General features: G+C 57.0%; 51 protein-coding genes (2 of these 51 cut by a window edge). 25 read left to right on the forward strand and 26 right to left on the reverse strand.

The window, feature by feature from the left end:
* From FHR98_RS08355 to FHR98_RS08365, 3 genes are all read right to left on the reverse strand, one after another.
* Positions 1 to 1,233 carry the 5' portion of a hydantoinase B/oxoprolinase family protein gene (locus FHR98_RS08355; RefSeq protein ID WP_183416232.1) on the reverse strand. It extends 501 nt beyond the left edge of the window, so 1,233 of the gene's 1,734 nt are visible here — the first part of the coding sequence; it begins with the start codon at positions 1,231 to 1,233; its stop codon lies beyond the left edge, outside the window.
* A gap of 19 nt (positions 1,234 to 1,252) precedes the next feature.
* Positions 1,253 to 3,349 carry a hydantoinase/oxoprolinase family protein gene (locus FHR98_RS08360; protein WP_183416233.1) on the reverse strand — a complete coding sequence of 699 codons (2,097 nt, stop codon included), beginning with the start codon at positions 3,347 to 3,349 and terminating at the stop codon, positions 1,253 to 1,255.
* A gap of 99 nt (positions 3,350 to 3,448) precedes the next feature.
* Positions 3,449 to 4,327 carry a TIGR01459 family HAD-type hydrolase gene (locus FHR98_RS08365; protein WP_183416234.1) on the reverse strand — a complete coding sequence of 293 codons (879 nt, stop codon included), beginning with the start codon at positions 4,325 to 4,327 and terminating at the stop codon, positions 3,449 to 3,451.
* Positions 4,328 to 4,475: 148 nt separating this feature from the next.
* Here FHR98_RS08365 and FHR98_RS08370 point away from each other — a divergent pair, with 148 nt between their 5' ends.
* The gene (locus FHR98_RS08370; protein WP_183416235.1) at positions 4,476 to 4,883 is read left to right on the forward strand and encodes an META domain-containing protein; all 408 of its coding nucleotides are present in this window, start codon (positions 4,476 to 4,478) and stop codon (positions 4,881 to 4,883) included.
* Here the strand turns inward: FHR98_RS08370 and modC are convergent.
* Genes modC through modA form a run of 3 tightly spaced genes read right to left on the reverse strand, consistent with a single transcriptional unit; the run spans position 4,870 to position 7,465 of the window.
* On the reverse strand, positions 4,870 to 5,997 hold the full coding sequence (gene modC / locus FHR98_RS08375) for a molybdenum ABC transporter ATP-binding protein (RefSeq protein ID WP_183416236.1): 1,128 nt from the start codon (positions 5,995 to 5,997) through the stop codon (positions 4,870 to 4,872). The two genes, FHR98_RS08370 and modC, sit on opposite strands and share 14 nt — an antisense overlap.
* Entirely contained in the window at positions 5,994 to 6,692 is a 699-nt protein-coding gene (gene modB / locus FHR98_RS08380) for a molybdate ABC transporter permease subunit (RefSeq protein ID WP_183416237.1), read from the reverse strand. Before modB ends, modC begins: the two co-directional genes overlap by 4 nt.
* The gene (modA, locus tag FHR98_RS08385) at positions 6,689 to 7,465 is read right to left on the reverse strand and encodes a molybdate ABC transporter substrate-binding protein (RefSeq protein WP_183416238.1); all 777 of its coding nucleotides are present in this window, start codon (positions 7,463 to 7,465) and stop codon (positions 6,689 to 6,691) included. Before modA ends, modB begins: the two co-directional genes overlap by 4 nt.
* Before the next feature lie 81 nt (positions 7,466 to 7,546).
* Here modA and FHR98_RS08390 point away from each other — a divergent pair, with 81 nt between their 5' ends.
* Entirely contained in the window at positions 7,547 to 8,425 is an 879-nt protein-coding gene (locus FHR98_RS08390) for a substrate-binding domain-containing protein (protein ID WP_221205806.1), read from the forward strand.
* Between the two features lie 31 nt (positions 8,426 to 8,456).
* Here the strand turns inward: FHR98_RS08390 and FHR98_RS08395 are convergent, their stop codons facing one another.
* From FHR98_RS08395 to FHR98_RS08405, 3 genes are all read right to left on the reverse strand, one after another.
* Complete coding sequence (locus FHR98_RS08395) at positions 8,457 to 9,299, reverse strand: ABC transporter substrate-binding protein (protein WP_183416240.1); 843 nt, start codon at positions 9,297 to 9,299, stop codon at positions 8,457 to 8,459.
* A 65-nt stretch (positions 9,300 to 9,364) separates the two neighbouring features.
* Positions 9,365 to 10,120 (reverse strand): ATP-binding cassette domain-containing protein, encoded by a 756-nt coding sequence (locus FHR98_RS08400; protein WP_221205807.1) that lies wholly within the window; start codon positions 10,118 to 10,120, stop codon positions 9,365 to 9,367.
* A 7-nt stretch (positions 10,121 to 10,127) separates the two neighbouring features.
* Entirely contained in the window at positions 10,128 to 10,835 is a 708-nt protein-coding gene (locus FHR98_RS08405) for an ABC transporter permease (protein ID WP_183416241.1), read from the reverse strand.
* 212 nt (positions 10,836 to 11,047) lie between these two features.
* On the opposite strand from FHR98_RS08405, the gene FHR98_RS08410 reads away from it, so the two are divergent.
* Both FHR98_RS08410 and FHR98_RS08415 read left to right on the forward strand, forming a co-directional pair.
* Positions 11,048 to 11,890 (forward strand): SDR family oxidoreductase, encoded by an 843-nt coding sequence (locus FHR98_RS08410; RefSeq protein WP_183416242.1) that lies wholly within the window; start codon positions 11,048 to 11,050, stop codon positions 11,888 to 11,890.
* Between the two features lie 5 nt (positions 11,891 to 11,895).
* Complete coding sequence (locus FHR98_RS08415) at positions 11,896 to 12,951, forward strand: aminoglycoside phosphotransferase family protein (protein ID WP_183416243.1); 1,056 nt, start codon at positions 11,896 to 11,898, stop codon at positions 12,949 to 12,951.
* On the opposite strand, the gene FHR98_RS08420 is transcribed toward FHR98_RS08415, so the two are convergent.
* The gene (locus tag FHR98_RS08420; protein WP_183416244.1) at positions 12,948 to 14,168 is read right to left on the reverse strand and encodes an MFS transporter; all 1,221 of its coding nucleotides are present in this window, start codon (positions 14,166 to 14,168) and stop codon (positions 12,948 to 12,950) included. The genes FHR98_RS08415 and FHR98_RS08420 overlap by 4 nt on opposite strands.
* A gap of 232 nt (positions 14,169 to 14,400) precedes the next feature.
* Here FHR98_RS08420 and FHR98_RS08425 point away from each other — a divergent pair, with 232 nt between their 5' ends.
* Complete coding sequence (locus FHR98_RS08425) at positions 14,401 to 15,339, forward strand: nitrilase-related carbon-nitrogen hydrolase (RefSeq protein WP_183416245.1); 939 nt, start codon at positions 14,401 to 14,403, stop codon at positions 15,337 to 15,339.
* Positions 15,340 to 15,345: 6 nt separating this feature from the next.
* Positions 15,346 to 16,194, forward strand: coding sequence for a 3-oxoadipate:acetyl-CoA acetyltransferase (locus tag FHR98_RS08430; RefSeq protein ID WP_183416246.1), 849 nt, complete (start codon positions 15,346 to 15,348; stop codon positions 16,192 to 16,194).
* A gap of 2 nt (positions 16,195 to 16,196) precedes the next feature.
* Here the strand turns inward: FHR98_RS08430 and FHR98_RS08435 are convergent, their stop codons facing one another.
* Positions 16,197 to 17,549: an NAD(P)/FAD-dependent oxidoreductase gene (locus FHR98_RS08435; protein ID WP_221205808.1), complete on the reverse strand. Its 1,353-nt coding sequence runs from the start codon at positions 17,547 to 17,549 to the stop codon at positions 16,197 to 16,199.
* Positions 17,550 to 17,615: 66 nt separating this feature from the next.
* The gene (locus FHR98_RS08440) at positions 17,616 to 18,497 is read right to left on the reverse strand and encodes a MurR/RpiR family transcriptional regulator (RefSeq protein ID WP_183416247.1); all 882 of its coding nucleotides are present in this window, start codon (positions 18,495 to 18,497) and stop codon (positions 17,616 to 17,618) included.
* A gap of 120 nt (positions 18,498 to 18,617) precedes the next feature.
* Between FHR98_RS08440 and FHR98_RS08445 the strand changes: the two genes are divergently transcribed.
* The 6 genes from FHR98_RS08445 (at position 18,618) to FHR98_RS08470 (ending at position 25,459) form a co-directional block, all read left to right on the forward strand.
* A complete protein-coding gene (locus tag FHR98_RS08445) occupies positions 18,618 to 19,874 on the forward strand; it encodes a sarcosine oxidase subunit beta family protein (RefSeq protein WP_183416248.1) in 1,257 nt (418 codons plus the stop codon).
* Positions 19,875 to 19,886: 12 nt separating this feature from the next.
* The gene (locus tag FHR98_RS08450; RefSeq protein ID WP_183416249.1) at positions 19,887 to 20,162 is read left to right on the forward strand and encodes a sarcosine oxidase subunit delta; all 276 of its coding nucleotides are present in this window, start codon (positions 19,887 to 19,889) and stop codon (positions 20,160 to 20,162) included.
* Positions 20,159 to 23,158, forward strand: a complete 3,000-nt coding sequence (locus FHR98_RS08455) for a sarcosine oxidase subunit alpha family protein (RefSeq protein ID WP_183416250.1) — start codon at positions 20,159 to 20,161, stop codon at positions 23,156 to 23,158. The genes FHR98_RS08450 and FHR98_RS08455 overlap by 4 nt, the downstream gene beginning before the upstream one ends.
* Positions 23,151 to 23,759 carry a sarcosine oxidase subunit gamma gene (locus FHR98_RS08460; RefSeq protein ID WP_183416251.1) on the forward strand — a complete coding sequence of 203 codons (609 nt, stop codon included), beginning with the start codon at positions 23,151 to 23,153 and terminating at the stop codon, positions 23,757 to 23,759. Before FHR98_RS08455 ends, FHR98_RS08460 begins: the two co-directional genes overlap by 8 nt.
* A gap of 33 nt (positions 23,760 to 23,792) precedes the next feature.
* Positions 23,793 to 24,746 (forward strand): 1-phosphofructokinase family hexose kinase, encoded by a 954-nt coding sequence (locus FHR98_RS08465; RefSeq protein WP_183416252.1) that lies wholly within the window; start codon positions 23,793 to 23,795, stop codon positions 24,744 to 24,746.
* 113 nt (positions 24,747 to 24,859) lie between these two features.
* A complete protein-coding gene (locus tag FHR98_RS08470; RefSeq protein ID WP_183416253.1) occupies positions 24,860 to 25,459 on the forward strand; it encodes a 2OG-Fe(II) oxygenase in 600 nt (199 codons plus the stop codon).
* Between the two features lie 12 nt (positions 25,460 to 25,471).
* Here the strand turns inward: FHR98_RS08470 and FHR98_RS08475 are convergent, their stop codons facing one another.
* The 5 genes from FHR98_RS08475 to FHR98_RS08495 all read right to left on the reverse strand — a co-directional run bounded on the left by FHR98_RS08475 (position 25,472) and on the right by FHR98_RS08495 (position 30,577).
* Entirely contained in the window at positions 25,472 to 25,768 is a 297-nt protein-coding gene (locus tag FHR98_RS08475; protein ID WP_183416254.1) for a hypothetical protein, read from the reverse strand.
* A 39-nt stretch (positions 25,769 to 25,807) separates the two neighbouring features.
* Positions 25,808 to 27,223 carry an amidase gene (locus FHR98_RS08480; protein WP_183416255.1) on the reverse strand — a complete coding sequence of 472 codons (1,416 nt, stop codon included), beginning with the start codon at positions 27,221 to 27,223 and terminating at the stop codon, positions 25,808 to 25,810.
* 7 nt (positions 27,224 to 27,230) lie between these two features.
* Positions 27,231 to 28,607, reverse strand: a complete 1,377-nt coding sequence (locus tag FHR98_RS08485) for a TRAP transporter large permease (protein WP_183416256.1) — start codon at positions 28,605 to 28,607, stop codon at positions 27,231 to 27,233.
* Complete coding sequence (locus FHR98_RS08490; RefSeq protein ID WP_183416257.1) at positions 28,604 to 29,245, reverse strand: TRAP transporter small permease subunit; 642 nt, start codon at positions 29,243 to 29,245, stop codon at positions 28,604 to 28,606. Before FHR98_RS08490 ends, FHR98_RS08485 begins: the two co-directional genes overlap by 4 nt.
* A gap of 168 nt (positions 29,246 to 29,413) precedes the next feature.
* Complete coding sequence (locus FHR98_RS08495; RefSeq protein WP_183416258.1) at positions 29,414 to 30,577, reverse strand: TRAP transporter substrate-binding protein; 1,164 nt, start codon at positions 30,575 to 30,577, stop codon at positions 29,414 to 29,416.
* Between the two features lie 569 nt (positions 30,578 to 31,146).
* On the opposite strand from FHR98_RS08495, the gene FHR98_RS08500 reads away from it, so the two are divergent.
* Both FHR98_RS08500 and FHR98_RS08505 read left to right on the forward strand, forming a co-directional pair.
* Positions 31,147 to 32,508, forward strand: coding sequence for a TolC family outer membrane protein (locus FHR98_RS08500; RefSeq protein ID WP_183416259.1), 1,362 nt, complete (start codon positions 31,147 to 31,149; stop codon positions 32,506 to 32,508).
* A gap of 17 nt (positions 32,509 to 32,525) precedes the next feature.
* Positions 32,526 to 32,858 (forward strand): hypothetical protein, encoded by a 333-nt coding sequence (locus FHR98_RS08505; RefSeq protein WP_183416260.1) that lies wholly within the window; start codon positions 32,526 to 32,528, stop codon positions 32,856 to 32,858.
* Between the two features lie 58 nt (positions 32,859 to 32,916).
* Here FHR98_RS08505 and FHR98_RS08510 read toward each other — a convergent pair whose 3' ends face one another.
* Positions 32,917 to 33,675: a ribbon-helix-helix domain-containing protein gene (locus tag FHR98_RS08510; protein ID WP_322091232.1), complete on the reverse strand. Its 759-nt coding sequence runs from the start codon at positions 33,673 to 33,675 to the stop codon at positions 32,917 to 32,919.
* 140 nt (positions 33,676 to 33,815) lie between these two features.
* On the opposite strand from FHR98_RS08510, the gene FHR98_RS08515 reads away from it, so the two are divergent.
* Positions 33,816 to 37,457 (forward strand): cadherin-like domain-containing protein, encoded by a 3,642-nt coding sequence (locus FHR98_RS08515; RefSeq protein WP_183416262.1) that lies wholly within the window; start codon positions 33,816 to 33,818, stop codon positions 37,455 to 37,457.
* A gap of 194 nt (positions 37,458 to 37,651) precedes the next feature.
* Here the strand turns inward: FHR98_RS08515 and FHR98_RS08520 are convergent, their stop codons facing one another.
* Positions 37,652 to 37,873, reverse strand: a complete 222-nt coding sequence (locus FHR98_RS08520) for a hypothetical protein (protein ID WP_183416263.1) — start codon at positions 37,871 to 37,873, stop codon at positions 37,652 to 37,654.
* A gap of 182 nt (positions 37,874 to 38,055) precedes the next feature.
* On the opposite strand from FHR98_RS08520, the gene FHR98_RS08525 reads away from it, so the two are divergent.
* From FHR98_RS08525 to FHR98_RS08560, 8 genes are all read left to right on the forward strand, one after another.
* On the forward strand, positions 38,056 to 38,277 hold the full coding sequence (locus FHR98_RS08525; protein ID WP_183416264.1) for a hypothetical protein: 222 nt from the start codon (positions 38,056 to 38,058) through the stop codon (positions 38,275 to 38,277).
* Positions 38,278 to 38,345: 68 nt separating this feature from the next.
* Positions 38,346 to 40,511 carry a type I secretion system permease/ATPase gene (locus FHR98_RS08530; protein ID WP_183416265.1) on the forward strand — a complete coding sequence of 722 codons (2,166 nt, stop codon included), beginning with the start codon at positions 38,346 to 38,348 and terminating at the stop codon, positions 40,509 to 40,511.
* Between the two features lie 12 nt (positions 40,512 to 40,523).
* Entirely contained in the window at positions 40,524 to 41,852 is a 1,329-nt protein-coding gene (locus FHR98_RS08535) for an HlyD family type I secretion periplasmic adaptor subunit (RefSeq protein ID WP_183416266.1), read from the forward strand.
* A gap of 205 nt (positions 41,853 to 42,057) precedes the next feature.
* A complete protein-coding gene (locus FHR98_RS08540; protein ID WP_183416267.1) occupies positions 42,058 to 42,735 on the forward strand; it encodes a transglutaminase-like cysteine peptidase in 678 nt (225 codons plus the stop codon).
* Between the two features lie 224 nt (positions 42,736 to 42,959).
* A complete protein-coding gene (locus FHR98_RS08545; protein ID WP_183416268.1) occupies positions 42,960 to 44,543 on the forward strand; it encodes an ABC transporter substrate-binding protein in 1,584 nt (527 codons plus the stop codon).
* 22 nt (positions 44,544 to 44,565) lie between these two features.
* Positions 44,566 to 45,525 (forward strand): ABC transporter permease, encoded by a 960-nt coding sequence (locus tag FHR98_RS08550; RefSeq protein WP_183416269.1) that lies wholly within the window; start codon positions 44,566 to 44,568, stop codon positions 45,523 to 45,525.
* A 13-nt stretch (positions 45,526 to 45,538) separates the two neighbouring features.
* The gene (locus FHR98_RS08555) at positions 45,539 to 46,369 is read left to right on the forward strand and encodes an ABC transporter permease (protein WP_183416270.1); all 831 of its coding nucleotides are present in this window, start codon (positions 45,539 to 45,541) and stop codon (positions 46,367 to 46,369) included.
* A 5-nt stretch (positions 46,370 to 46,374) separates the two neighbouring features.
* Positions 46,375 to 48,033 carry an ABC transporter ATP-binding protein gene (locus FHR98_RS08560; protein WP_183416271.1) on the forward strand — a complete coding sequence of 553 codons (1,659 nt, stop codon included), beginning with the start codon at positions 46,375 to 46,377 and terminating at the stop codon, positions 48,031 to 48,033.
* Here FHR98_RS08560 and FHR98_RS08565 read toward each other — a convergent pair.
* Positions 48,030 to 48,944, reverse strand: coding sequence for an alpha/beta hydrolase (locus FHR98_RS08565; RefSeq protein WP_183416272.1), 915 nt, complete (start codon positions 48,942 to 48,944; stop codon positions 48,030 to 48,032). The genes FHR98_RS08560 and FHR98_RS08565 overlap by 4 nt on opposite strands.
* Positions 48,944 to 49,807 (reverse strand): MBL fold metallo-hydrolase, encoded by an 864-nt coding sequence (locus FHR98_RS08570; protein ID WP_183416273.1) that lies wholly within the window; start codon positions 49,805 to 49,807, stop codon positions 48,944 to 48,946. Before FHR98_RS08570 ends, FHR98_RS08565 begins: the two co-directional genes overlap by 1 nt.
* A gap of 85 nt (positions 49,808 to 49,892) precedes the next feature.
* On the opposite strand from FHR98_RS08570, the gene FHR98_RS08575 reads away from it, so the two are divergent.
* Entirely contained in the window at positions 49,893 to 51,515 is a 1,623-nt protein-coding gene (locus FHR98_RS08575) for a GMC family oxidoreductase (RefSeq protein WP_183416274.1), read from the forward strand.
* On the opposite strand, the gene FHR98_RS08580 is transcribed toward FHR98_RS08575, so the two are convergent.
* Positions 51,512 to 52,252, reverse strand: coding sequence for a heme ABC transporter permease (locus FHR98_RS08580; RefSeq protein ID WP_183416275.1), 741 nt, complete (start codon positions 52,250 to 52,252; stop codon positions 51,512 to 51,514). The two genes, FHR98_RS08575 and FHR98_RS08580, sit on opposite strands and share 4 nt — an antisense overlap.
* Before the next feature lie 104 nt (positions 52,253 to 52,356).
* Positions 52,357 to 53,058, reverse strand: coding sequence for a glutathione S-transferase family protein (locus tag FHR98_RS08585; protein ID WP_183416276.1), 702 nt, complete (start codon positions 53,056 to 53,058; stop codon positions 52,357 to 52,359).
* Between the two features lie 173 nt (positions 53,059 to 53,231).
* Here FHR98_RS08585 and FHR98_RS08590 point away from each other — a divergent pair, with 173 nt between their 5' ends.
* Positions 53,232 to 54,356, forward strand: a complete 1,125-nt coding sequence (locus FHR98_RS08590) for a zinc-dependent alcohol dehydrogenase family protein (protein ID WP_183416277.1) — start codon at positions 53,232 to 53,234, stop codon at positions 54,354 to 54,356.
* Here the strand turns inward: FHR98_RS08590 and FHR98_RS08595 are convergent.
* The 3 genes in view from FHR98_RS08595 to FHR98_RS08605 are tightly spaced (at most 39 nt apart) and all read right to left on the reverse strand, a layout consistent with a single transcriptional unit that may run on beyond the window.
* Positions 54,353 to 55,405 carry a histone deacetylase family protein gene (locus FHR98_RS08595; RefSeq protein ID WP_183416278.1) on the reverse strand — a complete coding sequence of 351 codons (1,053 nt, stop codon included), beginning with the start codon at positions 55,403 to 55,405 and terminating at the stop codon, positions 54,353 to 54,355. The genes FHR98_RS08590 and FHR98_RS08595 overlap by 4 nt on opposite strands.
* Before the next feature lie 39 nt (positions 55,406 to 55,444).
* Entirely contained in the window at positions 55,445 to 56,377 is a 933-nt protein-coding gene (kce, locus tag FHR98_RS08600) for a 3,5-dioxohexanoate:acetyl-CoA acetone transferase (RefSeq protein WP_183416279.1), read from the reverse strand.
* Positions 56,378 to 56,405: 28 nt separating this feature from the next.
* Positions 56,406 to 57,465, reverse strand: the 3' portion of a protein-coding gene (locus tag FHR98_RS08605) for an aminotransferase family protein (RefSeq protein ID WP_183416280.1). The gene runs 323 nt beyond the window's last position; the window shows 1,060 of its 1,383 coding nt (coding positions 324-1,383); its start codon lies beyond the right edge, outside the window; the stop codon is at positions 56,406 to 56,408.

Below are 57,465 nucleotides of genomic sequence, written 5' to 3' on the forward strand. Positions count from 1 at the left end.
GAAGGCCGTCGCTGAGAGGCCATCTTTGCCTATCCGCGCACCCGTGCCGCCGGCATGGAACACATTGATGGCGAACGGCGTCGCTGATCCGTAATCCGCATCGCCCACCAATCCATGTCCGCCGAGTAGCATCGGATTCCAGAGACAAGAGGTACCCTCGGCCGGCACGCCGCCCTCCAGAGCGGGCTCCAGACACCCGAGAACCACATCAGGCAGCATCTGTCCAATCGCATGACGCGCAGCGACCGCACAGGGGTGGGGCGCATTCAACAGGCACCCTTCCGGCGCGGTGACGCGCACGGCCGACAGTGATCCCGCGTTATTGGGGACCTTTCCGCCGATGATGCAACGCACGCCAAAACTGGCGTAAGCTTGGGTGTAGGTCAGGGGGACATTGATGCCATAAGTTGAGACACCGGATGTGCCTTCGAAATCTACCTCGATCCCATCGTCCTTAACGGTGAGTGCAGCAACGAGATCGACCTCCTTTTCATAGCCGTCAATTCGCATTTTGTTGCGGTAGGTGCCCTTTGGCAGCTTGGCTATCTCGTCCAGCATTGCCTGGTGGGACCGCTCGATAACAAAATCCGCGAGTTCGGTTAGCGTTTCCATGTCGAACTCTGCCATCATGGCGACCAGGCGCCGACTGCCGGTCTCATTGCAAGCGGCAAGTGAGTAAAGATCGCCTTCTACCTGAACCGGCTCTCGTACGTTGGCACGAACCATCTCTAGCAGTGACTGGTTCATGACGCCGGCATGGGCCAAATGCATGATCGGCACGCAGACGCCTTCCTCGTAAACTTGTCGTCCGTCGGGACCAAAGCCGCGCCCCCCTACATCCACCACGTGGCTGGTCGAGGCAAATAGCGCGACGACGCTACCGTTCAGAAAGGTTGGTGTGACGACGGTAAAATCGTGCAGATGTCCGGTCCCCAGCCAGGGGTCGTTAGTAATGAAGACATCGCCTTCGCGCATCGTGTCGATCGGGAACTTCTCTAGAAAGAAACCGACACTGGCCGCCATTGCATTGACGTGACCAGGTGTGCCGGTAACGGCCTGCGCCAACATCCGCCCGGTGGTGTCGAAGACACCGGCCGAAAGATCGCCGGCCTCACGCACGGAGGTCGAAAAAGCGGTGCGGATCAGGGTCTGTGCCTGCTCTTCGACTACGGAAAGCAAGCGGTTCCACATGATTTGCTTGCGGATTTCCGCGAGCGCGGTTTCCTTGCTCATGCAACGGCTCCTTGCAACATCAGGCGTTCCTGCGCCTTTCGAGAATAACATAACCACGCGCGTTGACCTCAGCTTCAAAGGCTGCGGAGATCACCGTTGTCGTTTGGGCCTCGACAACAACGGCGGGGCCTTGGATTCGATGACCGGGTGAGAGGTCGTCGCGCCAGTAGACGGCCGCTTCCACACGTTTGCCCAGTCCTGGATCGAAGAGACTACGGGTTCCCTTGGCAAGCAAGCTTCCGCTTGATGTCTCGGTCGGTTCAATGACTGTCACGGGTTCGGGTTTGGTTGAGAGCGTCAGTGTCCAACTCAAAACCTCTATATCCATGCCGGGAATTGAACGGCCATAGAGCGCTTCATAGGCCGTGGTGAATGCCTGCCGAAGCTCGCGTCCATGTACTTCAGTCAGACGCCCGGTTGGGATGGCCACGCTGATCTCGTGGCCCTGGCCATGATAACGCATGAAGGCTTCAGCTGTTTCCACCAAAGCTGCGCCGGGAGCGCCTTGATCGAGGATCGCCTGCGCCTCGGCGCGCATCTCTTCCATAACCGCGTTGGCAACCTTGGCATCGAAGGACGAGAGCCGCATATAGCGGCTGCGCACCACCTCATAGGCGACCGGTGCCTTCAAGAACCCGATGGCCGAGCCGACGCCGGCACCTGTAGGAATCACAATGCGATCTATTTCCAGCTTTTCGCCAAGCCGCGCTGCGTGAAGCGGGGCGGCGCCGCCAAAGGCGATCATTGTGCGGCTGGCGACATCCTTTCCCCATTCAATAGCGTGGACACGCGCCGCATTCGCCATGTTTTCGTCCACCATCTCGACGATGCCGAACGCCGCCAAATCCTGATCCATATTCAGTTTATCGCCGATGGCTTGGGCAACGGCGGCGGCAGCCTTCTCAGGATCAAGATTGACAGAGCCACCCGAGAAGACGCTCGGATCGATGCGCCCGAGGACAGTATCGGCATCCGTAACGGTTGGTTCGGTACCGCCCAGACCATAGCAGGCGGGACCGGGCTCCGAACCCGCACTCTCTGGTCCAACGGCGATGCGCCCCAGTGAATCGATGGCAGCGATTGAGCCGCCACCTGCGCCAATCTCCACCATCTCAATGACCGGAATTCGGACGGGCAATCCAGAGCCCTTCATGAAACGATAGGCGCGATCGACCTCGAAGGTCCGGCTTTTCAATGGCAAGCCATCGTCAATCAGGCAAACCTTCGCGGTCGTACCTCCCATGTCGTAGCTCAGCACACTTTCCAAACCCAATTCCAGGGCAACGCGGCTGGCCAAGATGGCGCCGCCCGCCGGGCCGGATTCCACGAGGCGGATGGGGAGTCTCCGCGCGGTTTCCAGGTCGGTCAGGCCACCGCCGGAGGTGATCAGGAAGAAGGGGCAGGAAAAGCCGCGTTGCTGCAGGGCCAGCTCCAATTCCTTCAGGTAGCGAGCCATCAAGGGTTGGACGTAGGCATTCGCACAGGTTGTCGATTGGCGCTCGTATTCACGGATTTCCGGGCAGACTTCGCTAGCCAATGATAGCGAAATGCCGGGCAACTCGCGGCGGAGGATCTCCGCAATTCGCAGTTCGTGCACCGGATTGGCATAGCCGTGGATAAGGCCGATGGCGACGCTCTCGATCTTCTCCTTGCGCAGGACCGGGATCAGCGCATGAACCGTATCTTCCGCCAGTTCGATCAGAACATCGCCGCTGGCTGATATTCGCTCGGTAACCGGTAACCGCAAGTGCCTGGGCACCAGGGGTTTTGGGCGGTCAACATTGATGTCGTATTGCTCAAAACGGTTTTCATAGGCCATTTCCAGGGAATCCCGGAAGCCTTCCGTGCAAATCAACGCTGTTTTTGCGCCCTTGCGTTCGATCAGTGCGTTGGTGGCGAGAGTTGTTCCATGAATCAGGATCGCGATATCTGCGGGAGAAAGCTTGGCGTCGGCCAACACCTTGGCAATGCCCGTCAATACGCCTTGTTCCGGCGCGCGAGGGGTCGTCAACGTCTTAGTGGTGGTTAGTTGATCGCCATGCTCAAGCGCTACGTCCGTAAACGTACCGCCGATGTCCACTGCAAGACGAGCGCCACTGCCATTCGACTGCGCCATTACGCTTCTTCTCCCAGGTCTCAATTGAGGCACTTACAAGATTGCAAGTAAGAGACCCTAGACGAAGGCAAAGTGCTTTGCAAAGCTCGGAAACGAGGGTCACCAGCGCAAAGTGGGAATGGCGAAGTTTGGCTTGTGGCCATGGGCCTTGCAGATGGCTGCCATCCGCTCTTCCTGCGGCATACGACCGTCCGTCATACCCAAGGTTTCCGCATGAATTCCGTCGAGGACCCAAAGGCTGCCCATGCCACTGGCGTTGGCGCCTGCAATATCGGTTCGCAAGGAATCGCCGATGCACAGAACGTCCCTTGGGTTATCCAGGCCCAACAAATGCATCGCCGACTCATAGATCGGAGGATGTGGCTTACCATGGTAGCGAACCTCGCCGCCCAGTTCCTCGTAACGGCCTGCTACGGCTCCGGCGCATATTTCCCGCCGACCGCCGCGAATGACTTCCAGGTCCGGATTTGCGCAAATCATGGGCAGGCTCTGTGACAGACAAGCGTCGATGATCGCTTGGTAGCTCCCGACTGTGTCTTCGGCACCATGACCACCGGTATTCAAGATAAAATCCGCCTCTACGGGGTCATGCGTAAAGTCTAGGTCCAGGCCATCGCGCATGCCGTGGTCGCGTTCCGGCCCCAAGTGGTAGCAAATGCGGCCCAAGCGCGCATACCAGGGGTCCCTGCGGGATCGGAGATTCTGCCAAGCGTCTTCGCCCGAAGACAGCAGCGCATGATAGCAGCTTTGGTCGATACCAAGTTCCCTGCACCGCTCGGCGACTTCACTGGACCGCCGTGGCGCGTTTGACAGGATCAGGATGCGACCACCTTGCGTCTTTAGATTCCTGACAGCCTCAACGGCGGCTGGAAAAGCTGTCACACCGTCATGTAGGACGCCCCACAGATCGACGATGTATCCCTGATGTCGACCGGCAAGTTCACGCAGGCCCTGAATATTGGAAATAGCTTCACTCATGATGCCTGCCTTTTGGCACAGCTTGGTCGCTCAGGGAAGTGACGAGCGCAGTGGGTGCAAATTTTTCTTTCGACGGGGCCCGTTGTTGGCTGCTATTCCATCCTCCTGTTCGGGAAGAGGGGCGGGTGTTGGACCGCGAGGAAAGACTATGAGATTGACTGGAATCGTTATTACCGCGGCGTTACTACTCGTTGGCTGTGCCTCATCACAGGAAATGGGAGAGAATCCGCTAACCGGCACGACTTGGATCGCAGAGAGTATCGGCGGCCAGGCAACGTTGCCCGACCAAACGGCATCCCTGACATTCGAAAGCGCGGTCAGTGTTAGCGGCGATACCGGATGCAACAGCTTTCTAGGGTCGGCACAAGTCGATGGTTTCGGGCTTCGTTTCGGGCGTCTTGTGTCAACAAGGATGGCCTGTAGTGGCGCTGCAGGCGAACAGGAGGCGCTGTATTTGGCACTGCTCCAGAAAGTAGGGGCCTATCGTGAAGAGGGCGGCGATCTTCTATTGCTCGCAGAAGACGGTCGCACTCTGGTTCGTCTTAGGCGTCTGTAGGCGTAGAAGCCGGGGCAGGCCGTGCGCTACGGCCACCGCGACGCTCGACGGTGACGGACTTCACGACCGCAAAGATGTCCAGTCCAGGCCTCAAATTTAGACGCTCCTTGGATTTGCGCGTGACGCGCGCCAGTAAGGTCGTATTGCCGCAGCCCAGCGAAACATCGACATAGGGGCCCGGGTCTTGGCGAATCTCGACGACCTTGGCGGCGATTTGATTGTTGGCGCTGACTTCCGAAAGAGGCGCAAGCGCCAGGATGATATCCCGAGCTCGGATGCGCACGCGCACTGAATCGCCCGGTCGCCCCTGTAGCCCCGGTACCGTAAGGCTGCCGTGGTCAAAGCGTAGTTCCGTCAAATTGAATGCGCTGTCCTGACGTTCGATCAGACAGTCAATGACCGCACCAGCTTCGAAGCGCCCAGTGAGCGGAAAGAGATCTAGCCTCGACATGATGCCCGATACCGACCCGCTGGCCGCCACCTTACCGTTGTTCAGAAGAACCATGTTGTCGGCGAGCCGGGTAACCTCTTCTATCGAATGACTTACCACTAGAATGGGCACGCGTGCTTCATCCCGTAGACCTTCAAGATAGGGAAGAATTTCCTCCTTGCGCGAATGATCCAACGCCGCCAGGGGCTCGTCGAGCAGCAGCAATTTCGGCCCTGACAGTAACGCCCGTCCCAGTGCAACGCGTTGACGTTCGCCACCGGATAAACCAGCCGGTCGGCGCATCAATAGTGACCCGATACCCAACAGTTCGACAATTTTGTCGATTTCATGCTCGGGAACGGGCTTTCCCCTGCGGCGCCAACCGTAAAGCAGGTTGTCTCGGACCTTCAGGTGCGGAAAGAGTCTGCCATCTTGAAAAACATAGCCGATCCGCCGCCCTCTGGTCGGCACATAGAGTTTTGTCTCGCTGTCGTAGAGCGTCTCACCAGCAAGGCAAATTTTCCCCTTATCCGGTCGAATCAAACCGGCAATCACGTTGATCAAGGTCGTCTTACCTGCGCCGGACGGGCCGAAGATCGCCGTAATGCCGCGCGCTTCGGCGGCAAAATCGATGGATAGCGGGAAGCCGCGTCGGTCCAATTCGAAAGAGACTTCCAGAATCATCGGCCGCTCAGCCTCCGAACGCGCTTGGCGGCCACCTCGGAGAGGAGCAACCCACCGAAAGCTAGGGCGATCGACACCAGAGCGAGACGTGCAGCCAGGACCTCGCCGCCGGGTGTTTGGATGGCCGTGTAGATTGCCAGCGGCAGTGTTCGGGTCTCACCCGGAATGTTCGACACGAACGTGATGATGGCGCCAAACTCCCCCAGACTTGCAGCAAAAGCAGTGATCGCGCCTGAGATGACACCCGGCAGCGCCAATGGCAAGGTGATGGTTGTGAAGCGGTCGAGCGGCCCCGCGCCCAGTGTCTCGGCGGCGACTTCGAGTCCGCTGTCTATTGCCTCCAGGGCCAACCGTATGGCGCGAACTTGAAAGGGGAAGGTGATGATGCCTGCCGCCAGAACCGCGCCGGTCCAGCTAAAGGAAAAACGGATACCTAAGGTCTCCAGCAGCCAGGCACCAAGCGGTGCGCGGGTTCCAAAGGTGATCAGCAACAGGTATCCCATGACCACCGGCGGCAGAACCAGTGGCAGATGCACTAATCCGTTGACGATGGCCTTGCCCGGGAACTCCTTTCGCGCCAGAAGGAGTGCTGTCACAAGTGCGAAGGGCAGGGCCATGATGACGGCCAAGCCAGCCACCCGCAAACTCAGCAGCAAGGCTTCCGTTTCAGCCGCTGTAAGCCAGTAATCGCTCATGGACGATCAACCGGAAAGCCAGCGCGGTCATAAATTTCCAAAGCTGCCGCACTACCGAGAAAATCGAGCGCTGCGCGAGCAGATTTGCTGTCGCGGCCGGCGACAATGGCAAAAGGATAGCGAATAGGGTCGTGAAGGTGCTCCGGGAAGACTGCCAGCACTTTGACTCGATTGCTTGCTGCTGCGTCTGTCGCATAGACAATCCCCATGGCCGCTTCGCCGCGTTCGACCAATACAAGGGCGGCACGCGTGTTATCTGCACGCGCCAGATGGTTCTCCAATGCGGTCCATGTTCCAAGCCGCGAGAGGGCCTGCTTTGCGTAGAGTCCGGCAGGCACGTGATCCGGGTCGCCAACCGCCATCCAGTTGCCGCGACCAAGAAGCGATAGAAAATCTGTACTCTTGTCGATGGTGAAAGGTTCCAGGGCGCTTTCGACGGCGGCGATGACGGCCAGCCGATTATGGATGAACACACGCTGACTATCAGCCGCTATCAGGTTGCGTTCCTGAAGGTACGTCATCCAAACCTCGTTGGCTGCCGCAAAAATATCGGCGGGAGCGCCTTGCTCGATTTGTCGGGCAAGCGTGGAGGAACCGGCAAATGAGAATGTCAGTACGTGTCCCGTCTGTATTTTATAGGCCTCAGCTATTTCCTGTAACACGTCCGTCAAGCTTGCGGCCGCATAAACCGTGATGCGATCCTGTGCTTCCAGCTTGCTGGCGAGCATTGTCGCAAGCAACAGCGAGATGGCGAAGAAGGTTGATCTGAACATGCTCGCAAGACGCCTTAGAGTTCACCGCTATATTTGTATGGATATAGCGGTGGGTCAATGTGCAAGGGAGGGCCGGGCGCAGTGGAACTGCTGACGACAAAAGAAGTTGCTAAGCTTCTGCGGACAAAGGAACGAAAGATTTACGAACTGGTCAGCCAGAACGCAATTCCCGTAAGCCGGGCGACCGGAAAGCTTTTGTTCTCACGAAGTCTGATAGAGGCATGGGTTCGCGACCATCTGGAATGCGCCGAAGGTATTGAGCGCCTTGAAGTCCATCCCGCCGTTCTTGTCGGTAGCCACGACCCACTGCTGGATTGGGCAGTCAAGGAGTCCAACTCCGAATTGGCGTCGTTATGCGATGGCAGTCTTGATGGCCTCGAACGCCTTATCGCCGGCAAGGCAGTAGCAGCAGGCGTTCATATTTTCGACCCGGAAACACGAAGCTGGAACCAGGAAGCCCTGCGTCTGGCCGCGCCTGGCTTGCCGCTTGTTGCGGTTGCTTGGGCGAAGCGTCGGCAAGGGTTGCTTTTGCCGCCAGGAAACCCCCGGGGTGTCCAAACGTTGAGTGATCTGCGGGGGCTTCGTTTCGTCGCACGTCAGGCCAAGGCGGGGAGTTGGGTTTTGTTCCGGCACCTATTGAAAGAGGCGGGTATGACGAGCCTTGATCTAGATGTGCTGGATCGCCCAGCCCGCAGCGAGACAGATGTCGCGCTGGCGGTTGCCGAAGGCCAAGCTGATGCCGGACTGGCCATAGAATCTCAAGCCAAGCTCTATCGGCTGGAGTTTCTGCCTTTGGCCTGGGAGCATTTCGATTTGGTCATTTGGCGCAGAGATTATTTCGAGCCGCCGATCCAACGCTTGCTTGATCTCGCACGGAAAGAATCCTTTGCGGCGAGAGCTAAAACACTGGGCGGGTATGATCTGACGGGTATGGGCGAGGTGCGTTACAACGGCGGCTAATTTCTCCGATGAAACGCACCTCTTGTCCAATCTATTGCTTGGCGTTCGGGAAGAACAACTGCTGCCCGTCGATCTTGTACGCGGCAATCGCCGCCTGACCCTCGCTGCCCAGCAACCAATCGATGAAAGCCTGACCGAGGTCCGCTTTGACATTGGGATGCTTGGCCGGGTTGACCAGAATGACGCCGTACTGGTTGAAGAGCGCTTCGTCACCTTCGACCTGGATTTTGAAATCAGCTTTGTTGGCAAAGGAGATCCAGGTCGCCCGGTCAGTCATAGCATAGGCACCCATGCCGACCGCCGCATTGAGTGTTGCGCCCATGCCCGATCCGGTTTCCCGATACCACGAGCCGCTCTCAAGAGTGGGATCGACACCGGCCGCCTTCCAGAGCGCAACTTCCTTTTTGTGGGTGCCTGAATCGTCGCCGCGGGAGGCAAACCGTGCTTTCGCGGCAGCGATCTTTTTCAACGCCACAATGGCATTGTTCATTCCGGCGACCCCGGCGGGGTCGTCTGCCGGGCCGACGATTACGAAGTCGTTGTACATCAGATCCGCGCGTGAAACGCCATCGCCTTTGGCGACAAAGGCTTCCTCTGCGGCTTTGGCATGAACCAGCAAAACATCGCCGTCGCCATTTGCCGCGTTCTTGATCGCTTGACCCGTGCCGACCGCAACGACGCGAACCTCAATCCCGGTCTTCTGGGTGAAAAGTGGAAGGACATGATCAAACAGGCCTGAATTTTGAGTGGAGGTCGTGGATTGAACGAGAATGAACGTCTCATCTGCGACAGCTGGAGCGTGGTTACTGAAATGAAGGACCACTGTGGCCAGCGCCACGGCACTTAAAATGATCAATGAAAATCGTCGTCTCATAACGTCCTCTTCGTTTTGCTGTCTAATTGAATGGCGGTAGGGTCCTTGGTTGCTAGTCCGGTCGCCTAAAGGACAATGCTGCCGGACAGGAATGCCTGCGCAGCGGGGGTTTTAGGATTCTCGAAGAAGCTTTCGGCCGCTCCGCGTTCGAGCAAGCGTCCGTGGTGGAGGAACGCAACTTCGTCCGCCAAGCGCCGCGCCTGACCGATGTCGTGTGTAACTAAAAGAATTCGGGTCCCCTGATCGCGCGCCAGCGACACGATTTGCTCAATGGCAAGGGTCGAGGCCGGGTCAAGATTTGATGTCGGCTCATCCAGCAACAGGACTTCAGGAGCCGCGGCCAGGGCGCGGGCCAGCGCCAGGCGTTGTTGCTCGCCACCTGAAAGCACCCTGGCTGGCGACCCCGCCAAGTGTTGCAGCCCGGCGCGCTCCAAGGCTTCCGCGGTGCGCCTTTTGCGTTCCGCCCGCGGCAGAGAAAGCGCCGCTAAGACATAATCGATGTTCGCGGCCGCAGAGCGGCGCAGCAATATCGGCTTTTGGAACACAAACCCCAAGCGCGGCCGTCGCGACCTGTCCGGTGTTCTACCATTCCAGGTAACTTGACCGCTGTCGGGTGCGACCAAGCTGGCCATCACGCGCAGGAGCATCGATTTGCCGGCGCCATTGGGGCCGAGCAGAGCTGTTAACCCACGACCTTCGAGGTTGAAAGAGAGGTCACTTAGGATGGCTCTACCGCCCCTGATTACATGCAGAGCGCTACAGGTGAGCGGCATGACGCGCGCTGCATCTTTTCCGCCGGTTCCTGGTGGATCAAAGGGCATGGCAGGATCACGCGAATGCGGCGCGCTGAGCCGTCGCGCGCAAGGCCATTACCAGGGCATTGACGCAAAGCGCCAATAGCAGGAGCACCATGCCTAACCCCAAGGCAAGGGCGAGATTACCTTTTGAGGTTTCGAGGGCGATTGCCGTGGTCATGACGCGCGTGACATGGTTGATGTTGCCGCCGACGATAATAACGGCACCGACTTCAGCGATAGCGCGCCCAAATCCCGCCAATAAAGCGGTCAAGAGGGAGTATCGCCCATCCCAGATCAGCGTAGCTGCCATTTGAAGCTTGCCGATACCGAAGACTCGAAGCTGCTCATCATATTCACCCCGCAAGTCATCGACGGTCTGACGCGTGATCGCAGCCACGATCGGTGTTACCAGGAGCATCTGAGCGATGATCATGGCGGTGGGCGTGTAGAGGAGTTGCAAGGCACCCAATGGTCCTGCATTGGATAGGGCGAGGTAGACGAGCAATCCGACGACGACGGGGGGCAATCCCATCATTGCATTGAGCAATAGGACGGCGATGCCATGGCCCGGAAAACGCAGAACGGCAATCACGGCACCCAGAGGGAAGCCAATCAGGGCTGCCAGGGCAACGGCGCTAAGACTAACGCGCAATGACAGGGCCACGATCTCCAGGAGCGCGGGATCAAGCACTGAAAGTAAGCGAAAAGCCTCGCCAAAAGCCGCTGAGAAGTCTTGCATCAATTGCCTCCTTCAAGAACGCTAGCGACATACTGTGAAAATTCTAGCGTTCATCATTAAAATGTAAAAAAAACAATAAAACAGGTAAAAACACATAAACAAAATGCTGTTAAGTCTGAGAGAGGTGATGAGGGCTTTGTGCTGGACCCAGGGTAATCCGATGGACCAAGATGCGTAGCCATTGACCCGCGCCTGTCTTGAGGAGAATGACAATGTACAAGGATGACCTGTTGGCCGGGAAAAAGGTGCTGGTCACGGGAGGCGGTACCGGGTTAGGGCGAAGCATGGCGGAGCATTTCCGTCGTTTAGGTGCTGCCGTTGTTATATGTGGCCGTCGCCAGGATGTGCTGGCGCAGACCTGCGAGGAAGTAAATGCGCGGGATGATGCGCCGGAGATGACCTGGAAAGGCTGTGACATCCGTGACGCGCAGGCGGTCCATGATATGGTTGAAGCCATCTGGAGCGATGGTCCCCTTGATGTCTTGGTTAACAACGCTGCCGGGAATTTTATCTCTCGCAGCCATGAACTCAGCTCGCGCGCTGTGGATGCGGTTCTCGGTATTGTTCTCCACGGAACATCCTACGTAACCCTGGCTTGCGGGAAGCGCTGGCTAGCGGGTGAGCATGCGGGGAATGTGCTCTCGATCGTTACCAGTTACGCCTGGACCGGGTCGGCTTATGTGTTGCCCTCGGCCATGGCCAAAGCCGGGGTCCTGGCGATGACGCGGAGTTTGGCTGTGGAATGGGGCCCCCACGGGATCCGGTTGAATGCCATAGCGCCGGGCCCGTTCCCGACCAAGGGCGCTTGGGAGCGCTTGGTACCGCGCCCGGAGTTGGCGGAACGCTTTGAGCAGAAGAACCCATTGCGCCGCGCCGGACGGCATGAGGAGTTAACCAATCTGGCCTGCTACCTGATCTCCGACCAATCAGGCTATGTAAATGGTGAAGTCGTTACCATCGATGGCGGCGAGTGGTTGCAGGGTGCAGGACAGTTCAACTTTCTTTCCGAGATGACGGATGGCGACTGGGAAGCCATAAAGCCGAAGAAGAAATAGCGCAGATGACGGTCAAGCAGGATGAAAGGCAGCGTAATCTTGAGGGTTTCCTGACGCTTGCAGGCTGGGGTGGTGCAAAGCGTGATCCCCTGCCGGGGGATGCGTCCTTCAGGCGTTACGTGCGCCTGGATCGCGGGCGAGGCGAGCGATGTCTTTTGATGGATGCGCCACCGCCGCAGGAGGATGTTCGCCCCTTCGTCAAGGTTGCGCGCCATCTGCTCGACTGTGGAGCCAGCGCTCCACGCATCCTGGCGGTCGATAACGACAGCGGGTTCTTGCTGTTGGAAGATTTTGGTGAGGACACCTTTACCCGAATTCTTGCCCGCGATCCGGAACAGGAGACCGCACTCTATGAGTTGGCCGTCGATTGCCTGTCTTCATTGCACGGTAATTCTCGCTCGGGTGAGTTGCACCTGCCCCAATACGATACGCGCGTTCTTCTGAGAGAGGCGGCGCTGTTCTGCGACTGGTATTTCCCCGCCGTAACCGGCCGCGCGCCGACAACGACCCAACGTGATTCCTATCTTCAAAGCTGGCGGGAGATCTTTACAGCCCTGCCACCAACTGGACAGGGATTGGTTTTGCGAGACTTCCACGTCGACAATCTGATGCTATTGCCCGAACGGTCGGGGGTCGCTGCATGCGGGCTCTTGGATTTTCAGGATGCTTTGCAGGGACCGCTCGCCTATGATCTGGTATCGCTCTTGGAGGATGCCCGCAGGGACATTGATACCCAGATGGCAGCGCTTCTAAAACGGCGATATCTCAACCAGACATCTGTCGAACCGGACAGCGCGGCATTTGACGCCTGGTATGCGGCGCTGGGCGCCCAGCGTCATGCCAAGGTCGCCGGTATCTTCGTGCGTTTACTGTGGCGCGATGGCAAGGATGTGTACCTGAAGCATGTTCCCAGGGTGCTCCGTCTGCTTGCCAGCAAGTTGGAAAGCGAACCGGCGCTGGCTCCAATGGCGGAGTGGGTCACGTGTCATTTTCCGGATTACAAACAGCCCTTGCCGCCGCCAAAAGTCTGGGCGACTCGTGCGCTGCCCATCGGCCCTTAGCGAGCGCTGGACGACGAAAAGCTGCGGGCTATGCCGAGGATCAGGAATAAACCGGCCGACGTCGCCAGAACGGTTGGTAATCCGCCCGGCCCAACCACGTCCATCATGGTGCCGGACAAGGGCGGGCCACTCAAGCTACCCATCGCATAAAGCATGACGAAGAGGCCATTGGCGGCGGGCAACGCCCCACCTTTGAAACGCTGTCCGAGCATGGCAAGGGATAGGGTGTAAAGGCCGACAAAGACGCCACCCCAAATAAAGACAACCGGCCAAAGGAGCCAAGGTGTGGACAGCATCCAGGGAAGGGCGAGAGATCCTAGCAATCCAACTGCGCCGCAGGCCATCAACAGCATACGCCGGTTGACTTTATCGGCAATGAAACCCAGTGGAATTTGAAGCGCGACCGTACCGGCGATGGCCACGGATAGCAGAAGTATCGAGGTGTCCTGGTCCAGGCCGTTTCGGATGCCGTAAATCGGCAAGAACGACAGGATTGCTGAATCCATCAGGCCGGAACAGAACACGGCGGCGAACAGAGTGGGGGCGGCCAACAATATCTGCCATCCACTGCTTTCGTGGCTGACTTCAATCGTCGGAATGCAGTCCCTGGCCCAAATAAGCGGGATGGCGGCGAAGGTTATACTTCCAGCAAGAAACAGGAACGGGGTCCAACCGTCGGTGCCTATGAAAGTAAGCAACAGTGGTCCGCCGGCGAATCCCAACCCCAGCATTGTTGCGTAGATACCCGTCATCAAGCTGCGGCGCTCCTCCTTCACCACGGCATTGAGCCAAGTTTCGCTGACCACCCAGTGAACTGCCATTCCAAGGCCGGTCAGAAACCGTAAGGGGAACCAGGCGGCAAGATAGGGTAGAGCAGGCATTGCCAGATAACTGACGATGATCAAAGCAAACCCGGCCATCAGGATGGGGAACGTGCGCAGATGTCGCATGGAGCGCGGCAGAACCCAGGCAACGAACAATGTCGCCAGAATGGGAGTCGCCGAATTCAACCCGATAACGGTGCCAGAAACACCCTGCTTTTCCAGAATTAAAGCTATCAGTGGGATACCGGTGCCAAAGGTCAAGCCAGCGGCAAGGATGCTGGCCATCAAGGCGATAAGGCCGCGCCGCTGCTGTGACGTTGTCAGCTTGACCGGATCCGGCGTTGCCGTGACAGGCGTGTGCGGTATGGGGTCATGTGGAAAGGGGCTGCTCATGGAGGTGGAACTACCAATGTGATAAATCTTGATTAAACGTCCATTCAGCAAACTTAGTCGGTTTTCTGCGGCGCTGTCACTAGGCGGATTGAAAAGTAGCTTCGAACCGTTCCAATGCAGATGACGGGATATCCGCGCTGTTGTATCAAGACCGGCTATACGGACTTTGACGGTTTTCCTGTTTCGGGGTTTGTCGGCTTCGACAGCAGGGCATGGAAGGATCTTAAGCGGAATGCCAAAGCAAGAACATCGGGCGGACTTTGCCACAGTGGCGCTTTGGGCCATCAACCTGGCCCGACCACTGAACGGAATGAATGCCTGGATCGCAGGGCTCGACGCAAAGATGGCCGAGGCCGCCGGCTCCGGTGCGGATATTCTCGTTTTACCCGAGTACGTGAGTGAGCAGTGGTTGAGCTATGCACCGAACGATCTTGCGCCAACCGAGGAGATTGCCTGGATGGCCGATGAGGGTGAGCTTGCGTTGGATCACCTGAAAGCCTTGGCCGCGAAGCACGATATTGCGGTATTGGCGGGAAGCTTCCCGGCGCGTGCCGCGGGTGCGCGGAAGGATGGGCCGCCGTTCGTAAATCGCGCTTTTTTGTTCCTTCCAGACGGAAGGATGACCTTTCAAGACAAACTCTGCTTGACGCCTAGCGAAAAGAATCCGGATGCATGGAATTTGAACGTTGGTGCGGAGGTTACCTTTACTCAGTGGCGCGGCTTACGCATCGCCACGCTCATTTGTTTGGATGTGGAGCTACCCGCTTTAGCCAGCGCGATCGCAAAGCGCGAGCCGGATTTGGATTTGCTTTTGGTACCCTCTATGACCGAAAAGGAATCCGGTTACAGCCGGGTTTTCGGTTGTGCCAAGGCTCGTGCCGTCGAGTTACAAACAGCGGTCTGTGCGGTTGGTTCGATTGGCTCGGTCGCACCGGACGGATCCCGCCCCAATTTTTCCGGGGCAGCCGTTTTCCTGCCCTGCGAGGAGCCGCTTGGCTTCGATGGACGCTTTGCGGAGATTGCGGGGCGTGCCGATGCCGAGGACGACGGCCCTCTTCTCATCGCCAAGGATGTGCCGGTCGGTCTAATCCGGGAACTGCGCAAGGGCGGTGATGCCGAGGTATGGCCCGGCTCCTGGTCTGCGGAGCATGTTTCATTTGGAGAGAATTGATTTGTCATGAACGATACCAAGCCCGTGAACCCAGCCATCATTGCAGTCGCCATCACCGGATCCGTGCCGCGCAAAAAGGATACGCCGGCCATACCGGTAACACCTGCCGAGCAGATCGAGAGCACGCACGAGGCCTATGAGGTCGGCGCGGCGCTGGTACATATACATGTCCGCGACGATGACGAGAACCCGTCTTCGGATGCGAGACGCTTTGCGCAGGTCGCGGAGGGAATCCGACGGCACTGTCCTGACATCATCATCCAGTTTTCGACGGGTGGCCGGGGGCGTAGCCATGCCGAGCGCGGGGCCGCTTTGGTCTGGGGTCCCGACATGGCGTCGCTGGCAACCGGGTCGGTCAATTTTCCAAACATGATTTATGAAAATCCGCCGGCGCTGATCGACACCTTGGCGGCCGAGATGCTGGAACGCAAAATCAAGCCGGAGATAGAGATTTTCGATCTTTCAATGCTCTATAAAGCCGCTCAGATGGTTGATGCGGGGACTTTGGCCACGCCGCCCCATGTTCAATTCGTAATGGGAATTCAGAATGCTTTGCCGGTACGGCGGCAAACGCTGGAGTTCCTGTTGGCCGAACTGAGGGCGCTGATCCCCGATGCGACCTGGACGGCTGCAGCCATCGGGCGGCACCAGTTGCTGGTCAACGAGTGGGCGTTGGAGCTCGGTGGACATCTTCGCACAGGGTTGGAAGACAATATCCGTTGGGATAAAGACCGGTTAGCCAAGTCGAATGCAGAGTTGGTCGGGCGTGTCGCAGACCTTTGCCGCGCGGCGGGACGTGGGCCTGCCTCGGCCGTTGAAGCACGCGCCATCCTCGGTTTGCCACAGGTCGGCTAGGTCTAAAGCCAACGATCCTCCAGTCCGTAACCCAGATAGGCGGCGCGTAGGTAGAGTTTGCGCAAAGCTGGGAGGGGAAATCGCCGTAGTGGGCCACGAACGACGGCAGGCAGCTTGTCCTGGGTAATCGCGCCTGCGGCCAAATCCGCGAGCGCCTTCCCGGTCCAACTGCTCATGGCAACGCCGTTTCCATGGAAACCGAAGCCGGTCCAGGCTTTGTCCAGGCCGGGAACTGCGCCGACGTAAGGCACAAGGTCATAGGTTAAGCAGACGAAGCCGAACCAGAACCTCTCTGTCGGGACACCGGCCCATGCTGGGAACATACGCTCGAAGTCGCGGCGCAGGCGGCGATTCATCGCTTCGGAGCCTGCTGGAGATGCGTCGATCCCGCCACGCCCGCCAAAAAGAAACCGCCCATCCGGCAACAAGCGAAAGTAATGCAGCAGGCGTCGACTGTCATAAGCCATGAGATCACTGGTCCACCCCTGAGCCTTTTGCTCTTCGGGCGTAAGAGGGCGGGTCACCAGGATGTTCGACATAACCGGCATTGACCGCCCTGCCATACCGCTTGGCATGTTCTCGCTTCCGTAGCCGTTGGTTGCGAGAATTACCTGTTTGGCGAGGATTCGGCCTTTTGGCAGGGTCAACACGTGCTGGCTCGCTTGCTGGCTCCAGCCGATTACGGGACTATTCTGGTGAATGGCGGCGCCCGCAGCCAACGCGGCCGTAGCAAGGGCTCGTGCGTAGGCGAGGGGATGCAGTGCAAAGCCGCAGCCAATGAAAAGCCCGCCATGGAACTCGGGCCCCGCAACGCCAATCTCCGCCATCTCGTCACGGGAGAAGACCTGCATCTTCATTCCGAAGGTGTGGGTCATATACCGGGCTTCTTCACGTAATTCGCTCATGCGCCCAGGTTTGTGGGCCAAAGCCAGTTCACCCGCACTATGGCGATCTGCTTGAACATTCCGTGAGTCCAGGAATCCACGGACGTTCTCTACCGACTCGACCTGCGCCGCATAGAAACGGCGCATCTCCGTTTCGCCGTAACGCTTTTCCAGTTGTGGATAGGAAAGCCGCGTTGATCCGAGGCAGCAAAATCCGCCGTTGCGGCCCGACGCACCCCAAGCGGGCTCACCAGCATCAAGCAACATTACCTTCGCTTCATAGGTTTCTGCCAGGCGATAGGCCGCCCACAGGCCAGTGAATCCGCCGCCGATAACCGCGAAATCGACGCTGTGATCGCCCTCGAGTGAAGGGAGATCGACCGACAACGGTGTTGCGGTCGCTCGCCAGTGGCTATCCGGCGGTCGGGAAGGATCAAATGCGCTGGGGTGATAGATGCGACGAAGGTTCAAGTGGAGCTACCTGACGGCAAGGGTCCGAAAAGTAAAACCAACCTTACCGTTTCTCGTCGTCACCTGTCATCGTTTACGCCTGGGCTTCCAGTAAATCCCTTCGGCGTTGCGAAGTGCATCGATCCGTGCGATTGCCTCGACGACCTCCCTGTCACCCTTGGAGACGATCAAGGCGAGGAGGCTTTCCAGCAATGCCAGCGCCGAGGTCATGGAGGGAAAAAACTGAGGGCTCGCCGTCGGCGCCAGCAGCAGATGGTCGGCAAACTGTGCTACAGGGGCCGCCCGGCTATCGGTGACGATCACGCATCTGGCGCCCTGGCGCTTGGCGAAGGCAACCGCTTTTAGCGTTTCCTCTGCATAGGGTTGAACGGAGAGGGTGAGCAGCACATCGCCGTCACCGATGCGCAGCAACTCATCCATCACACTTCCGGTACTTTGGACGAGTGTGAGGTTTTCAAGCGCCAATCGCCCGACGAAGTGAAAATAGCCTGAAAGACCATTCAAAGCCCCAAGGCCCATGATGTAACTTCGGCGCGCGGATATGATGCTGGCTGCGGCGTCACCGATGACCTGCGGGTCGATTTGGCGGAACGCGCTTTCTATGTTGGCAAGTTGAGCCTTAGCCATCTCTGCAAGGACCGGCCCGCCGTCGCCTTGGCTGCCAACCTGCTGCAGCCATTCGGCGCGGGTTGCGAAGGTATCGGGGCCGGATCTGACAGCTTCCTGGAAGCCATGACGGAACTGTTCATAGTTATCAAAGCCGAGCTCGCGGGCTAACCTGAGCATGCTTCCGGGTGTGATACCAAACTTCTGGGCAAAGCCGCGCATCGAAGTGATCGCAACCTCTTCTGGCTGATCCAGAACGGCGCGTGCGGCCCGCTGCAACTGAGGGCTGAGGGCCGATTGTCGCGCGGCCAGAAGGTCGAGTATCTCGACTAATTGCATCATATAAATCTCTTGCTATGATAAAGCGTATGATCTAGAAGCTATCACGAATAAAACATTTGTTCCATTGTTTCTCTGACATGCTCTCAACTGAGTAGGGTTGGAGGGGGAGCGACAGGCGTCATGCAGCGTTATTCGGTTTTCAGCCTTGTGAGCAATGCACTCCGCGGCAATCAGCATTGGGAGCGCGCCTGGCGTGATCCCGACCCCAAGGAAGAATACGATGTGGTGATCGTCGGCGGCGGCGGGCATGGGCTGGCTACTGCTTACTATCTTGCCAAAGAGCACGGCATCAACAAGGTGGCTGTTCTTGAGAAGGGCTATCTTGGAGGGGGCAACGCGGGCCGGAACACCACAATTGTCCGTTCGAACTACATGATCGACGGCAACACCCAATTCTATGAACACTCTTTAAAGCTGTGGCACGGGCTCAGCCAGGACCTGAACTACAATGTCATGTTCAGTCCGCGCGGCTACGTGGCGCTGGCAACCTCCCAGGCGCAGATGGATGCCTCCGCCTTCCGCGCCAACTCGATGAGAATGAATGGGATTGATGCGGAGCTGTTGACGCGTGAGCAGGTACAAAAACTGCTTCCGTACTTGGATTGCTCGCCCAACGCCCGCTTTCCGGTGTACGGAGGCTTATGGCAGGGGCGTGCAGGCACTGCTCGGCACGACGCTGTCAACTGGGGCTTTGCGAGAGCCGCCGATTCCAGAGGCGTCGACATTATCCAGCAGTGTGAGGTTCTGGGATATCTGTGGGACGGCGGCCGAATCGTTGGCGTGGAAACGACTCGGGGCAACATTCGGGCAAAGAAAGTCGCACTCGCTGTTGCTGGCAGTACCACCCTGCTAGGCCAAAAGGCTGGTCTGGAACTGCCGATTGAAAGCCATCTTCTGCAGGCTTTCGTGACTGAGCCGATCAAACCGATGATTGACTACGTGATCGCTTATGGCACAGCGCATTTCTATATCAGCCAGTCTGATAAGGGCGGTTTGGTGTTGGGTGGCGATCTGGATGGATACAATTCCTACGCTCAGCGCGGCAATCTGCCGATAGTCGATGAAGTTCTGACCGTCGCCAAAGCACTTATTCCTGCCCTGTCACGGCTGCGGGTGCTCCGGCACTGGGCAGGTGTCATGGATATGTCCATGGATGGCAGTCCGATCATCTGCAAAGCGCCTGTTGACGGCCTGTACCTGAATTGCGGCTGGTGCTATGGCGGGTTCAAGGCGACGCCTGCTTCGGGCTTTGCCTTCGCCCATACAATCGCCAAGGACGAGCCATACGAAACCAATGCCCGTTTCACGCTTGATCGTTTCCGACGCGGGTATCAGATCGATGAAAAAGGCGCGGGCCCCACGCCCGGCGCGCACTAAGGAGGGACCAGCATGCTGCGACTAAAGTGTCCCCATTGCGGCGAACGCGATCACTCGGAATTTGCTTATGGCGGTGATGCCGGCGTGAAAATGCCCGCCATCGACAATGAAGATTTCGAGGCTTGGTACCAAGCGGTGTTTATCCGCAAGAATCCGCGTGGCCGCCACCTGGAGTACTGGCACCACGTACAAGGGTGCCGGGAGTGGCTGAAAGTCGAGCGCGATACAATGACTCACGAGATATTCTCCGTTGCCGCAGCCCGTGAAGTAGAGGAGGGCGCGCAGTGACCTCGCAGCCTTATCGCATATCTCAAGGCGGGAGAATCGATCGCTCCCAGCCACTATCGTTTTCATTCGATGGCAAAGCCTATGTGGGCTACGAAGGCGATAGCTTGGCCTCGGCCTTGCTGGCTAACGGCGTCCACCTGGTCGCCCGTAGCTTCAAGTATCATCGTCCGCGTGGAATCTATGGTGCGGGAGTTGAAGAGCCTAATGCCCTGGTCGCTTTACGTGAAAGCGGCCGTCACGAACCTAACGTGCGGGCAACAACCGCAGAATTGTATGATGGCCTATCGGCGCGAAGTCAGAACAACTGGCCGTCGCTGAAGCTCGACTTGATGGCCGTCAATGGTTTGCTGTCACCGGTATTTGGCGCGGGCTTCTATTACAAGACCTTCATGGGGCCGACCCGTAAGGCATGGATGTTTTATGAGCACTTCATCCGCAAGGCTGCGGGAATGGGCAAGCCGGGCCGCGAAGCCGACCCGGACCGCTATGAGAAAGGCCATCTGTTCTGCGACATTCTGATCGTGGGCGCTGGGCCGGCCGGAATCGCGGCTGCGTTGTTGGCGGGAAGCAGCGGTGCCCGGGTTATCTTGGTCGAGCAGGACCGGGAGTTGGGCGGATCATTGCTTGCCGATGCGGTTGGCAGTGCCGGCGATGTTTGGTTGGCCGAGCAAGTCGCAGCGCTGACTGCGATGAATAACGTGCGAATCATGCCCAGAACCTGCGCTTTTGGTGCCTATGACAATCTGACTTTTGGGCTGTTGGAGCGGGCCGCGGATCATCTCGCGGTACCCGATGCCTTGCAGCCGCGCGAGCGTTTCTGGACCTTGCGCTGCCGCCAAGCGATCATCGCGACCGGTGCGCTGGAGCGGCCAATCGTGTTCTCGCGCAATGACCTTCCTGGCATCATGTTGGCATCTGCCGCACGGACTTATGTCAATCGTTACGGCGTATTGCCCGGACGCAATGCCGTGGTGTTCACCAATAATGATAGCGGTTATGCGGCCGCCTTCGATTTAGCCGACGCAGGCGCAAATGTTACCATCGTTGACCCACGTCAAGACATTGGTCCCGATCTCTATCATGGAGCAGCGGAACGTGGCATCGACTTGCGCCCTGGACAGGCCGTTATCGAAGCGAACGGCGGCCAACACGTCAAAAGCGTTGTCGTCGGCGCCTATGATCCAGCTAGCGGTCAGGCAGGCGGGGCAACCGGTGCTGTAGCCTGCGATTTGCTTTGTTTGGCGGGCGGCTGGAACCCAACGGTGCATTTGGTTAGTCAACGCGGCACGCGACCGGCTTTCGACGAGGCGCTGGCGACCTTTATCGCTGACAGTGCGCCTGCCGGGTATCAGGTCGCGGGCGCAGTAACCGGGGATCTTTCTAGCAGTGGCGCTGTGGCAAGGGGTATCTCCGCAGGGCAAACTGCCGCCAAGGCTTGCGGTCAGGAGGGGCGGATAGAGGTTCAGACCCTTGATCCATCCCTGGGTGAAATTTGGACACAGCCCTTGTTGCCGATCTGGCAGGTCAGTCCTGCCAAGGGGAAAGCGACAAAGGCTTTCCTCGACCTGCAGCATGACGTTTCCACTTCCGATGTCGAATTGGCTCATCGTGAAGGCTATGTATCGGTCGAACATTTGAAGCGCTATACGACGTTGGGCATGGCAACCGACCAAGGCAAGCTGGCGAACGTCAATGCCTTGGCGATCATGGCCGGGCTACGTGCCGAAGCCATTCCCGAGGTCGGAACAACGACATTCCGACCACCATTTACACCTGTCACGATCGGTGCCTTAGCCGGTCAGGAAACCGGGCGGCACTTCCGTCCTATCCGCCGCACGGCGATGGAAGAGTGGCATCGTGCTAACGGCGCGGTCTTTGTTGAGGCGGGACTGTGGATACGTCCTTGGTACTATCCCCAAGAAGGCGAAGACCTGAACGCGGCATATCGCCGAGAAGCAGCTGAGGTCCGTAAGCGCGTTGGAATCGTCGATGTATCGACACTAGGTAAAATCGATGTTCAAGGGCCTGATGCCGGTGAGTTCTTGAATCGGGTTTACGTCAACGGCTTTGCCAAGTTACCGGTGGGTCGGGCGCGTTATGGCGCCATGCTGCGGCCGGACGGCATCGTCTACGATGATGGGACGACGTCACGGTTGAGTGAGGATCATTACTTCATGACGACCACGACGGCTGCCGCTGCAAAGGTCCTGTCCGAGTTGGAGTTCCTGCTGCAGACACAATGGCAGGATCTTCGTGTGCAGGTGACTTCTGTAACGGATCAATGGGCTGGAATGGCCGTGGCGGGGCCCAAGAGCAGGGCGTTGCTGGAAGACGCCGTTGAGGATATCGATTTGTCGAACGAGGCTTTTGGTCCGATGAGTGTCGGAACTGGTCGGGTCGGCGATATCCCTGTGCGTATCTTCAGACTGAGCTTCTCCGGTGAGTTGGCCTATGAAGTCTTTACGCCTTCGGGGTATGGAGAAGAGCTGCTTGACCGCTTGGTTCGGGCGGGTAAGCCGCATGGCGTGCTGCTCTATGGTCTCGAAGCTATGGGCGCACTTCGGATTGAGAAAGGCCACGTGACCCACTCCGAGATCGATGGACGTACAACCTTGGACGATATTGGCCTTGGCCGTATGGCCAGCAGTAAGAAACCCTATATTGGAAAGGTTTTGGCGCAGCGCGAAGGACTTGTCGACCCGAACCGACCCAAATTGGTCGGGCTGGAGGTTGTCGAGGAAGCTGACAGAATTGGCGGTGGTGCGCTGCTCTTCGGCGCAGCGGCCGTTAAGGAAGGGCACGGTGAGGGTCATGTGACGTCGGTCACATACAGCCCGCACAAAAGCCGTTACATCGGGCTGGGTTTCCTGGCTCGTGGAGATCAGCGACAGGGCGAGATCATAGAAGCTCATGACCCGGTTAGGGGACGTGTGACGAAGGTGAAGGTCGTCTCATCCGTTTTCTATGATCCAGAAGGGGAGAGGACAAATGCCTGAGGTGCGTTCGGCTTTGCAGAGCGGGTATCCAGCTCCGGGGCATTATGGTCCAGAGCACTTGCAGGGTGTGACCTTGCAGGAGGATTTGACTAGGGACCTCGTGCAGGTCACAGCCTGGACAACACAGCGCGCCGCTGTCGCCGCTGCCCTGGAAGAAACGCTCTCCATTGCGCCGCCAAAGAGCGGTGGCGTTGCCACCATGAAAGAGATGACAACCTTGTTCCAGGTTGGCCCCGGTCGCTATTGGGTGTCCGCACCGCGTGAAGCACGGCTGATGGACAAGCTATCGGCACGGATCGATAGCGACCTGGGGGCGGTTACCGACCTTGGGCACAGCCGCACCACTCTGCGGATTTCCGGCCCGGCGGCCCGAGACGTTCTGGCTAGAGGCTTTGCCATCGATTTGGATCCGACCCAGTTTGGGCCAGGTGCCTTCGCTCAGACGGTCGTGCACCATATTGGCGTCATGGTGCACAGGCCTGGAAACGATGAGGCATTGTTCGAATTATTGGTTCTACGCACTTACGCCTTAAGTTTTTGGGAATGGCTGTTCGATACGGCGCAAAGCTTTGGTTGCACACTGGAGGCGCGGAAGGTCTGATAGGGTGTTTGCAGCTATCCTTGAAAGACCTATATGACCGCGATTCTTACGGTTACGGTGAACCCCACTGTCGACCTGTCTTCCGAAGTGGAGACCCTGCGACCACATAGCAAACTGCGATGCGAGCCCTTGTGCCGTGAACCTGGCGGCGGCGGCATCAATGTCGCGCGTGTCTGTCAGCGGCTGGGGGCGCCTGCGACGGCTGTCTACACAGCAGGCGGGGCTACCGGCGCCATCCTCCACGACCTCCTCATGGGGGAATCGCTGGATGGAGAAGCGGTTTCGATCACAGGTGAAACGCGCGAGAGCTTCACGATTTTCGAGCAGAGTAGCCAGCGGCAGTATCGATTTTTGTTCCCCGGCCCCAATGTGAGCGAGGAGGAGGGGGCCGCATTGCTGTCCGTCATCGAAAATTGCGAGCCGGTGCCGGCGTTTGTCGTCGCAAGTGGCAGTATCGCACTTGGATTGGGGGAAGGTTTCTTTGCGAGGCTCTGCGCGCTTTCGAACACTCTTGGTGCGCGCTTTGTCCTCGATACCCACGGACCGGCGCTTCGGCGCGCGGTGGCCGCGGGTGGCATCGACATCTTAAAAGTCAACTTGCGTGAGCTGCGCGAGTTGACCGGTCGTAGTCTGGAGCGGGAAAGTGACCAGCTTGAAGCCGCACGCGGCCTCGCCGCCGACGGTAGCTGCAGGGTACTCACCCTCACCCTGGGAGACAGGGGTGCCTACGTAACCAGTCCGGAGGGAAGCTTTCGGGCGCAGGGCTTGACGATCAAGACCGTTAGCGCCGTGGGCGCGGGCGATAGTTTTCTGGGCGGTTTTCTTAGTCGGCTGTCTCGGGGAGACAGCCTCAAGGAAGCATTTCGTTGGGGGGTGGCGGCGGGCAGTGCGGCCTTGCTGACACCTGGAACCCAGCTTTGTGAAGCCGACGCCGTTAATGAACTGCTGAGTGCTGTTAAGGTGGTGCCGGTCTCGTTGCCGGCGTAGGATACAAACGCGATGCCCTTTCGGGGTTTGGCGGCAGGGTATTATCCTGCGGAAAGCGTTTGTTGCGTCATTTCCACAAAGATTGTTCTTACAGGCTGTAAGTGGATTGCCTCATGGTGGGTGTAACGCTTCGCAAGGCATCGGTTAGGGCACCTTCGACACCGCCTAGCTATGTCGCTTGCTTCGCCGGTGTTTTTACCGAAGCGGAGTGTTTGCGGTTGAGGGACTTGGTCGATCTCGATCGTCCGGAACCGGCGGCCACAAAGGCGGGTTACGCGCCGCTCGTTCGCCGCAGCACGATCGCTTGGGTGCCGGAGAGTCCTGCATGGGAGTGGACGGATAAACGGATGGCCACGCTGTTGGCCGACGCTAACCGCGAACATTTTGCATTTGAGTTGCTGGGATTTGAAGAACGACTGCAAGTTGCCCGCTATGAAGCCATTCGGCGCGGAGCCTTTGATTGGCATTGCGACCGGGCGCTTTCTGGGCTTGCAGCAAGCCGAAAGCTATCAATCACGGTCCAACTGTCGGAGAAAACAGAATATCGTGGCGGCAATCTGGAGTTCTTTGGGAACGGAAGGAAATGGAGAGCGCCACGCGAACGTGGAACCGCAATCGTTTTCGCGTCCTTTTTGTCGCACAGGGTGACGCCAGTCACTCACGGCGTGCGCCACAGTTTGGTTGGTTGGGCGCACGGGCCAGATTTTAGGTGAAGGTTTGTACCGTCAGGTCGCTCTATCCGGCCCCGGATCCTCATCGACTTTCGTAGAGTTCCCCTCGCGCAGCGTTTGTATGAAATCCACGGCGGTCAGGATCAAGACACCAACGACCACGACGGACAGATCGAAGAAGGGAACGGTATAGATGATGTAGACGAGAAAGCTGGCGAAAACCATGTAGGCAATGAATGCATAGATCACATCCTCGGACTGGCGTAGACGAGAAAGCAAAAAGATCGCGAAAGTCGTCCCACCGATGATGAGATAAAAGTGCATCTCGATGAACTTCATTAACTCTTGCATGGTCAAGTATCCTTCATCAGCCCAACAGTGTCCTGCACTCTATTCAGGCTTCTCATTGTCTGTTACCGCGGCATCCACGGTCTTTGCGAGCCAGCGCGCGACGCGCAGCAATCGAGCGTCATCGCCCCTACTTGCAACCAGTTGCACACCGAGCGGTAGCCCGTCGGGGCCCTGTAGCAACGGGAGCGTGATGCAGGGGAGGCCGCAGAACGTCCAAAGCGTAGAGAAGATTGGATCGCCGGTTTTACCTAACCCATTCGGAGCCTGCCCTGGTGTTGCCGGCGTCAGGATGGCGTCAAAATTCTCGAACAACTCATCCAGGCCATTTCGTAAAGCTTTGCGGCGATCCAGGCCTCGATTGTAATCCAAAGCCGTTACCTTATGCCCTTCCTCGATCATATCGCGAAGCGTTTGGGTAAGTTGGTCCCGGCCTTTCTCGTAGAAGGGGTTTAGGTTCTTGGCAAGGTCGGCGACCATGATCCGGCGATGGTGGAGATCCGCTTCACCGTAAGCGTCACCCAGTTCCACCTGGACGCTGGTATCGCCCAACAAGGCAGCCAGTTCTTCGAAAGCCTCCTTGGTGTAGTCCTCGGCTCGATCCCAGAAAGGGGACGGCACGAAAGCTAGGCGTGGCGTTACGGGCGGCGCTTCACTCGCTACGCGCAGCAGAGGCGGCGGCGCTTGGGCCGTCATGGCTGGATCCGCGGCATCAAATTGCATCAAAGTCTGCCCGAGTAGTGCGCAATCCTCGACGCTTCTGCCAAATACACCAACGGTGTCGAAATGTCCCGAACCGGGCAGCACGCCCTTACGGGAAATCAGACCGAAGGAAGGTTTGTAGCCGTAAACGCCGCAGTACGACGCTGGACGTACGACCGAACCGTTGGTTTGCGTGCCAATTGCCAGTGGTGCCATGTAGGCGGCCACTGCCGCTGCCGACCCGCTTGAAGAGCCGCCCGGCGTGTGGTCCGCGTTGTGCGGGTTCCGGGTTTTGCCCGGCCCAAACACCGCAAGCTCTGTGGATACGGTCTTACCTAGAACGATGGCACCGGCTGCTTTAAGAACGGAAACCAGGGTTGCGTCTTCAAACGGGCGCCGTCCAGATTGCAAGACAGTTCCGTTCTCGGTTGGTAAATCCCTGGTATCGATATTGTCCTTCAGTGCCACAGGCAGTCCATGCAGCGGTCCGAGGGGTAGTCCATGTTGCTTGCGCTTATCCGCAGCCTCGGCTTGCCGCAACACGAAGCCTACATCGAGGTGTGCCCAAGCCTGTACATCCGGATCGACGGCTTGGATGCGGGCAAGATAGGCTTCCGCCAGTTCGGTAGCTTTGAGACTGCCGTCGCGAAGTTGCGCAGCAGCGTCACCGGCACTTAGACCCAGCAGGGCCTCTTTCGCCGAACTTTTGGCGCTTGAACCGATTGTCTTGCTCGTAGCACTGCTATTCTCAGTCATTGTGCGATCAGCCTCCGCCCGTCGAGTAGACAGTGTTGGGCAGCCAAAGCGCGATGCCTGGGAAAACATAAAGCAGAACCATACAAATCAGCACCAAAGCGAGATAGGGCATCACACCCTTGAATATATGGACCAGCTCCACGTGCGGCGGCGCGACACCTTTCAGGTAGTAAGCGGACATCGCCATGGGCGGGGTCAAGAACGACGTTTGAAGGTTAAGCGCGACCAGTATCCCGAAAAACAGTGGATCGATCTCAAAATAGTGGACCAGGGGCAGGAAGATCGGCACGAAAATAATAATGATCTCCGACCACTCGAGCGGCCAACCAAGCAGGAAGATGATGATCTGGGCAATAATTAGAAAGAAGATCGGAGACAGATCCAGCCCGATCACGAACTCCTGGATGAGTTTGTCGCCGCCAAGAACCGAGAACACGGAAGAGAACAGCCAGGAACCGACGAACATCCAGCACACCATCGCGGACGTTCTCACTGTCAGGTATACCGACTCCCTCAGTCTTTCCCAAGTCAGCGCCCGATAAGCAAAGGCAAGGACCAGGCCGCCCAAGGCACCAGCCGCCGCCGCCTCCGACGGCGACGCCCATCCAAAGAGGATCGCACCGAGAACCGAAAGGATCAGAAGTGCCAGAGGCACGAAGGAGGTGAGCATCAACCAGAGAATCTGCTTCTTATCCACGCCTTCGACTTCTTCATCGGAGAGGCGAGGCGCAAGCTTGGGGTTCAACCAGGCACGCGTCACGACATAGATCATGTACATGCCTGCAAGCAGAAACCCTGGGAAGATGGCACCAGCGTATAGCTGGACGATGGAGACGCCTGATGCAGCCGCATAAACGATCAGCATGATCGAGGGTGGGATCAAGATGCCTAGGCAACCACCGGCGCAGATCACGCCCGCCGCAAAAGAGGTATCGTACTTGGCCTTGAGCATGGCCGGAAATGCCAGCAAACCCATCAGCGTTACAACAGCACCGATGATGCCGGTCGCCGTTGCAAAGAGCGCACAGGTCGCCAAGGCCGCGACGGCCATGGAGCCGGGCATCGAACGGGCGGCGACCTGGATGGAATAGAAGAGGCGGGCAACGATGTTGGCCCGCTCGACCACATATCCCATAAACAAGAACAACGGTATCGCCGTTAGAACGTCACTCGACATGACCTCATAGGTTTTCGAGGTGATGAGGAAAGAGAGGCGTCCCACGACGCCAGGATCGAGTATGGATGACATGTAGGAGGGATCGTAAAAGGCATAAACACCGAATAGGACGCCCATACCCATGAGTGTAAAACAAATGGGAAACCCGAGCAAAATGACCAGGATGAACATGGCCAACATCATTACCGCGACTTGGGGGTCGGTCATTGCGGCTTACCTCCCGATGCGGCGTCACCGGTTATCTCTGGGCCGCCTGTGCTGACAAGAACCACGTCTTCATGCTGGTGCAGCAGCATGGTTTCCATTTCCTCCACATCATGAAGCCGATCGGGCCACGCGCCGTCCTTGATGCAAATGATGCAGCGTAGGACCTCCGCGATACCTTGCATAAACAGCAGGACAGCCGCGATCGGGATGATTGATTTGAACTGTGCGATAGGGACACCGGCAGGGCTGTTAATCGACACCTCGCCTGTACCCATGTTGAAACCCCAGGATTGTGCGGCGTACTGTGCGCCGACGATGATCATCGCGATAATGCCAGGGAAAAACAGTACGAAATAAAGCGTTATCTCGATGATGGCCTGAACTCTGGGCTTCAGGAGTCTGAAAATAACATCGCCGCGAACGTGGCCGTTCCGAGACAACGTGTAGGCGCCCGCCATCAAAAACAGCGCCCCGTACATGATGTAACTCAGATCAAATGCCCAGGCCGTTGGGGCTCGGAAGAGCTTCCGAACAATAATCTCGTAGCTTACGCCCAAGGTCATTACCAAGACACACCAAGCGAATGCCTTGCCTGTCCAGGCGCTGAATTTGTCGATTGAGAAAAGGAAATCACGCATGCGTTCCCATCCGTTCGCGTTGTCGGGTGGTGTTCGTAATGCGCCGCTTCTGGCTAAGCTTTGGAGCGTTCCAACGACAATCCAGAATACGAGCATTCACGGGTGCTTAAGGGCGGCACCGGAGCGCCGCCCTATCAGCGTTATGCGATTTAGCTCATTACTCCAGGATCAGAAGTTAATCTCACCCGGGAAGTAATGTTTGAAGGCCAGCTTATAGTCTGCTGAGTTGATCAGATCGTAGAAGGCGACCCGATGTGACCATTCGCGCTGGGAGTCCACAACTTTCTTGAAGAAAGCGTCCTTGTTCAATTCTTCAAGAACCTTATCCCAAGACGCTAGCTGTGCCGCCATCACGGAATCCGGCGTGCGGTGCACCTTGACACCAGCCTCGTTGATCAGCTTCTGCAGATCGTTCGAGTAGTTATCCATGGCCGTTGCATAGTTTGAGGTGTTGGCTGCTTCAGCCGAATACTCAAGAATCTTCTGGTGCTCTTCCGGCAGAGATTCAAAGCGTGCCTTGTTGAAGATGATTTCGAAGAATTCTGCAGCTTGGTGGTAAGAACCCATCATGTAGGTCTTCGAAACGTCCTGAGCGCCAAACCGGCTATCGGACGTCGGGTTGTTGTACTCAAAGGCTTCGATAACGCCACGCTCCAGGGCTGGCACGATTTCGCCGCCCGGCAACTGAGTCACCTGCAGGCCCATACCCTGCATGATGTCCGTAGCCAAGCCAACGGTACGATACTTGAGGCCTTGGAGATCGTCTGCGCTCTTGATTTCCTTCTTAAACCAACCAAGCGGCTGAGTCGGCATCGGCATGCAGAAGAACCCAACAAGGTTCAAGCCGAGGATATCCTGCACCAGCTCTCTGTATAGCTCTTTACCGCCGCCCTTGTGAATCCAGGCCAGAATTTGCGAGGCGCTGGCGCCGAACACAGGACCGGTTCCAAAGAGGGATGCTGCTTTATGCTTGCCGTACCAGTAAGCGGTAACTTGGTGCCCGCCATCCAGAACACCATTATGAACGGCGTCTTGGACCTGGAACGCGGCCACAACCGCACCGGATACAAGGTATTCGATCTTGAGGCGACCACCGGCCATATCCTCGACGCGCTTGACGTATTCTTGCGCCATTTCATTGAAAATATCCGCCGCACCCCAGGCACCTTGCATGCGCAACGTTACGGTCTGAGCCCGTGAAACCTGCGGAAATGCGATGCTGGCGGCAGCGGCTGCACCGGCAACGCCAGCGCCCTTTAGAAACTTACGACGATCTGGCGTTTGAGCCTTTTCTTCTGAAACCTTAACCTTCTTTTCGGAGACCTTTGTCATGCTTTCCTCCCGAAATGCGTGCGTTAAGAGCCAGCCCGTTCTTTTTTTGCTTAATGACGGGTCACAACTCTGCTTACAGAAAAACAGCGTAGGGGGTGGTATCTAGGACTGCAAGTCAAAGTACATGGCATAAATCGAAAGTGATGATTATCGCAGGGGCGAAATAACCTTTCATCCAATCACAGACTGCAGATATTTGCGTTCTTGTGCTGTGGCAAAAAAGCAACAATTCTAATAATTGAATTGATGCGGGCTGTTAGCTGTTACCCAATAGATGATGAAAAACCTTGAAAAATGGCGAAATCATTTAACAGCTGTTCTGGACAAGATGACCAGTCGCGCGTGATGTATTTGTCATAATTTTCCTGTAGAAACATGAAGATACCGGCATCAATGCTAAGCACCGGTGTGCGTCGTTAAAACGCAAAATTTGTTCGGAAATATCCTTCGTATGCCGGGACATAGACGGAATTATCGCTAGTCGTAGGTCTTCGTTAATCGCTTGATACAAAAATCAGCGCTATGTATCGTTTTGTAAGGTTCTGGCAACCTAACAAGGGGAATGAGACGTGAAAAAGCAATTTTACAGAGTATCTGCCGCAGCCGTAGCGTTGCTCGTGGGTATGGGAGCAACCGGCGCGCAGAGTGCAACGCTGAGTGAGGCGATTGCTCAGGCATTGGGTTTTAATCCACGCATTAAAGCAGCAGACAGCAACCGGGAGGCAGTCAATTACGAGTTGCGTCAATCCCGTTCATTCTATCTGCCACAGGTTGATGCGACCGCGGGCATAGGTGTCGCGTCGATCAACGATTCGATCACCCGGAGTTCCGGAACAGACGACTACAGCACGATGCAGCCGGAGGAATACGGCATTATTCTCCAGCAGCGTTTGTTCGATGGCTTCGAGACCGACAGCCTAGTCGCTCGCGATAAAGCACGGTTCAAGGCGGCCAGCCGCAGGGTCTATGAGACTTCGGAATTTTTGGCGCTGGATGTGACTGAATCCTACCTCAACGTCGTCCGTGCACAGAACTTGTTGGCTTTGGCCGAGGAGAACGCTCGGATTCACGAGGCAATCCTCGATTCCTTGCGCCAGCGGGGCAGTGGCGGCGTAGGCAATCGTGCCGACATCGACCAGACGGAAGCGCGTTTGTTGCGCGCCCGTTCCGTCGTCGAGGATACGGAGAACAGCCTTCAGGATGCTCGCGCCTCCTATACGGCGCTCGTCGGTGAGCTGCCACCTGCGCTTGACGCCCCGGGCTGTCCGACCGGCAGCATACCCCCGGGTGAAGCCGAAACGTTGGCTCAATTAATTGCCCAGAACCCGACATTGAGGGCTTTGGATGCCGACGTGGAGGCCAACGACGCCCGTGTCGACCTTTCTGAGTCTCCGCTTTATCCGCGGTTGTCGGTTGAGGCGAGTTCAACCTACCGCGACGACCAAGACGGTGCGGAGACCTGGGAGTGGGATAATCGCGTCATGCTGATGATGCGCTGGAATCTTTACAGCGGCGGTCGCGACGTTGCTGGTAAACGTGAAGCGGTGGCGCGTCTTGGACAATCGAAGTTCGAACGCAGCGTCGCGTTGCTGCAGGCTGAGGAAGAAACCCGGCAATCGTGGAACGCGCTGCGTGCATCGCAACGCCGCACCGGACTGTTGACTGACGCCGTTGGCTCGTCGCGGGCAACCCGTGATGCCTACCGTGAACAGTTCCGCGTCGGCAATCGAACGCTCCTTGATGTGCTGGATGCGGAAAACGAAGTCTTCGTGGTCAGCAGCGAGTTGGTGGATTCACAAACGGTTGAGTGTTTCCAGCAGTATCGTATCCTCGCGCTGACGGGTGGTTTGCTCAGGTCGGTCGATGTTGCCGCGCCAGCGACGACCGATGAAACGCCACCTTCGTTTGAAGACACTATCTTAGTTGAGTAGTCGAAAGGCGGGTCCTATTGGCTGACCAGGCGAGCAATTCCCTGGATTTGTTTGGAGGCGAGGCGCCGGATGCGAATGCTCCGGCGCCTGCCGACACTTGGGTGCTGGACCTTGGCGACCTAATTGCTGACGCCCAAGGTGAGATCGTTGTGGCGGAAACCGCGGGAGCGCATCTTACCATCACCGCCAGCGCGTCCATTTCGGCGACAGGCTTGGCTGAAGCGCATACGACGAGCGCCGGTTTCGATGTAGATGGCTACAATTTTGTCCGTTTCGACAACGGAATTACACTCTATTACGAAGATGGGATGGATCTGTCCCTTCTCGCTCAACACGGCACAACTGGCTGAGATAGCGTTCTCACACCTGTTTCCTTGTTTCACCTTAGTTAATGTTCTCAGTTGCGGATCAGGCGCCGAGCGCTGGGACACGCGCGGCAGCTTTTGGTGGTGCAAACCAGGCAATGTAATTCGGCGGCGTTTCCGCCCGACGCTGCAAGCGGATGAAACTGATTTCCGTTGCGGTTAATTTGCCTGGCAGAAGCACAAGCGCCTGGCGGACTGAAAGTTCCGTCTGGCCGGTCACCAAGCCATCCCAGAAGCGGGCGAAGGATTGGCCCATTTGCAGCCGTAGCAATGACCCCAAATCCGCGCCGACCAACGTCCTTCGTTCACGTCCTAGCCAATTCAGAACAGATGCGTTGCAGTCTAGAATCGTTGCCTGCGCCGAAAGAAGAACGCCGGGGCAGGGGGTCAGGTGAAATACGTCAAGAACCTCGGATGACGGCTCATCTTTCTTGCTGGCTTTCTTGAGCGAACTTCCTTCCATACTGCCGAATGCAAGGCGGGCCAGACAGTCGAGCATGCAAACGCCTCTGAGGTAAGCCGTCAGATTGCCGCTCACATAATCCCTGCTCATACGGCCAATGAGCGGACCAAGTTGCCGCTTCTCAATCCTTGCCACCTCTTCGAGGTACTCCCAAAAAACTTCTTCCAGACGAATGGAGGTTCGCTTTTTCCTGAATTGTAACGTCCGCGTGCGCGTCGTTAAGGAGCGGACCGGGGCACGCTGCGGTGCTGCGTGAGGAAACCCGCCCCTGTCCGGGGGAGTTGCTTTGGGGGGCACTGTCACGGAGTTAGCCATATCAGTCCGATCGATAAAATTCATTTAAACAAGCATAATATATTATGTCGCATTTAGTAAACAAAGTATTGTCCGCCTTCCGATTCCACGTCAAAGTGTCGTCGAATACAAATTAAGACTGTGGGAGAGGTGTGCGCAGCGCGCCCGAAACGGGAGATAAGAAGATGTCGGAAAAGTTGACACAGATCGCTCAGAGTGAAACGGCCCTCATATTGACGCCGCCAGCTGCTGGAGAGGTCATTCGGGTTGAACTCTCGGATCAACCGTTGCAGTTCAATTTCAATATCGATCAAGCGACTTTTTCGATCGAAGGCAACGACCTTGTGATTACTTTTGCCAATGGCGGTATGATCATTGTCGAGGACTATGTGGTCGACGCGCCTTTAGGCGTCGGTTCAATCATTCTTGCTGATGGCACGGAACTGGTTCCCGCAGAAGTCGGTGCCCGGCTTGAAACGGCGCAGACGATCGAGCAACCGGCGGCTGGTGAGACCATCAGTCTTCTCGTCGAACCAAACCAGGCTTTCGTCTTCAACTTCGACCCGGCTTCCGCAACGATTCAGATTGATGGCGATAACCTGATTTTGGTGTTTGCCGATGGCGGCCAGATCGTATTGGAGAATTATTTCGCGCCAACTCCCGGCAGCGAGTTTACGCCTTTCACGCTTCTCGCGGACGGTAGCCCGCTGTCTGGCGATCTTATCGCGGCGCTGGCAATTCAGCCTGCTGCCGGACCGGCCGCGCCGACGGATCTGACGACGCCGCAGCCGAGTGATAACCCACAGGGCGGCGGCGGTGAATTCGAAACCCCCGGAACGACGCTGTTGGCGGGTGAGAATCCGTTGAATTTGTTGGGCCCGGAGCATGAGGACCAGGGCGTTCCGCCTTTGCCCATCGACGACCAGCTTCCGCTGCCTGAGGAAGAGCTGCCGGTCAACTTGCCGCCCGATGCTATCGATAACGACTACGTGGCGGACGAAGACAATCCCATCAACGGCAACATCGTGACCGACGAGACCGGTGACGGCGTTGACAGCGATCCGGACGGCGACACGCTGACGGTGATCGCGGTTGACGGTGACGGCGGCAACGTCGGCACGCAGATCGCGTTGGGCAATGGCCTGCTGACGGTAAACGCCAACGGCACCTACAGCTTTGACCCGAACGGCGGCTACGAGAGCCTGGGCGTGGGTGAGTCGACCAGCGAGAGCTTCACCTACACGATCAGCGACGGCAACGGCGGCACGGACACGGCGACGGTGACCATCGTCATCAACGGCGTGAACGACGCTCCCGACGCCATCGACAACGACTATTCGACCGATGAGGATACGCCGGTGGGTGGCAACATCGTGACCGACGAGACCGGTGACGGCGTCGATAGCGATCCCGAGAACGACACTTTGACGGTGATCGCGGTTGATGGTGACGGCGGCAACGTCGGCACGCAGATCGCGTTGGGCAATGGCCTGCTGACGGTAAACGCCAACGGCACCTACAGCTTTGACCCGAACGGCGGCTACGAGAGCCTGGGCGTGGGTGAGTCGACCAGCGAGAGCTTCACCTACACGATCAGCGACGGCAACGGCGGCACGGACACGGCGACGGTGACCATCGTCATCAACGGCGTGAACGACGCTCCCGACGCCATCGACAACGACTACTCCACCGATGAGGATACGCCGGTGGGTGGCAACATCGTGACCGACGAGACCGGTGACGGCGTTGACAGCGATCCGGACGGCGACACGCTGACGGTGATCGCGGTTGACGGTGACGGCGGCAACGTCGGCACGCAGATTGCGCTGGGCAATGGCCTGCTGACGGTAAACGCCAACGGCACCTACAGCTTTGACCCGAACGGCGGTTACGAGAGCCTGGGCGTGGGTGAGTCGACGAGCGAGAGCTTCACCTACACAATCAGCGACGGCAACGGCGGCACGGACACGGCGACGGTGACCATCGTCATCAACGGTGTGAACGACGGCCCGTCCATTTCCGCAACGGCGACCGCAGTCGTCTCGGAAGAGGGATTGCCCGGCGGTATTCCGGACACGGTCGGCACGGACGATACCACCGACTCAATCACGGCCAACGGTTCCTTTACCGTTAGCGACCCGGATGGCGATGCCTTGACGGTCGTCTTCAACAGCGCGCCGGCAGACGGGTTCCTGACGGTCGATGGCGTGGATATAAACTGGAGCGGCGTTGGCACGCAGACTTTGACCGGCACCGGTGGCGGCACGACGATCACTATCACGATCGACAATACCGGCGCATATACGGTGGCGATTGACGGTCCGGTGGATCACGCAAATGGTGCGATCGAAGACGACCTCGACTTCAACGTCGGCGTGCTGGTTTCCGATGGCAACGGCGGCAGTGCGACTGGCACCCTGACGGTGACCATCGAAGACGACATGCCGATCCCGAGCGCCGACTTCCTGTTGGCGGACAATGCGCCGGGAACCTACAACGGTGATATGGGACTGCAGTTCGGTGCAGACGACGGTGCCGTAGGTGGTCTCACGGTGACGGGTCTGCCGACCGGCTTCACGGCCAGTGCGGTCTCGGAGAATCTGGACGGATCCTACTCGACCACCATTACGGGCGATAACGGCTCCGAATTCGAACTGACGGTGTTCAGCGATGGCACATACAGTTTCGAGGTGGTGAATATCCTGCCGCCGGTCGAAACCTTGCTGTCATTGACCAATCTACCGAACTCCGGTCCGCATGCGCCCGCGTACGAGAACATTGTTGGTGATTTCGGCCTGATCTTCGAGGGCGACAAGGACATTACGAATAATGGCGGTGCAGCCTTCATTGCTGATAGTGACGGCGCGAACGTTTCTGGGCAGGGTGTTGGCGTGTTCAACAACAACGTGAACACCAATGAGGCGCTCAGTATCAAGTTCGCCGATCCGGCAAGTCTTGGCGACACCACGGTTATCGGTGATACGACGCCAATTCCGGTAACCATCGCCGATATTTCCACGATTGTTGTTTCGCAGTGGAGCGCCGGTGAAGACCTGATCATTAAAGTACTGAAAGACGGCGTCGTGCTGGATGAGGGCACCGCAACGGCGGGTTCACCGCTCGGCGGTGACGTGGCGCTCGATATCGTCGGCCTTGACCCAGCAAACTATCCTGATGGCATCGATCAGATTCTGATCATCGGCTCCTCCGGCAGCACGAACCTGAAGGTCGTGGGCTTGGGCATCATCGAGTCCGATGCCGCCAGTGACCAGACGTTCCAATTCGACGTGGTCAGCACCGACCGGGATGGCGACAGTGCAACCTCGCCCTTGACCATCACCGTTGATGGAAACGGCGATGGGATTGCCCAAATCAACGGAACGAGTGGTGAAGACCATCTGGTGGGCGGCAGCCTGGCTGATCTCATCACCGGTTTTGCGGGTGCGGATACCTTTGTTGGCCAGGGTGGCGACGACGAGATCACTCTCGGTGTCGATGCCTCGACCAATGACAATGCCTCCGACACGGTGGTCATCGGCGTCGGCGATGGGGTCGATACGATCTACGGCTTCGATGTCAGCGACCCGGCCGGCACCGGCGACTTCCTTGATGTCTCCGAGCTCTTCACCGATCCGGCGGGCTTTGTCAGCTTCGACGGCAGTGCCGACGTCAACGGTGACGCAATCAATGACTACGTGGTCAGCGTCAGCGCCGACGGCGGGCCGGCTGTGCAGGTGGCCATCCTCGATGGCGCAAGCCTCTTCAACAGCACGGGCAATGCAGCGGCGGATCTGGCGGACAACGTCAGCGCGAATTCGCTGGTATAAGGTTCTTTCCTCGCCCTCGGCAGGTCAGCCAAGGGTTCAAGTCGAGAAGGCCGGTTTTCCCAATAGGGGAGCCGGCCTTTTTCGCTATCAGGGGTGAGGGGTGTCAGGAAAGACTGTGCCGTAGAGATCGTACAAGAAGAAAAAGAAAAGGCTCCAATGTTGGAGCCTTTTTCTTGGTTACAAAGCGTAGAGCGTTAGTTGACTTGCTTCATACGCTCATAGGACTTGCGACGCCATTCGGCATCGTTAGCGATGTCTTTCAAGGTTACCTTTTCCTCAGTTTGCTTACCCTGCTCCAGAACCAAAGGCTCCTTCACGGGTGCAGGGGCGGTAACTGCTTCTCTATCATTGTTAGCAGGCCCAGAGCATCCCCAAAGGAATATGCTTCCTGCAATCAACACTGACTTACACGTCATCTGCACATCTCCCTGTGCATATTTTCGTATTTGAATGTATATTACAGTTGATTATTAATCATTTATCAAGTGTTTCTAATCATCTTTAGAAAGAAAAATATTTAAATAAATTGAATCATACGATGCCTAAGATTTACTATCTTGGGCTTGGAAAGTGAGATTTGGAGATAAGGGGCGGAAGCGTGCGAGCTGGACGACTGGGATTCCAGAAGTTGGTGTTGGCCACCGAGCTTGCCGTGATTTTTGGCGGTCTTCTCGCTTTTGGAATTGGTCACTCTTGGATAGAGCAGCCGGAACTGGGGGATGCCCTGGATGAAATCGGAACTCTCGCGAGCGGCCTGGCCGATGAGGGAGGCCGCTTGCTGAAAGAGCTGACGGCTGACGGTGATGATGCGGCGAATTAAGCAGGCGCCTCGACTGCAAAATGACACGTTACGCTGTAACTTGATGTGAGAGAGATGGAACATTCCGTATGGATCAGGCCGACGTATTGAAAGCTATTGGGGCAGATGCTGATAGGAATGTAGCCGGCCAAAGCGCCGATAGTCCGGTCATGAGTGCCGGCATCGCTCTTTCCAAGCTTGCCGGTCGGCCGGTTTCGCCCTTGCAATTGCGTCATCATATGGGTGAGCGCAACGATTTGGAGAGCTTGGGCCGCAGCCTCAAGGCTATTGGGTTGCCTGCGAGTATCTCGCGGGCCCGCAAGCTTCAAGCGATAGCGCCTAGGCACTTTCCCTGTTTGCTCGAACAGCAAGACGGCAAGGCTTCGGTTCTCCTGCGTTTCATTACCCGCACACGGGTTCAAATTTGGAATCCAGAATCGCGAATGGCCGAGGTTGTCGAATGTGACGAACTTGCCAAGTCGTTCACCGGCCGCTTTCTGGTGGTTGGTGGAGCAGGCGAGGCGGGTAACCGTTTTGAACTGGCGGCATCGGCCAGCCGCCGTGGCTGGTTCTGGCAAACGCTCAGATCATTCTGGCCGGTTTACGGCCACGTCATTATCGTCTCTTTCCTAATCAATTGCTTCGCACTGTCGATCCCGCTTTTCGTTATGAACGTTTATGATCGGGTCGTGCCAAACCAAGCTATTGCGAGCTTATGGGCGCTTGCAATAGGCGTCATTCTGGCGTTGTCATTCGATTTCCTGTTCCGCAATTTGCGCAGTTATTTCATCGATCACGCAGGGCGCACGGCCGATAGCGTGATTGGATCCCGTCTAATGGGCCAGCTCTTATCGCTGCGGCTGAAAGAGCGCCTCGGACAGGTCGGAACTTTCGCCAACTCCTTGCGGGAATACGAGAACATTCGCGAGTTCTTCTCTTCCAGCACGATCAGCGTGCTGGTCGATCTGCCATTCGTGCTGTTGTTCATTCTGGTTATATATCTGATCTCGGGTCCCTTGGCTTTCGTGCCTCTGGCGGCACTTCCTTTGGTTCTGTTGTTCTCGCTTTTACTCCGGATCCCGATGCGCAGGTTGACGGAGCGGAACCTGCAGGACGCCGGCACGCAGCACGGCGTCATTGTCGAGGTGACGGCCGGGTTGGAGACCATTAAGTCGAGCGGCGCCGAAAGCCTGTTCATGGATCGTTGGGATCGTGCCATCGAACGAAGCTCCGAGACCTCGCGGCAACTACGTTTCTACTACACTGTTTCAACGGCCTTTACGCAGTTTTCGGTGCAGATGGCGACGGTTGTCATCATCGTCTGGGGCGTCTATCTGATCAAAGACAATCAAGTCTCCGTCGGTGCTCTGGTCGCCGCTACCATTCTGACCGGTCGGTCGCTGGCCCCGCTTGGCATGATGTCGAACATGCTGTTGCGGCTTCAGCAGTCACTGTCTTCCTTGAAGCGGCTGAATGCCTTCATGAAATTGGAATTTGAAGATTACGGCGCCGGGCGCCTTTCATCGATCCTGGAAGAAGGCGGGTTGGACATGCGCCAGGTCGTCTTCAGTTATCCCGACGCCAAGCGTCAGGCGCTCAATGGCGTGAGTTGCCGCATCCGCCCGGGCGAGAAGGTCGCAATATTGGGGCGCATCGGTTCAGGCAAGAGTACGGTTGCTCGGATGATGGTCGGCCTTTATGACCCCGAAGAGGGCAGCATCTCGCTCAACGGCATCGATCTGGCGCAGTACAACCCCGCGGACTTGCGGCGCTATGTCGGCTATGTCGGGCAGGAGAATTTTCTCTTCTCCGGATCGATCAGAGAAAACATTGGGATTGGCGCACCGCTTGCAGATGAGGAAGCGATCCACCGGGCGGCGGATGTCTCCGGTGTCTCCGAGTTTGTGCGGCAGTTCCCTGACGGTTACGAAACCCCGGTGGGCGAGCGCGGCGCCTCCTTGTCCGGCGGACAACGGCAAACGATTGCGCTAGCGAGGGCACTGGTGCTCGATCCGTCGATTCTCATACTCGATGAACCGACGAGCCAAATGGATCAAGGTTCGGAGGCTCGGTTGCGTGAGCGGTTGACCGAGTACACCAAGGACAAGACACTTATCATCATAACCCATCGCACTTCGTTGCTTTCACTGGTGGACAGACTGATCGTCATCGACGCGGGTCGTATCGTGGCGGACGGACCGAAAGAAAAGGTTTTACAAGACCTGAACCAGGGAAAAGTGAAGGCGGCGGAGTAGGGAAGCCAAAGCATGACACGCGGGCATGAAGCCGACGAATTGATCGACCTAGCCTTGATGGAGGAGCGCGCCGCCCGCTCGGGAAGCCGCTTTGCCTACATCCTGAGTCTGCTGACGGTTGCAGCACTGGTTACATTCTTTGTTTGGGCGGATAGGGCCGTTCTCGAAGAGGTCACGCGGGGTACTGCGACGGTTATTCCTTCGAGCCGCACCCAAGTGATCCAAAATCTCGAAGGCGGCATTATCGACGGACTACACGTGTCGGAAGGCGATATCGTGTCACCCGGCGATCTGTTGGTGACGATACGTAACGAGATAGCGCAGAGCGCCTTTGCCAATGCCTACACGCGATACTACAGCCTACTTGCTTCCACGGCGCGGCTGGAGGCTGAGGTGTCGGGTAAGGAAGCACCCACTTTTCCCAAAGAGGTAATTGCCGAGGCACCGGAGATGGTTGCCCAGGAACTGCGTCTCTTCAACGCCCGTCAGGATCAGTTGAACGCCGGCTTGCAAGTGCTGCAAACAGCAGCTGACTCGGTGGATCGCGAGATCATTGAGTTGAAGGCCAGGCATGATGCCGTTACGGCGACCCTTTCGCCGGCCCGTCGTGAACTATCCATGCTGCGCCCTCTTGCCAGCCGGGGAATCGTCTCCCAAGTCGATGTGCTGAGGCTCGAGAAAGAAGTCGCCTCCCTGTCAGGAGAAGCGACGACCGTTGAGCGCTCCATCGAACGGGCCGAGAGCAATGCCAAAGAAGCGCGAGAACGGGTGGTAGAAGCCGTTTTGGGCTTCAGGAGCGATGCCTTGGCCCAACTCAATGAGCAGCGTGTCGATTTGAAGTCTATTGCGTCTCAGATCAATGCTGAGCAGGACCGGGTACAGCGGACCGAGGTACGTGCACCCGTTCGTGGCACCATCAAGCAGCTCTATAAGACTACGTTGGGTGGCGTTGTTCGTCCTGGTGAGACGATCATGGAGATTGTTCCGCTCGACGATACTCTGTTGGTCGAGGCGGAAATCACGCCGAAGGATATCGCGTTCCTTCACCCCGAACAAAATGCGGCCGTCAAAATGACGGCGTATGATTTTTCCGTCTATGGCGGATTGGTTGGCACCGTAGAGCGAATCAGTGCCGACACGATTGTCGATCAGGAAGGTAGAAGTTTCTTTAAAGTCTATGTACGCACCAACAAGAACTACCTCGAGAAAGACGGCGAGGTCTTGCCAATAATACCGGGAATGACGGCTCAGGTGGATATCCTAACCGGCCGGAAGTCGGTCTTAGAGTACCTCAGCAATCCAATCGTGAATTGGAGAGAGGACGCATTGCGGGAACGGTAAATCCATATAGCTACCCACGACAAAACAAAATAGGCGCCATTTCGGCGCCTTTTTTATGAGTAACATATAAAAATTTAATAAAATAAGTCTATAGTTATAGTATAAGTGTATTACAAATCTAACTATTAACGGCGATTTAACATCGTATTACTAAGGTTCATCTGCTTACGCCAAATGCGGCGTCTTCAGTACGAAGGAAAAGCAGATGAATTCCGACCCGATATTTCACCCCTTCACGAAACAATTTCTGAGAATTCCGTCTTTCTGCCTGGCGGTAATATTCCTTTTGGCTATGACGGTCGATACCATGGCTGCTTCCAACTCGATCGCCGGCGCGGCATCCTTTCGACATGCTGCGCTAGGGAATCTCGTCAGCTTGTCGACGGATATGGTGCCGAAATGGAGCCGGGTAAGAACGGACCTGAAATCGGTCGGGAGAGGACGCGTAGCGCTCGCTCGGTCGCAGCACACGCGCTCGTGGAGCAGATGGGGGCATCTCGTCGAGAGAAAGAAAGCCGTCACCCTTGGGGCGTTGGCAGAAGGTATTCATCGCCGACTGCAAAAGGTGGCGTATCGAGAAGATGGCGACGGTGATGTTTGGCAAACACCGGAGGAAACGCTAGCCGCAATGGCGGGCGACTGTGAAGACCAAGCAATCTTGGGTCTCTCGCTAGCTTTGGCCGCGGGAGTGCCACCTTCAGAAGTCGGCTTGGCCATTGGTTATGACAAATACGGTCGAGCACACGCCATTCTCGCGATTTTCGATGGAGACCGCGTCCTTGCGGTCGATATCAACGAGCCGAAGGTGCAGGAAATCGAAGCGAGTGGGTTCCAGGCGCGCATGGTGACGTTTGTCGATCAGGTCTGGATCACGCGAAATTGATGAATCCGACCGGCGCCAGTGATCGGCTACTCTAAAATCGCTACACAGTTATAAAAATTCTAATTTGGCGGCATTTTTTTTGATTGATTGTTCAATTTTCGTCCTGCACCTACTTTTATTCGATCGAAAGCTGATTTAAACTCGCACTCTCAAAAAGGCGAATTGCGTCCGGCAGTGTGCTGGCAAAGCATTTTGACCAATAAAAATGTCAGGGAGTGTCATCAGTGAAATATCTTGAAAAGCTAACGCAGCAACTTGCGCAGGGACGCATCGGTCGGCGCGAGTTTTTACAGGGTGCCACCGCACTAGGTGTGAGCGCGACAGTTGCTACCTCGATGGCCGGGAAAGCGCTTGCGGCTCCAAAGCGTGGCGGGCGTTTCCGCTATGGTGTGGCGCATGGCTCGACAACCAACCAGTTGGATCCGGCACTCTACCTCGACGGTTGGGATTTGGGGATGGACTACACCATCCATAACCACGTCGGTGAGATGAAGGCGGATGGCAGCCTCGTTCCAGAGGCGATCGAGTCCTGGGAAGCCTCGGATGACGCTCAGAAATGGGTCTTCAATATTCGCAAGGGAATGGAGTTCCACGACGGCAAGACCTTCGATGCCGATGATATGGTCGCGTCCATTGCCCACCACCGCGGGGAAGACAGTAAGTCGCCGGCAAAGTCGCTGCTTGAGCAGATTACTTCAATCAAGGCCGACGGCAAGAACCAGGTGGTTGTCGAACTTGCTGCTGGTAATGCCGACTTCCCCTTTGTTATGAGCGATTACCACATCGCCATGCTGCCGTCGAAGGATGGCGTCGCCGACGCTACGTCCGGTAACGGCCTTGGGCCCTATGTCCTCAAAGAGTTCGAGCCTGGCGTGCGCGCGTCTTTCACGCGCAACCCGAACTATCACAAGTCAGATGCGGCCTATTTCGATGAGATCGAGATGCTGGCGATCATTGACGTAACGGCTCGCACCAACGCACTCACATCCGGTGAGGTGGATGCTATCGACCGCGTCGATCTTCAGACCGTTCATTTGCTAGGCCGAACGCCTGGCGTGAAGATCGAAGAAACGGTTGGGTTCAGGCACTATGTGTTCCCAATGCGTGCCGATACTGCGCCTTACGATGACAACAATGTACGGATGGCGTTGAAACATGCCATCAATCGTCAAGAGATCGTCGATAAGATTCTGCTGGGCCACGGCATCGCGGGTAACGATCACCCGATCTCCCCGTCACTGAAGTTCCATGCAGCCGATCTTGAGCCTCGTACCTATGATATCGACAAGGCAAAGTTCTATTTGAAGCAGGCCGGACTTTCGAACATCAAGGTTCAGCTCAGCGCTGCCGACGCCGCCTATGCGGGAGCCGTCGATGCCGCCGTGCTCTTCAAAGAGCATGCCGCGCCGGCCGGCATCGATATCGAAGTTATTCGCGAACCCAACGACGGATACTGGTCCAACGTTTGGATGAACAAGCCCTTCTGCGCGTCTTATTGGGGTGGGCGTCCGACGGTCGACTTCATGTTCAGCACCGCTTATGCCGCCGAAGCACCTTGGAACGATAGCTTCTGGAAACATGATCGCTTCAACGATCTGCTGATCAAGGCGCGTGCTGAAATCGACGACAAGAAGCGTGGCGAGATGTACTTCGAGATGCAGAAGATTCTGCGTGACGAAGGCAGTGTCATCGTCCCGATGTTTGCGAACTATGTCTTCGCTGTATCCGACAAGCTCGGATACAACAAGATGGCCGGTAACTTCGAGATGGATGGCTCGAAGTACGCCGAACGTTGGTGGTTCGCATAAGCATTCATCGTAGGGTATTCAGATGAATGCGTTGATCAAACTGGTGGCCCAGCGCTTGGCGCTGGGCCTCCTGATCCTCTTCATCGTATCCGCAGCCATTGCATTCGTGGTTGAACTCCTGCCGGGTGATACCTGTCAGGAACTCATGGGGCAGGGGGCGACGCCGGATACCTTGCAAGTGTGCCGTCAAGAGATGGGGTTGGATAAACCACCTCACGAGCGCTACCTCAGTTGGCTGGGGGGTATGCTGACCGGCGATATGGGCAAAACACTGTCGACCGGGCGAGAGATTTCCGAATTGATTGGCTCTCGTATTGGAAACACGCTGTTCCTAGCCGGGTTTGCGGCAATTATGGCGGTTCCGCTTTCCCTGATTCTCGGCATGTTGGCAGCGCTCTATCGAAACTCTCTTTTTGACAGAGCAATCAACGTTCTGACGCTATCGTCGATCTCTTTCCCGGAGTTCTTCGTGGCATACCTGTTGATTTACTTCTTTGCGAGTAAGTGGGGTATTTTTCCGGGTATCTCGAACGTCTCAAGTCCGGGCCTTAGCCTGGCCGAGAAGGTGTACCGCACCCTGCTGCCGGCCATCACCCTTACTTTGGTCGTAACGGCGCACATGATGCGCATGACACGTGCTTCCATCATCAACCTGTTGGCCAGCAGTTACATCGAGATGGCACACCTGAAGGGGATCAAGCGCAGTCGCGTCATTTTCAAGCATGCCTTGCCCAACGCCTTGGCGCCGATCATCAACGTGGTGGCATTGAACCTGGCTTATCTCATCGTTGGCGTCGTGGTGGTCGAGGTTGTTTTCGTTTACCCCGGTCTGGGGCAATTGTTGGTAGACGCCGTTTCCAAGCGTGACATGCCCATGGTCCAGGCGGGCAGCATGATTTTTGCCGCGGTATATATCCTGCTGAACTTAACGGCGGATATCCTGGCCATCGTAACCAATCCACGCCTTCTGCACCCGAGATAAGGAGGCCTGGGGAATGTTCAGCACCATTTTAAAAGAGATCATCAAAGCCCCGCTGTCCGCCAAGTTTGGCCTCCTGATTATTCTTAGTTACGGCTTCGTGGCGATTTTCGCGCCCGTCATAGCGCCTTATGGTGAGCGTGAAATCGTCGGGTCGCAGTTCATGCAATGGGAAGGAGACTTTGTTCTCGGGACCGACAACCTGGGCAGAGATATGCTGTCACGGGTAATCTACGGTGCCAGGAATACGGTCGGAATTGCGCTTGCCGCAACTGTTTTGACCTTTCTGATCGGTGGCTTGACCGGCATGTTGGCCGCAGCTCTTGGCGGTTGGTTCGACTTGGTATTTTCACGCATCGTCGATGCAATTATGGCGATCCCGACACTGATCTCTGCATTGATGCTGCTGACGGTGTTTGGCACGGCGATCCCGGTTCTGATCATTGTCATTGCCGTCCTTGATTCGACGCGCGTATTTCGTTTGGCGCGCGCCGTCGGCGTCAACATTACGGTTATGGAATATGTTGAAGCCGCACGATTGCGTGGCGAAGGCTTGGTTTGGATTATTCGCCGCGAGTTGTTGCCAAACGCCATGGCGCCGTTGGTCGCGGAATTTGGTCTGCGCTTCTGTTTCGTCTTTCTCACAATCTCGGCCCTGTCGTTCCTCGGCTTGGGCATTCAGCCGCCGACGGCGGATTGGGGGTCGATGGTGCGCGAGACCGCAACGCTTATCTCCTTTGGCGACCCGACGCCTTTGATTCCAGCGGGTGCGATTGGCCTTTTGACGGTTGGTGTGAATTTTGTTGTCGATTGGTTCCTCCATAAAACCAGCGGACTGAAGGATTGATGCCGATGAGCGAGACAAAGGCAGCCGGTAGCGGTGGAAAAAAGGAGGTGCTACTGCGCATCCGTGGCCTTCGCATCGAGGGGCGGTCCGATGATATCTGGCACGAAATCGTTAAGGGCATTGATCTGACTTTGCACCGCGGTGAGGTCCTCGGTTTGATTGGCGAATCAGGCGCAGGAAAATCGACCATCGGTCTGGCGGCTATGGGCTTCGCCCGCGACGGCTGTCGAATCTCCGGTGGCGAGATCCTCTTCGATGGCGTCGATCTGGCAAAAATTACGCGGGAGGAAAAAAGACGGTATCGGGGATCGCGCATTGCCTATGTCGCGCAGTCCGCCGCGGCCGCGTTCAACCCGGCCCATCGCTTGATCGACCAGTACGCTGAAGCGCCGGTCCAACACGGAATCCGCACCAAGCCGGAGGCGGAGGAAGAGGCCATCGATCTTTATCATCGTTTGCGGCTTCCCGAGCCGGAGAGCATTGGTTTCCGCTATCCCCATCAGGTATCGGGTGGGCAGTTACAGCGCGCGATGACGGCCATGGCGATGGCCTCGCGCCCAGACTTGATTATTTTTGATGAGCCGACGACTGCTCTTGATGTCACGACCCAGATCGAGGTGTTGGCCGCAATCAAGGATGTCGTCCGTCAGTTTAACACGGCGGCTATTTATATTACCCACGACCTTGCTGTGGTGGCTCAGATGGCCGACCGGATCATGGTCCTGCGTTATGGCGAACTGGTGGAAGAAAACGCCACCGGCGAGATGCTTGATGATCCACAGGAAGATTATACAAAATCGCTATGGGCAGTGCGTACCTTCCGCAAGGAGAACCCTGCGGAATCGGAAGGCAAGGTGCCAATCGTCAAGGTGGAAAATATCTCGGCCTCCTATGGGCCGGTGCAGGTCCTCCGGAATGTAAGTTTTGAAGTACACCGTGGGCAAACGGTCGCCGTGGTCGGTGAGTCGGGCAGCGGGAAATCTACGACGGCGCGGGTAATTACAGGGCTCTTGCCGCCGGATGAGGGACGTATCCTCTTCAAGGGAACGGCCCTGCCGCCGCGTTACAAGCAGCGCAGTAAAGACCAACTGCGCCATGTCCAGATGATCTATCAAAGCGCCGACACCGCCGTTAATCCGAAGCATCGGATACGCGATATCATTGGTCGGCCACTGGAGTTCTATCTCGGTCTGAAAGGCCGCAAGAAAGACGAGCGCCTTCGCGAGCTTCTTTCCATGATTGAGCTAGAGCCGGGTGAGTACATTGATCGCTTGCCTGGCGAGCTGTCCGGTGGTCAGAAGCAACGGGTCTGCATTGCCCGTGCGTTAGCGGCCGAGCCTGAGTTGATTATCTGTGACGAGGTAACCTCCGCTTTGGACCAATTGGTTGCGGAGGGGATTTTGAGGCTCTTGGATCGGCTGCAATCCGAGTTCCATTTAGGGTACATGTTTATTACCCACGACCTTGCAACGGTTAAAGCCATCGCCGACGAGGTGGTGGTCATGTACCAGGGCGAGGTGGTCGAGCACGGTCCGAAGGAAGATATCTTCAAGCCGCCCCACCATGAGTACACGGAACTGCTGTTATCGTCGGTGCCGGAGATGGAAGTTGGATGGTTGGAACGTGTGCTTGAGGACCGGACCATGGAATCGGCCGGGAACTAAAGCGGACTTTCCTCGCTCAACCAGCGCAGCGCTTCCACCATTCGCTTGAAACTATCGGCGGCGCGCCAGCTCATGCCGCGTGCGCGCAGATACCCGTGAACGAGCTGCGTTTCCCGATGGAGTTTGGTCGGGACTCCGGCATCCTGTAGACGTTCCGCATACAGGACTGCTTCGTCGCGCAGGGGGTCAATTTCGGCTGCAAAGAGCACCGCGCGCGGTAACCCTCCATAATCGGTTTCCGCGAGGGGTGCGAAAAATTTGTCGTCATACGGCGGTGGCTCGTCACTCCGCACCTTTTGGTAAAACTGCATATCCTGCGATGTGAGAAGCGGTGCCGCGGCTTCCTCGCGGTTGCTGGCTGCAAGGGCCTCACCGCCCAGTGTGGGATAAATGAGCAGTTGCCCGGTTGCAGGCAGCTCACAGTCCCTGGCCGCAAGAGCAACAGCGGCCGCCAGATTTCCGCCTGCGCTGTCGCCGGCGACGATAACCGGGTTCTCTTGCCGTAGGGATAGATACGCGCCGAGGGCATCCTCGAAGGCGGCAGGGTGGCGATGTTCGGGTGCAAGTCGGTAATCCAGCGCGAACACGTTCATGCTTGCTGCCACGGCAAGTTCCGCGCAGATACTGTCATGGCTTTTGATGCCCCCCACAACAAATCCACCGCCGTGAAAGAACAGAAGATGAGCCGTCGTTCTAACGACATCCGGCTGATAATGCCGTGCCGGGCGATCTGCCAGTGTGAGGTCGTGCACCGTTAGACGGTCTGGTAGCGGCGCGCCAAAAGCAGCACAGAGCCTATCGTAAAGCGTCCGCTGTTGGTCAATGCTTAGGTTCGATCCGTCTTGGGGAAAAAAATCTTCCGATTTTTCCACGAACTGGCGGACTTCCGGATCTGTCAGCGCTGTGGCCATCAGAAAGTGTTCGCCGGTAGTTTCAGATAAGAAATGCCGTTACTTTCCGGGTCTGGCAGCGCGCCGGCACGCATATTGACTTGAACGGCGGGGAGAAGAAGGCGAGGCACAGCAAGGTTGGCATCGCGCTCTGTCCTTGTACGGACGAAGTCCTGCTCGGTGACGCCGTCGCGCAGATGAACATTGCCCTCACGTTGCTTCGCCACGGTGGTTTCCCATGCGAAGACATCGCGGCCGGGTGCCTTGTAATCGTGTCCGACGAAAATTCGCGTTTGGGCAGGCAAGGCCAGGATCCGCTGAATGGATCGATAAAGCAGTCCGGCATCGCCACCTGGAAAGTCACAGCGTGCGGTGCCGAAATCTGGCATGAACAGAGTATCTCCGACGAAAATCGCATCCCCAATCAAATAAGCCATGCATGAGGGTGTGTGTCCGGGCACGTGCAGTGCCTTTGCGGGCAGGGTGCCGAGTTGAAACGATTCGTCATCTTGAAACAAGCGGTCAAACTGAGATCCATCCTTGGCGACCTCGGGCCCAAGGTTGAAGACCTCAGCGAATGCAGCCTGGACGGCTTTGATGTTGAAACCGATGCCGACAGGTGCACCAAGCCGTTCTTTAAGATACTGCCCCGCCGATAAATGATCGGCGTGCACATGTGTTTCCAGAATCAAGGACACGGAAAGAGCTTGTTGGTTGATGTGGGCGATGATCTTGTCTGCTGATTCATGTGATGTGCGACAGGATGCCGGATCGAAATCAAGCAGAGGATCAATCACGATGGCTTTCTTTGTTTCCGGATCACTAGCGATATAGCTAACAGTGTTGGTGGCGTTATCAAAAAACGCTTTCACGTCGGTCTTCATAATTTGGCCCCTGAACTGCTCTTGCCGCATACTCGATTGAATTTATGATAATGCCAGACAATAAATGCGAAAGTAGAGGCAGTCGATGACGCAGGCCGAGCGCAAGGATTTAGGGGTCTTTGATTATGTGATCGTGGGGGCCGGCTCGGCCGGCTGTGTTCTTGCGAATAGACTCTCCAAGGATCCAAAGAACTCTGTGTTGTTGCTCGAAGCCGGTGGGCGTGACAACTATTTCTGGATTCATGTCCCGATCGGTTATCTCTATACGCAGAACAATCCACGTACTGACTGGTGTTTTAAGACCGAACCCGAAGCGGGGCTTGGCGGTCGGTCGCTAAACTATCCACGGGGCCGGGTGCTCGGTGGCTGTTCATCCATCAACGGCATGCTCTATCTGCGCGGCCAGGCTCGAGACTATGACCTATGGCGGCAGATGGGTAACGAAGGCTGGGGTTGGAATGAGATTCTGCCGCTGTTCAAGCGTGGGGAGGACCAGTCCAGAGGCGCAGACGACAATCACGGGCAGGGCGGTGAGTGGCGGGTTGAAGAGATGCGGCTCACGTGGGAAATCCTTGATGCCTTTCGGGAGGCGGCAGCGGAGATAGGCATTCCCAAGACTGACGATTTCAACCGCGGCAACAACGAGGGTTGCGGTTACTTTCAGGTGAACCAGAAACGCGGTGTACGGTGGTCCGCAAGCAAGGGCTTCCTGCGCCCGGCAGCGAACCGTGAAAACCTGACGGTCATGACACATGCCCAGGCACAAAATCTGCTGTTTGAAGGAAAACGGGCCACCGGGTTGAACTTCGAGCTGAAGGGTGCGCCGGTAAGCGTCAGGGCATCACAGGAGGTCATTCTCTGCGCGGGCGCGGTCGGCAGTCCAAACATTCTTGAGCTTTCGGGGATTGGTCAGGCGCAGAGGCTTCGGGACCTAGGAATCCCTGTTGTGTTGGACCTACCGGGAGTCGGCGAGAACCTGCAGGACCATCTACAAATTCGCTGCGTCTACAAGGTTAGGAACACGGTAACTTTGAACCAGCGCGCCAACAGCTTATTCGGGCGTATCGGGATGGGCTTGGAATATTTCCTGTTCCGGCGCGGGCCCTTGACGATGGCGCCCAGCCAACTTGGCGCCTTTGCCAAGAGCGATCCAAGCTACGAAACGCCAAACCTCGAATTCCATGTGCAACCGCTTTCACTGGATAAATTTGGCGACCCTCTGCACGAGTTTCCTGCATTTACGGCCTCGGTGTGCAATTTGAGGCCCGAAAGCCGTGGGTCCATTCACCTGAAAAGTCCTGATTATCGTGAGAAGCCGTCGATCCGCCCCAACTACCTGAGTCATGAGCGCGACCGCCAAGTTGCCGCAGACGCGATCCGATTGACTCGCAGGATTGCGGACGCCAAGGCCCTACAGGCCTTTGAGCCTGAGGAGTATTTGCCCGGTCCGGCTGTGGAGGGGGATGAGGCGCTGGCACGCGCGGCCGGTGAGATCGGCACAACGATCTTTCATCCAGTCGGCACCTGCCGGATGGGACAGGATGACGCCGCGGTCGTCGATGAACGTTTGCGCGTGCGGGGAATTGCGGGACTGCGGATAGCCGATGCTTCGATTATGCCGACCATTACCTCCGGCAACACGAATTCACCGTCAATGGTCATCGCAGAGAAGGCAAGTGATCTGATCCGGGAAGACCGGCGGGATTAAGGTCGATGGCCTCGGCTGGCCTCTTCTATCGCCATGAGCCGGAGACTTCGGGTTCGGGCATCTAGAAGACCGTTCTTCATACGAATCAGCAGTACAAGTAGGAAGTACAGCTTGAAACCGAGCGCCATGACGAGCAAGGGCCAAAGCATCGATGGATCGATCGTAGGGCCGTCGAGGCGTAGGACGCTTGCCGGTTGGTGAAGCGTGTTCCACCATTCCACCGAAAACTTGATTACCGGCAGATTCACGACCCCGACAAGGGCCAGGATTGCCGCCGATCGCTGGCCGCGTTCCGAGTTCTCAAATGCGCTCAAAAGAGCCAGGTGGCCTAGGTAGAGGAAGAACAGTACCAGGACCGAGGTCAAACGGCCGTCCCAAACCCACCAGGTACCCCACATGGGTTTACCCCACAGAGAACCGGTAACAAGTGCGAGGAAAGTAAAACAGGCTCCGATCGGAGAGGCTGCTTTCGCTGCTAGATGCGCCAGTGGGTGCCGCCACACAAGACCGACGAAACTTGATACGGCGACCACCAGGTAGATAAAAAGGGCCATCCATGCCGACGGCACGTGGACAAACATGATCCGCACCGTCTCGCCTTGCTGGTAGTCCGGCGGCGCGACAAACAGGGATAGATAGAGTCCCAGAGCCAGTGTCAAAACGGTAGCTCCCACGATCCAAGGCTGGAACCTGTCGGCGAGACGTCGAAACCGGGCCGGGTTGGCGAAGCGTTGCATGAAACCTCTCTAGCGCCGCGAATGGCCGGAGATATAACGCAGCTGGCCGCGCGGCAAAAGGCACGGATTCGTTATACAGCCTGGCAAACCGGGATACACGATGCTCAGTTGGATGTCGCGACGCGGGTCGCCTTGCCCGCCATGCCGCCGAAAAGGCCCGAGATCCTTTCACGCCATTCAGCAACTTCATCCTCGGGAGACAGCAGTTCGAACGTCGAGCAACAGCGCGCCCACTGAAAAGCGCTAAATACGATGTAATCGCCAAAACCGGGCGATTCGCCGCAGAGAAAGCTTTGTTCATGCAACGTCTTGCGAAGCGGGGTCAGAAGGTCATGGAAAGCGGGTAGCCTGGCGTCGCGGTCAGCGGTGACTTCTTCCAGTCGTTTCCCATATCTTTGCTCTCTGGATTGCCTGAAATACCCCTTATCCTTTTCATCCAGACAGTCGTGGATATCGGAAACGATCAATCGCGCCACTGCGGGGTACAAAACGGTTTCGGACCAAAACTTGAAGAAGTGGGTTATGCCCCGGCCGATATCGCATCCGAACAAGTTGGGGGAATCGGGATAGGTTTCCTCCAAGTAGCGGGCGATAGTCCAGGAATCATGAATCCAGGTATCCCCGTCGACAAGCACTGGAACGCGGCCCTGTCCTGACGGTTCCAGGCGGTGTTTCTCGGTAAAAAGCCAGGGTACGGTCTCAAACTCCAGGCCCTTATGCACCAGGGCCATGCGAATGCGCCAGCAATAGGGACTAAAGCGGAGGTCCGGGTCCGCACCGGCCAATTCGTAAAGTGTTAGCGGCATCTTCCTTAAATCTTTCCTGTCTCGTCGGCTAAATCTCAGTTCAAGGATATCCAATGTGCGCAGACATGACGAGCCGATTGCGCGAATTGGGTTTGTCTTTGAGATTTGCGTCATAGAGAGGGTAATCTGGGACTGCGAATCCTTCAGACCAATTCACTCCGGAGATCCGACAGATGAAGATCAAAGCCGCCGTCCTTCACCAGATGGGGTTAGCGCGCCCCTACAGCCAATCACGTCCCCTGGTAATCGAGGAGCTTGATTTGGATGGACCCGGTGAAGGCGAGGTTCTGGTCCAGATCAAGGCCGCGGGACTTTGCCATTCCGACCTTTCGGTGATGGATGGCGCTCGTCCCCGACCGACTCCCATGGCTCTTGGACATGAAGCAGCCGGCATTGTCGCCGATGTCGGTAAAGGTGTGGACGATCTCAGGAAAGGCGATCACGTCGTGATGGTCTTTGTGCCTTCCTGCGGTCATTGTCTGCCTTGCGCCGAAGGGCGTCCGGCGCTTTGCGAACCTGCCGCAAAGGTGAACGGAGAAGGGGTGCTGCTTTCGGGGCAGCGACGCCTGAAGCTGAATGGCGAGCCGGTCAACCATCATATGGGTGTCTCCGCTTTTGCCGAGTACGCCGTGATGTCGCGGCGCTCACTGGTAAAGGTCGACCCGGATTTGCCATTGGAGCAGGCGGCGTTGTTTGGCTGTGCGGTCCTGACAGGAGTTGGCGCGGCGCTCAATACGGCAGGTGTGACGCCGGGAAGCAAGGTGGCCGTGATTGGTCTGGGCGGCGTCGGATTCAATGCCCTGCTTGGGTCGGTCTTGGTTGGCGCGGATCAGGTAGTGGCACTAGATCTCGTTGCTTCCAAGCTCGATCTTGCCCGGCAGCTTGGCGCCACAGACGCCTTTCTGGCAAATCAGGAGGACATAGTCGAGGCCGTCAAGGAAGCGACCGGGGGAGGCGTGGACTTCGCGCTGGAAATGGCAGGGTCCGTTCCGGCGTTGGAACTCGCTTATAAGATCACCCGACGCGGCGGTACAACCGTGACCGCCGGTTTGGCACATCCTTCAAAAATGATGCAGCTCCAGCAGGTTTCTTTGGTTGGAGAGGAACGCACGCTAAAGGGGAGCTATATAGGGTCTTGTGTTCCGGTCAGGGATATTCCTCGCTACATCGGATTGTTCCGCAAGGGGCGCCTGCCGATTGACCGCCTGATGAGCGAGAAGGTCGGATTCAACGAATTGAACGGTGCATTCGATAGGCTTGCCGAAGGCGCAACGGTGCGGCAGCTTCTGATTCCCTAGGATGCGCGATCGCGGCCTGCTGCGAAGCCTTCAAGGAAGGTCTTGAGGTTATCGCCAAGGGCGGCGGTCAAATAGCCGCCTTCCTGCACTAAAACAGTGGGCAATCCGAGCGCCGCGATGGCTCGTGCGACTTTGCCAAAATCGTCGGTTGTCAGAGCAAGGCCTGCAAGCGGGTCGGCTTCGTGGGCGTCGAGGCCCAATGCTACGACCAGTGCGCTGGGGCCGAAAGCACTGATTCTTTGTGTAGCTTTTTGTAATGATTTTAGGAAGTTATCGCCCGTTGTTCCCCTTGGGAGTGGAAGGTTAAAGTTATAACCCAGACCGCGACCGGTACCGCGCTCATCGGCAAAGCCCCAAAAGAAGGGATAAAAACGGACCGGATCAGCGTGCAACGAGATCGTCAGAACGTCATCTCGGTCATAGAAGATGGCTTGCGTGCCGTTACCGTGATGCAGATCGACATCCAGGACGGCGACAGTCCCAAGGCGTTCACGGAGATATTGGGCGGCTATGGCGGAGTTGTTCAGGTAGCAAAAGCCTCCGGCCATGTCGGCGAAGGCATGATGTCCCGGTGGACGGCAAAGTGCGTAGGCTTCTGGCGCACCATCCAGGATCAACTGCGCTGCCTGTGTCGCGATGTCGGCGGACAAGCACGCCGCTTCCCAGGTGCCTTCCCCGATGGGGCAGGCCGTATCTGCCATGTGGTAGCCAGCCTGGCCAACGGCGGAAGCGGGATACCCAGCGACGCCAAGACTGGCACCTCGGGCTTGTGGATGGATGTTTGGTATTACTTCCGGCGATGCATCGGGAATCCGTTGCCAGCGGGTGTAGATGTTTTCAAGAAACTCGAGGTATTCAGGCGAATGCACCGCGCCTCGCGGTGCTGCACCAAAAGATCTTGGGGTTACAATGATATGGCCTGCGTCCTTTACCGATGAAATCAAGGCATCGGCGCGCTCTGGAACTTCGGGATTCTGCTGCTGGCTCCCGCTCACCAGGAAGTTCTTTGGATAATGGATTCTATGGCCGTCGCTATAGACGATTTTCATGGTGGAGCAGCCTTGTGAGTATTAGGGAATAACAACGGGTTAGAAGCGGACCGTGTCACCACCTTTAAGTTTCAGGATAGCGCGTGCCTCATCTGGCGAGGCGACCTCCAAGGACAGGCTCTCCAGTATGGTTCGGACACGCGCAACCTGTTCTGCGTTGCTCTTTGCCAGGACACCCTTACCTAGGTAGAGGGAATCCTCCAATCCAACCCGGACGTTCCCGCCGAGAACCGCGGCTTGTGTCACCAGTGGCATCTGATGCCGTCCGGCGCCCAGTACCGAGAAAACATAAGTATCGCCGAAGAGCTTGTCGGCCATCCGCTTCATGTGAACTAGGTTTTCCGGATCCGGCCCGATACCGCCCAGAACGCCCAGAACAAATTGAATGAAGAAGGGAGGTTCAATCAGACCGCGATCTGCGAAGTGACGCAGGCTGTAGAGATGCCCGACATCATAGCATTCAAACTCAAATCGCGTTCCATTTTTCTTACCTAAAGTATTAAGAATATATGCTATATCTTTGAAAGTATTTTTAAAAACAAAATCTTCCGAGTTCTGCAGGAAATCCCGCTCCCAGGGATACTTGAAGTCGGTAAAGCGTTCGAGTGCAGGAAAGAGGCCAAAGTTCATTGATCCCATGTTCAAGGAGGCCATTTCCGGCGCCGTCTTTTCTGCTGCCATCAAGCGTTCGGCGACGGTCATATGCTGACCACCGCCCGTGGAAATATTTACCACTGCGTCGGTCGCCTGTTTGATTCGGGGCAAGAACTGCATAAAAACGTTCGGATCAGCCGTCGGCTTACCGTCTGCGGGTTCGCGCGCATGCAGATGCAAGATCGCCGCGCCGGCCTCGGCCGCTTCGATTGCCTGAGTTGCAATTTCATCCGGCGTCAGCGGCAGATATTCGCTCATGCTCGGTGTATGGATCGAGCCGGTAACGGCGCAGGAGATTATGACTTTGCTTTGTGCCATGAGTTGCGATGGCTCCCTTGGTATTGGTTCAAGCGGCTTGCACACCGAGGTCCGGCAATCCGGACTCTTGGGCAAAGGTTGCCAATGTGTCTGCGATAATACTCAAAATTTCTTCGACTTCCGCTGCAGTTACGATCAAGGGAGGGCATACAAGCAGATGGTCGCCTTCTATCCCACCCCGGGTGCGCCGGGAATAGATGATCAGTCCCTTCTCATGGGCCAGATCGACGCAACGCTGATAGGCGTTCAATTCCTTAGGTAAAACGGCCATTGTCGCGCGGTCCGAAACAAGCTCGAAGGCCACCAAGAGCCCTTTGCCGCGTACATCGCCGATGAAAGGGAATCGCTCAGCCAGACGCCGGAGCCCGGCCTGTATCTGTTCACCACGCAGCGTCGCGTTCTCCATCAAGTTATGGTCCAGCAGTTCATGCAGGACGGCACGACCGGCAGCACAAGCCAAGGGATTGCCTGCATAGGTGTAGCCGTGCATGAAACCGCCAGCGTCGAGAACGGCCTCGACATGGGGTGTGCGTGCGATCATCGCGCCCAACGGCGCATAACCCGCTCCAAGACCTTTCGACAGTGCGACGATATCTGGTGTGATGCCCCAATGGTCGGCTGCCAAATATCGACCGGTGCGGCCGGCACCGCTCATCACTTCGTCATAGATCAGAAGAACACCGTACTGCTTACAGATCTCGGCAACGCGGCCGTAGTAGCTATCCGGAGCGACGAGGGCGCCTGTTGAAGCGCCGCCAACGGGCTCCATCAGGAATGCCAGAACACTTTCCGGGCCTTCTCGCTCTATGGCATCGGCCAGAAGATCGGCATACTTCAGGCCGCGTTGCTCTGGGCTCAGATTGTCACGATCGAGGTAAGTCGTCGGCGCCGGGATTTTTGGCATGGATTCCATCATCGGCGCAAAAGGAGCCGTTAAAGGCTCGTAGCCTGTGACCGCCAAGGCTCCCAGCGTTCCGCCGTGATAGGAGGGGAACCGGGAGATAACTTTCCGTCGCTGGTCCTGGCCGGTTGCCAAGGCGTACTGCCGGGCGAACTTGATGCAGGATTCCACCGCCTCGGAGCCGCCT

Source organism: Limibacillus halophilus, from assembly GCF_014191775.1.
In the GTDB taxonomy this organism is placed as follows: domain Bacteria; phylum Pseudomonadota; class Alphaproteobacteria; order Kiloniellales; family CECT-8803; genus Limibacillus; species Limibacillus halophilus.

Coding starts and splice junctions, on each gene's coding strand:
- FHR98_RS08360 (WP_183416233.1), bottom strand. CDS start 3,349: ATGGCGCAGTCGAATGGCAGTGGCGCTCGTCTTGCAGTGGACATCGGC.
- FHR98_RS08365 (WP_183416234.1), bottom strand. CDS start 4,327: ATGAGTGAAGCTATTTCCAATATTCAGGGCCTGCGTGAACTTGCCGGT.
- FHR98_RS08370 (WP_183416235.1), top strand. CDS start 4,476: ATGAGATTGACTGGAATCGTTATTACCGCGGCGTTACTACTCGTTGGC.
- modC (WP_183416236.1), bottom strand. CDS start 5,997: ATGATTCTGGAAGTCTCTTTCGAATTGGACCGACGCGGCTTCCCGCTA.
- modB (WP_183416237.1), bottom strand. CDS start 6,692: ATGAGCGATTACTGGCTTACAGCGGCTGAAACGGAAGCCTTGCTGCTG.
- modA (WP_183416238.1), bottom strand. CDS start 7,465: ATGTTCAGATCAACCTTCTTCGCCATCTCGCTGTTGCTTGCGACAATG.
- FHR98_RS08395 (WP_183416240.1), bottom strand. CDS start 9,299: ATGAGACGACGATTTTCATTGATCATTTTAAGTGCCGTGGCGCTGGCC.
- FHR98_RS08400 (WP_221205807.1), bottom strand. CDS start 10,120: ATGCCCTTTGATCCACCAGGAACCGGCGGAAAAGATGCAGCGCGCGTC.
- FHR98_RS08405 (WP_183416241.1), bottom strand. CDS start 10,835: ATGCAAGACTTCTCAGCGGCTTTTGGCGAGGCTTTTCGCTTACTTTCA.
- FHR98_RS08410 (WP_183416242.1), top strand. CDS start 11,048: ATGTACAAGGATGACCTGTTGGCCGGGAAAAAGGTGCTGGTCACGGGA.
- FHR98_RS08415 (WP_183416243.1), top strand. CDS start 11,896: ATGACGGTCAAGCAGGATGAAAGGCAGCGTAATCTTGAGGGTTTCCTG.
- FHR98_RS08420 (WP_183416244.1), bottom strand. CDS start 14,168: ATGAGCAGCCCCTTTCCACATGACCCCATACCGCACACGCCTGTCACG.
- FHR98_RS08425 (WP_183416245.1), top strand. CDS start 14,401: ATGCCAAAGCAAGAACATCGGGCGGACTTTGCCACAGTGGCGCTTTGG.
- FHR98_RS08430 (WP_183416246.1), top strand. CDS start 15,346: ATGAACGATACCAAGCCCGTGAACCCAGCCATCATTGCAGTCGCCATC.
- FHR98_RS08440 (WP_183416247.1), bottom strand. CDS start 18,497: ATGATGCAATTAGTCGAGATACTCGACCTTCTGGCCGCGCGACAATCG.
- FHR98_RS08445 (WP_183416248.1), top strand. CDS start 18,618: ATGCAGCGTTATTCGGTTTTCAGCCTTGTGAGCAATGCACTCCGCGGC.
- FHR98_RS08450 (WP_183416249.1), top strand. CDS start 19,887: ATGCTGCGACTAAAGTGTCCCCATTGCGGCGAACGCGATCACTCGGAA.
- FHR98_RS08460 (WP_183416251.1), top strand. CDS start 23,151: ATGCCTGAGGTGCGTTCGGCTTTGCAGAGCGGGTATCCAGCTCCGGGG.
- FHR98_RS08465 (WP_183416252.1), top strand. CDS start 23,793: ATGACCGCGATTCTTACGGTTACGGTGAACCCCACTGTCGACCTGTCT.
- FHR98_RS08470 (WP_183416253.1), top strand. CDS start 24,860: ATGGTGGGTGTAACGCTTCGCAAGGCATCGGTTAGGGCACCTTCGACA.
- FHR98_RS08475 (WP_183416254.1), bottom strand. CDS start 25,768: ATGCAAGAGTTAATGAAGTTCATCGAGATGCACTTTTATCTCATCATC.
- FHR98_RS08480 (WP_183416255.1), bottom strand. CDS start 27,223: ATGACTGAGAATAGCAGTGCTACGAGCAAGACAATCGGTTCAAGCGCC.
- FHR98_RS08485 (WP_183416256.1), bottom strand. CDS start 28,607: ATGACCGACCCCCAAGTCGCGGTAATGATGTTGGCCATGTTCATCCTG.
- FHR98_RS08490 (WP_183416257.1), bottom strand. CDS start 29,245: ATGCGTGATTTCCTTTTCTCAATCGACAAATTCAGCGCCTGGACAGGC.
- FHR98_RS08495 (WP_183416258.1), bottom strand. CDS start 30,577: ATGACAAAGGTCTCCGAAAAGAAGGTTAAGGTTTCAGAAGAAAAGGCT.
- FHR98_RS08510 (WP_322091232.1), bottom strand. CDS start 33,675: ATGAATTTTATCGATCGGACTGATATGGCTAACTCCGTGACAGTGCCC.
- FHR98_RS08515 (WP_183416262.1), top strand. CDS start 33,816: ATGTCGGAAAAGTTGACACAGATCGCTCAGAGTGAAACGGCCCTCATA.
- FHR98_RS08520 (WP_183416263.1), bottom strand. CDS start 37,873: ATGACGTGTAAGTCAGTGTTGATTGCAGGAAGCATATTCCTTTGGGGA.
- FHR98_RS08530 (WP_183416265.1), top strand. CDS start 38,346: ATGGATCAGGCCGACGTATTGAAAGCTATTGGGGCAGATGCTGATAGG.
- FHR98_RS08535 (WP_183416266.1), top strand. CDS start 40,524: ATGACACGCGGGCATGAAGCCGACGAATTGATCGACCTAGCCTTGATG.
- FHR98_RS08540 (WP_183416267.1), top strand. CDS start 42,058: ATGAATTCCGACCCGATATTTCACCCCTTCACGAAACAATTTCTGAGA.
- FHR98_RS08550 (WP_183416269.1), top strand. CDS start 44,566: ATGAATGCGTTGATCAAACTGGTGGCCCAGCGCTTGGCGCTGGGCCTC.
- FHR98_RS08555 (WP_183416270.1), top strand. CDS start 45,539: ATGTTCAGCACCATTTTAAAAGAGATCATCAAAGCCCCGCTGTCCGCC.
- FHR98_RS08560 (WP_183416271.1), top strand. CDS start 46,375: ATGAGCGAGACAAAGGCAGCCGGTAGCGGTGGAAAAAAGGAGGTGCTA.
- FHR98_RS08565 (WP_183416272.1), bottom strand. CDS start 48,944: ATGGCCACAGCGCTGACAGATCCGGAAGTCCGCCAGTTCGTGGAAAAA.
- FHR98_RS08570 (WP_183416273.1), bottom strand. CDS start 49,807: ATGAAGACCGACGTGAAAGCGTTTTTTGATAACGCCACCAACACTGTT.
- FHR98_RS08575 (WP_183416274.1), top strand. CDS start 49,893: ATGACGCAGGCCGAGCGCAAGGATTTAGGGGTCTTTGATTATGTGATC.
- FHR98_RS08580 (WP_183416275.1), bottom strand. CDS start 52,252: ATGCAACGCTTCGCCAACCCGGCCCGGTTTCGACGTCTCGCCGACAGG.
- FHR98_RS08585 (WP_183416276.1), bottom strand. CDS start 53,058: ATGCCGCTAACACTTTACGAATTGGCCGGTGCGGACCCGGACCTCCGC.
- FHR98_RS08590 (WP_183416277.1), top strand. CDS start 53,232: ATGAAGATCAAAGCCGCCGTCCTTCACCAGATGGGGTTAGCGCGCCCC.
- FHR98_RS08595 (WP_183416278.1), bottom strand. CDS start 55,405: ATGAAAATCGTCTATAGCGACGGCCATAGAATCCATTATCCAAAGAAC.
- kce (WP_183416279.1), bottom strand. CDS start 56,377: ATGGCACAAAGCAAAGTCATAATCTCCTGCGCCGTTACCGGCTCGATC.